The organism is Kitasatospora sp. NPDC005856, assembly GCF_040629945.1.
Taxonomy (GTDB): domain Bacteria; phylum Actinomycetota; class Actinomycetes; order Streptomycetales; family Streptomycetaceae; genus Kitasatospora.
Genome location: NZ_JBEXWT010000026.1, coordinates 56,330 through 105,258 on the forward strand (window position 1 = coordinate 56,330; position 48,929 = coordinate 105,258).

The 48,929-nt window shown below is 73.5% G+C and carries 38 protein-coding genes and 3 pseudogenes (1 of these 41 cut by a window edge); 23 read left to right on the forward strand and 18 right to left on the reverse strand.

Going from position 1 to position 48,929, the window contains the following annotated elements; translation table 11 throughout:
* From ABZ449_RS18025 to ABZ449_RS18040, 4 genes are all read left to right on the forward strand, one after another.
* Positions 1 to 472: the final stretch of a BTAD domain-containing putative transcriptional regulator gene (locus ABZ449_RS18025; RefSeq protein ID WP_360346651.1), read on the forward strand. Its footprint begins 980 nt before the window's first position; only the last 472 of its 1,452 coding nucleotides appear in the window; its start codon lies beyond the left edge, outside the window; its stop codon occupies positions 470 to 472.
* A 169-nt stretch (positions 473 to 641) separates the two neighbouring features.
* Positions 642 to 2,033 (forward strand): M14 family metallopeptidase, encoded by a 1,392-nt coding sequence (locus ABZ449_RS18030; protein ID WP_360346653.1) that lies wholly within the window; start codon positions 642 to 644, stop codon positions 2,031 to 2,033.
* Positions 2,034 to 2,346: 313 nt separating this feature from the next.
* Complete coding sequence (locus tag ABZ449_RS18035; protein ID WP_360346655.1) at positions 2,347 to 6,387, forward strand: AAA domain-containing protein; 4,041 nt, start codon at positions 2,347 to 2,349, stop codon at positions 6,385 to 6,387.
* 340 nt (positions 6,388 to 6,727) lie between these two features.
* Positions 6,728 to 7,297, forward strand: coding sequence for a cupin domain-containing protein (locus ABZ449_RS18040; protein ID WP_360346657.1), 570 nt, complete (start codon positions 6,728 to 6,730; stop codon positions 7,295 to 7,297).
* Positions 7,298 to 7,315: 18 nt separating this feature from the next.
* Here the strand turns inward: ABZ449_RS18040 and ABZ449_RS18045 are convergent, their stop codons facing one another.
* Positions 7,316 to 7,843 (reverse strand): MarR family transcriptional regulator, encoded by a 528-nt coding sequence (locus ABZ449_RS18045; RefSeq protein ID WP_360346659.1) that lies wholly within the window; start codon positions 7,841 to 7,843, stop codon positions 7,316 to 7,318.
* A gap of 415 nt (positions 7,844 to 8,258) precedes the next feature.
* Here ABZ449_RS18045 and ABZ449_RS18050 point away from each other — a divergent pair, with 415 nt between their 5' ends.
* The 3 genes from ABZ449_RS18050 to ABZ449_RS18060 all read left to right on the forward strand — a co-directional run bounded on the left by ABZ449_RS18050 (position 8,259) and on the right by ABZ449_RS18060 (position 10,941).
* Positions 8,259 to 9,014 (forward strand): ScbR family autoregulator-binding transcription factor, encoded by a 756-nt coding sequence (locus tag ABZ449_RS18050; protein WP_360346661.1) that lies wholly within the window; start codon positions 8,259 to 8,261, stop codon positions 9,012 to 9,014.
* A 301-nt stretch (positions 9,015 to 9,315) separates the two neighbouring features.
* The gene (locus ABZ449_RS18055) at positions 9,316 to 10,185 is read left to right on the forward strand and encodes an AfsR/SARP family transcriptional regulator (RefSeq protein ID WP_360346663.1); all 870 of its coding nucleotides are present in this window, start codon (positions 9,316 to 9,318) and stop codon (positions 10,183 to 10,185) included.
* Between the two features lie 63 nt (positions 10,186 to 10,248).
* Complete coding sequence (locus tag ABZ449_RS18060) at positions 10,249 to 10,941, forward strand: TetR family transcriptional regulator (RefSeq protein ID WP_360346665.1); 693 nt, start codon at positions 10,249 to 10,251, stop codon at positions 10,939 to 10,941.
* Between the two features lie 118 nt (positions 10,942 to 11,059).
* On the opposite strand, the gene ABZ449_RS18065 is transcribed toward ABZ449_RS18060, so the two are convergent.
* Positions 11,060 to 14,095 carry an LPXTG cell wall anchor domain-containing protein gene (locus ABZ449_RS18065; RefSeq protein WP_360346667.1) on the reverse strand — a complete coding sequence of 1,012 codons (3,036 nt, stop codon included), beginning with the start codon at positions 14,093 to 14,095 and terminating at the stop codon, positions 11,060 to 11,062.
* A gap of 369 nt (positions 14,096 to 14,464) precedes the next feature.
* Here ABZ449_RS18065 and ABZ449_RS18070 point away from each other — a divergent pair, with 369 nt between their 5' ends.
* Positions 14,465 to 15,256: a putative protein N(5)-glutamine methyltransferase gene (locus tag ABZ449_RS18070; protein WP_360346669.1), complete on the forward strand. Its 792-nt coding sequence runs from the start codon at positions 14,465 to 14,467 to the stop codon at positions 15,254 to 15,256.
* An 88-nt stretch (positions 15,257 to 15,344) separates the two neighbouring features.
* Here ABZ449_RS18070 and ABZ449_RS18075 read toward each other — a convergent pair whose 3' ends face one another.
* Complete coding sequence (locus ABZ449_RS18075; RefSeq protein WP_360346671.1) at positions 15,345 to 15,773, reverse strand: PPOX class F420-dependent oxidoreductase; 429 nt, start codon at positions 15,771 to 15,773, stop codon at positions 15,345 to 15,347.
* A gap of 289 nt (positions 15,774 to 16,062) precedes the next feature.
* Between ABZ449_RS18075 and ABZ449_RS18080 the strand changes: the two genes are divergently transcribed.
* Positions 16,063 to 16,509 carry a hypothetical protein gene (locus tag ABZ449_RS18080; protein ID WP_360346673.1) on the forward strand — a complete coding sequence of 149 codons (447 nt, stop codon included), beginning with the start codon at positions 16,063 to 16,065 and terminating at the stop codon, positions 16,507 to 16,509.
* Positions 16,510 to 16,614: 105 nt separating this feature from the next.
* Positions 16,615 to 17,118: a DinB family protein gene (locus tag ABZ449_RS18085; protein WP_360346675.1), complete on the forward strand. Its 504-nt coding sequence runs from the start codon at positions 16,615 to 16,617 to the stop codon at positions 17,116 to 17,118.
* A 93-nt stretch (positions 17,119 to 17,211) separates the two neighbouring features.
* Here the strand turns inward: ABZ449_RS18085 and ABZ449_RS18090 are convergent, their stop codons facing one another.
* Positions 17,212 to 18,615: a pyridoxal-dependent decarboxylase gene (locus ABZ449_RS18090; protein WP_360346677.1), complete on the reverse strand. Its 1,404-nt coding sequence runs from the start codon at positions 18,613 to 18,615 to the stop codon at positions 17,212 to 17,214.
* A gap of 271 nt (positions 18,616 to 18,886) precedes the next feature.
* On the opposite strand from ABZ449_RS18090, the gene ABZ449_RS18095 reads away from it, so the two are divergent.
* The 3 genes from ABZ449_RS18095 to ABZ449_RS18105 all read left to right on the forward strand — a co-directional run bounded on the left by ABZ449_RS18095 (position 18,887) and on the right by ABZ449_RS18105 (position 22,654).
* Complete coding sequence (locus ABZ449_RS18095; protein ID WP_360346679.1) at positions 18,887 to 20,245, forward strand: cytochrome P450; 1,359 nt, start codon at positions 18,887 to 18,889, stop codon at positions 20,243 to 20,245.
* Between the two features lie 105 nt (positions 20,246 to 20,350).
* On the forward strand, positions 20,351 to 21,352 hold the full coding sequence (locus tag ABZ449_RS18100; protein ID WP_360346681.1) for a pentalenene synthase: 1,002 nt from the start codon (positions 20,351 to 20,353) through the stop codon (positions 21,350 to 21,352).
* Between the two features lie 102 nt (positions 21,353 to 21,454).
* On the forward strand, positions 21,455 to 22,654 hold the full coding sequence (locus tag ABZ449_RS18105) for a cytochrome P450 (protein WP_360346683.1): 1,200 nt from the start codon (positions 21,455 to 21,457) through the stop codon (positions 22,652 to 22,654).
* On the opposite strand, the gene ABZ449_RS18110 is transcribed toward ABZ449_RS18105, so the two are convergent.
* The 5 genes from ABZ449_RS18110 to ABZ449_RS18130 form a co-directional block, all read right to left on the reverse strand.
* Positions 22,644 to 23,993 carry an MFS transporter gene (locus ABZ449_RS18110; RefSeq protein WP_360346685.1) on the reverse strand — a complete coding sequence of 450 codons (1,350 nt, stop codon included), beginning with the start codon at positions 23,991 to 23,993 and terminating at the stop codon, positions 22,644 to 22,646. The two genes, ABZ449_RS18105 and ABZ449_RS18110, sit on opposite strands and share 11 nt — an antisense overlap.
* Positions 23,994 to 24,030: 37 nt before the next feature.
* Positions 24,031 to 24,624 carry a helix-turn-helix domain-containing protein gene (locus ABZ449_RS18115; RefSeq protein ID WP_360346687.1) on the reverse strand — a complete coding sequence of 198 codons (594 nt, stop codon included), beginning with the start codon at positions 24,622 to 24,624 and terminating at the stop codon, positions 24,031 to 24,033.
* A gap of 88 nt (positions 24,625 to 24,712) precedes the next feature.
* On the reverse strand, positions 24,713 to 25,603 hold the full coding sequence (locus tag ABZ449_RS18120) for a transglutaminase domain-containing protein (protein ID WP_360346689.1): 891 nt from the start codon (positions 25,601 to 25,603) through the stop codon (positions 24,713 to 24,715).
* 223 nt (positions 25,604 to 25,826) lie between these two features.
* Positions 25,827 to 28,709 carry an RNA repair domain-containing protein gene (locus ABZ449_RS18125; RefSeq protein ID WP_360346691.1) on the reverse strand — a complete coding sequence of 961 codons (2,883 nt, stop codon included), beginning with the start codon at positions 28,707 to 28,709 and terminating at the stop codon, positions 25,827 to 25,829.
* Entirely contained in the window at positions 28,709 to 30,538 is a 1,830-nt protein-coding gene (locus ABZ449_RS18130; protein ID WP_360346693.1) for an RNA ligase family protein, read from the reverse strand. The genes ABZ449_RS18125 and ABZ449_RS18130 overlap by 1 nt, the downstream gene beginning before the upstream one ends.
* A 209-nt stretch (positions 30,539 to 30,747) precedes the next feature.
* Between ABZ449_RS18130 and ABZ449_RS18135 the strand changes: the two genes are divergently transcribed.
* Positions 30,748 to 31,533, forward strand: a complete 786-nt coding sequence (locus ABZ449_RS18135) for a class I SAM-dependent methyltransferase (protein WP_360346695.1) — start codon at positions 30,748 to 30,750, stop codon at positions 31,531 to 31,533.
* A 38-nt stretch (positions 31,534 to 31,571) separates the two neighbouring features.
* On the opposite strand, the gene ABZ449_RS18140 is transcribed toward ABZ449_RS18135, so the two are convergent.
* The 3 genes from ABZ449_RS18140 to ABZ449_RS18150 form a co-directional block, all read right to left on the reverse strand.
* A complete protein-coding gene (locus ABZ449_RS18140) occupies positions 31,572 to 32,477 on the reverse strand; it encodes a phenylalanine 4-monooxygenase (protein ID WP_360346697.1) in 906 nt (301 codons plus the stop codon).
* A gap of 211 nt (positions 32,478 to 32,688) precedes the next feature.
* Positions 32,689 to 33,978, reverse strand: a complete 1,290-nt coding sequence (locus ABZ449_RS18145; protein WP_360346699.1) for a hypothetical protein — start codon at positions 33,976 to 33,978, stop codon at positions 32,689 to 32,691.
* 18 nt (positions 33,979 to 33,996) lie between these two features.
* Complete coding sequence (locus ABZ449_RS18150; RefSeq protein ID WP_360346701.1) at positions 33,997 to 35,058, reverse strand: threonine/serine dehydratase; 1,062 nt, start codon at positions 35,056 to 35,058, stop codon at positions 33,997 to 33,999.
* Between the two features lie 377 nt (positions 35,059 to 35,435).
* On the opposite strand from ABZ449_RS18150, the gene ABZ449_RS18155 reads away from it, so the two are divergent.
* The 4 genes from ABZ449_RS18155 (at position 35,436) to murI (ending at position 40,460) form a co-directional block, all read left to right on the forward strand.
* The gene (locus ABZ449_RS18155; RefSeq protein WP_360346703.1) at positions 35,436 to 36,716 is read left to right on the forward strand and encodes an MFS transporter; all 1,281 of its coding nucleotides are present in this window, start codon (positions 35,436 to 35,438) and stop codon (positions 36,714 to 36,716) included.
* Positions 36,717 to 36,887: 171 nt separating this feature from the next.
* Positions 36,888 to 38,120, forward strand: a complete 1,233-nt coding sequence (locus ABZ449_RS18160; RefSeq protein ID WP_360346705.1) for an ATP-grasp domain-containing protein — start codon at positions 36,888 to 36,890, stop codon at positions 38,118 to 38,120.
* Positions 38,121 to 38,482: 362 nt separating this feature from the next.
* Positions 38,483 to 39,460 carry a TauD/TfdA family dioxygenase gene (locus tag ABZ449_RS18165; protein ID WP_360346707.1) on the forward strand — a complete coding sequence of 326 codons (978 nt, stop codon included), beginning with the start codon at positions 38,483 to 38,485 and terminating at the stop codon, positions 39,458 to 39,460.
* Positions 39,461 to 39,590: 130 nt separating this feature from the next.
* Positions 39,591 to 40,460, forward strand: coding sequence for a glutamate racemase (murI, locus tag ABZ449_RS18170; RefSeq protein WP_360346709.1), 870 nt, complete (start codon positions 39,591 to 39,593; stop codon positions 40,458 to 40,460).
* Here the strand turns inward: murI and ABZ449_RS18175 are convergent.
* Entirely contained in the window at positions 40,432 to 41,160 is a 729-nt protein-coding gene (locus ABZ449_RS18175) for an alpha/beta hydrolase (protein ID WP_360346711.1), read from the reverse strand. The two genes, murI and ABZ449_RS18175, sit on opposite strands and share 29 nt — an antisense overlap.
* Before the next feature lie 296 nt (positions 41,161 to 41,456).
* Between ABZ449_RS18175 and ABZ449_RS18180 the strand changes: the two genes are divergently transcribed.
* Positions 41,457 to 42,479: a LuxR C-terminal-related transcriptional regulator gene (locus ABZ449_RS18180; RefSeq protein ID WP_360346713.1), complete on the forward strand. Its 1,023-nt coding sequence runs from the start codon at positions 41,457 to 41,459 to the stop codon at positions 42,477 to 42,479.
* 272 nt (positions 42,480 to 42,751) lie between these two features.
* Positions 42,752 to 44,254 carry a carboxylesterase/lipase family protein gene (locus ABZ449_RS18185; RefSeq protein ID WP_360346715.1) on the forward strand — a complete coding sequence of 501 codons (1,503 nt, stop codon included), beginning with the start codon at positions 42,752 to 42,754 and terminating at the stop codon, positions 44,252 to 44,254.
* Between the two features lie 177 nt (positions 44,255 to 44,431).
* On the opposite strand, the pseudogene ABZ449_RS18190 reads toward ABZ449_RS18185, so the two are convergent.
* A pseudogene (locus tag ABZ449_RS18190) lies at positions 44,432 to 44,707 on the reverse strand (hypothetical protein); the annotation flags it as partial.
* Between the two features lie 407 nt (positions 44,708 to 45,114).
* Between ABZ449_RS18190 and ABZ449_RS18195 the strand changes: the two are divergent.
* From ABZ449_RS18195 to ABZ449_RS18205, 3 genes and pseudogenes are all read left to right on the forward strand, one after another.
* Positions 45,115 to 45,666, forward strand: coding sequence for a hypothetical protein (locus tag ABZ449_RS18195; protein WP_360346717.1), 552 nt, complete (start codon positions 45,115 to 45,117; stop codon positions 45,664 to 45,666).
* A gap of 506 nt (positions 45,667 to 46,172) precedes the next feature.
* The gene (locus ABZ449_RS18200; RefSeq protein WP_360346719.1) at positions 46,173 to 46,889 is read left to right on the forward strand and encodes a flavodoxin family protein; all 717 of its coding nucleotides are present in this window, start codon (positions 46,173 to 46,175) and stop codon (positions 46,887 to 46,889) included.
* A 35-nt stretch (positions 46,890 to 46,924) separates the two neighbouring features.
* Positions 46,925 to 47,095 (forward strand): annotated as a pseudogene (locus tag ABZ449_RS18205) (pirin family protein); the annotation flags it as partial.
* Between the two features lie 201 nt (positions 47,096 to 47,296).
* Here the strand turns inward: ABZ449_RS18205 and ABZ449_RS18210 are convergent.
* From ABZ449_RS18210 to ABZ449_RS18225, 4 genes and pseudogenes are all read right to left on the reverse strand, one after another.
* The gene (locus tag ABZ449_RS18210; protein WP_360346721.1) at positions 47,297 to 47,560 is read right to left on the reverse strand and encodes an SDR family oxidoreductase; all 264 of its coding nucleotides are present in this window, start codon (positions 47,558 to 47,560) and stop codon (positions 47,297 to 47,299) included.
* Positions 47,561 to 47,843: 283 nt separating this feature from the next.
* Entirely contained in the window at positions 47,844 to 48,278 is a 435-nt protein-coding gene (locus ABZ449_RS18215; RefSeq protein ID WP_360346723.1) for a hypothetical protein, read from the reverse strand.
* A gap of 74 nt (positions 48,279 to 48,352) precedes the next feature.
* Positions 48,353 to 48,520: a hypothetical protein gene (locus ABZ449_RS18220; protein WP_360346725.1), complete on the reverse strand. Its 168-nt coding sequence runs from the start codon at positions 48,518 to 48,520 to the stop codon at positions 48,353 to 48,355.
* Positions 48,521 to 48,720: 200 nt separating this feature from the next.
* Positions 48,721 to 48,929 (reverse strand): annotated as a pseudogene (locus ABZ449_RS18225) (IS5/IS1182 family transposase); the annotation flags it as partial.

Here is a 48,929-nt window from a genome sequence, read left to right on the forward strand (position 1 = left end):
CTCGGACTGGCTGCGCGGCTACCCGACGCTCGCGGTCTGGGCCGGCCACCACGACCTCGCCGACGAGCGAGTGGTGGAGGCGCTGCTGCGCCGGGCGGGGGAGCGGCCCGAGGAGGCCGCCGCCGTGCTCGCCGAGGCCCGCGCCCTCCGGTCGGCCCTCCATGCGTGCCTGACCGACCCGCAGGACGGCGCCGCCTTCGCCGCGGTGGCAGCGGTGGTGCAGGAGGCGGGGAGGTCGGCGGTCTTCACCCGGGGCGAGGACGGCCTGGCGCACTGGCGGCTGCCACCGGCGGTCGGACTGCGGCTGCCGCTGTACGCCGCCGCCCGCGCGGCCGGCGAACTGCTCGCGGACCCGCGCCGGTTCACCATCCGTCGCTGCCCCAGCAACGGCTGCGGCTGGCTCTTCCTGGACGCGAGCGGCCGGCGGCGCTGGTGCAGCATGGCGACCTGTGGGACCCGTTCGGCCTCCTGAGCCGCACGGGGCGACCCGCACACGATCCGTGACCGAACCGTTACGGACCGGAGCCCGATCCGGCCCTTCCAACGCCTTGACGGCCCCATGACACTGACGGACCATCAAGCTGGCGCGCGCCTCACCTCCTCCACCGTTCCGCCTCCACGGACCCCACAGGAGGACAGTCATGCGACTGCCCCGCCGAGGGAAGCCCGCCGCGGCCACCGCCGTGCTGCTGGCCCTCGCCCTCGCCACCCCGCTCACCGCCCAGGCCGCCGCCCCCGACCGCCTGCCGGCGTCCACGCCCGTCACCGCCGACCGTGCCACGGACATCGGCATGGACTTCGGTGTCGACACCTCACGGCAGTACCGGATCGACGGTCCCCGCACCGTCGCCGAACGCACCGCCGTCGCCGCCACCGGAGCCTCCGTCGACGCCGTCCTGCCCGACGCCGTGGTGGTCACCGCCACCCCGGTCGAGGCCTTCCGGCTGCGGGCGCTCGGCTGGTCGCCCGTCGCCCTGCCCGGCCCGCGTTACGGCGCCGAACCCGGCGACGAGGCCCTGGCCGGCCCGGTGTACGACTTCCCGCAGGCCGACTCCGGCTACCACAACTACGCCGAGGCCACCGCCGACATCGACGCGGTGGTGGCCGCGCACCCGGACATCATGAGCAAGCGCGTCATCGGCACTTCCTACGAGGGCCGACCGATCGTCGCGGTGAAGATCAGCGACAACGTCGGCACCGACGAGAACGAGCCCGAGGTGCTGTTCACCGCCCACCAGCACGCCCGCGAGCACCTCACCGTCGAGATGGCGCTCTACCTGCTGCACGAGTTCGGCGACAAGTACGCCACCGACAGCCGCATCGCAGGCGCCGTCAACAGCCGCGAGATCTGGGTGATCCCCGACCTCAACCCGGACGGCGGCGAGTACGACATCGCGACCGGCCGCTACCGCAGCTGGCGCAAGGACCGCCAGCCGAACCCCGGCAGCAGCAGCGTCGGCACCGACCTCAACCGCAACTGGAACTACAAGTGGGGCTGCTGCGGCGGGTCCTCCGGCTCCCCCTCCAGCGAGACCTACCGGGGCAGCGCCCCGGAGTCGGCCAAGGAGACCAAGGTGGTCGCCGACTTCGTCCGCAGCCGGATCGTCGACGGCAAGCAGCAGATCACTGCCGCCATCGACTTCCACACCTACAGCGAACTGGTGCTCTGGCCGTTCGGCTGGACCACCGCCGACACCGCCACCGGCATGACCGCCGACGAGTACAACACCTTCGCCGCCCTCGGCCGGGGCATGGCCGCCACCAACGGCTACACCCCCGAGCAGTCGAGCGACCTCTACATCACCGACGGGACGATCGACGACTGGCTGTGGGGCGCCCAGCGGATCTTCGCCTACACCTTCGAGATGTACCCCGATGAGAGCGGCAGCGGAGGAGGCTTCTACCCGCCCGACGAGGTGATCGGCCGCGAGACCAGCCGCAACCGCGAAGCGGTCCTGCGCCTGGTGGAGACGGCCGACTGCGTCTACCGCGCGATCGGCAAGCAGCAGCAGTACTGCGGCATCCCGGCCTGACGGGGCGCCGGCGGCACGCCTCGTGCCGCGTGCCACGGCCCGACGCCGGCCGCGGGATCGATCCGCGGCCGACGTCCGCATGTCCGGGCCACCCGTCGAACGCGGGGGTGGATCCCTCGCGATGCGGGGCGGTGCGGGCGGGGCGATGCGGCGGCTCGGTCGGTCCCCCGCGCCGAGCAGGGCGGGTGCGGTGCCCGCAGTCGGATCCGAGCCGGGGGCTCGGCGTACCCGCCCGCCGTCCGGTAGATTCTGCCGCCGGTTGATCGGCACACGAAGCGGCTGCGTGCCGCTGGTTCGACGCGGGGGGCTACGGGTGCGGGGTAGGGACGGGCAGGTCGGGGATCTGCTGGAGTGCTGGCGGGCGGTCGAGCTGTTCAGCCCGCCGTCGATTCCGGACGTGCCGCGCAAGCGCCGTTCGGGCCGCCCCCGGGCGTCGGACGTGATCGTCGTCGACGTGACGCCGGCGGCGGGCCGTGCGGCGCCGCTGCTGCCGTGGGCGCCGGAGCATCCGGAGACGGCGGCCCGGCGGGCGCCGCGGGGGATGGTGTGGCGCCACGAGGTGTACGGCGGGGTGTTCGACCTGGAGCTGTTGCGGCAGGCGATGATCGCCGTCCTGCCGAAGGGAACCGACCCGGATCCGGGAGTGCCGGACGAGGAGCTGGTGCTGTCGGGGAAGAGCGCGATGTTCGCCCTCGTCCTGGACGAGCACGGGCGGCCGGTCCAGGACACCTCGGTGGTCTCCGCGTGCGGCTGGGCGACGGGCCGGCTCTTCGACCCGGGGCCGTCGGCGGCCGGTTGGCTGGACGGCTTCGAGGAGCTGGGCGAGGCGTTCGAGGTCGCAGTGGGGCGGCTGACCGCGACGCCGATCGCGTACGCGCCGGGGCCCCGGCTCCTGCCGGATCCGACGCCGGCGGGGGAGGAGGAGACCGCCCGGGGCTGGCGGCAGCTGCTCGCGGAGATCCTGGGCGGCGCGGCGGTGGCGGCGGTCGGTGCGCTGTTCGGCGAGGTCGCCGGGGCCGCGGTGCAGGGGGCTACGGACCCGCTGGTGCGGCGCGTCGCCGAGTGGGCGGCGGCCCGCCGCCCGGACCAGGACGGCGCGCCCACGGATTCCCCGCCCGCAGCGCCGCAGGCGCCCACCGACGCGGCCGATGCGGCGGAGGCGGACGGAACGGCAGAAGACACCGGCCCGCGCCCGGTCGCCCTCGCCGACCTCGTCGCCCTGACCGCCCAGATCGCCCACCTCTGCGGTGTCGAGAGGCACTTGGACCCGCGGGTGATCAGGGTCCAGAGCCGGCTGGTGCACCGCCCGCGCGACCCGAAGGCCAAGCCCGCCGCCGCGCAGCCGTTCCTCAACAGCCTCCTTCCGCCCGACCTCGCCCGGGTCCGCGCCGCGCTCGGGGACGGCCGCGCGGCAAGCCTCGGCCCCGCCCTGGAGGCCTACCTGACCGGCCGCCGGGACATCCCGGTCGACGCCCGCACCGACCTGCGCGAGGACCGTCCCACCGTCCTCGCGGGCGTCGACCCGGCCCTCGTCCCCGCCGGACGCTGGCCCGCCAAGGCACGGTACCCGCTGGCGCTCAGCCAGCAGTTCGCGGTCAACCGGATGCTCGCCGACCGCGCGGCGACCGGGAAGGCGGAAGCCGCCACCGCGAACACCGACCCCGGCGGTCTGTTCTCCGTCAACGGCCCGCCCGGCACCGGCAAGACCACCATGCTGCGCGACCTGGTCGCCGCCCTCGTGGTCGAACGCGCCACCGTGATGGCCGGCTACCGGCGGCCCGAGGAGGCGTTCGTCGGCCGCGCCTGGCGGGGCAAGGACCGCCAGGGCGTCCACCCGCGCTTCGTCTCCGCCCTCGACCCGCGGCTCACCGGCCGCGAGATCGTGGTCACCTCCTCCAACAACGGCGCGGTGGAGAACATCACCGCCGAACTGCCCGGCGCCGACGCCCTCGACGCGCACTGGCACGACGGCCCCGACCACTTCTCCGACCTCGCCTGCGCCCTGCTCGGCGGCGCGCCCGCCTGGGGGCTGGTCGCCGCCGTCCTCGGCAACAAGACCAACCGGACGAAGTTCACCGAGCGCTTCTGGTGGGGCCGTCTGCCCGAGGACGAGACCGCCGCCCGCGAGGCCGCCGGGCTCCCGCCGCTGCGCGGCATGAACGCCGTCCTCGGCGACTGGGTCCCGCCCAGCGCTCCCAGGCCGGCCCGAACCCCGGGCGACCGTCGTGCCGAGGGGGCCACGGCCACCACCGCCCCCGCCGCCACCGAACAGGCCCCGGCCCCCGCCCAGCCCGTCCCCTCCTGGCCCGAGGCCGTCGCCGCCTTCAAGACCGCCCAGGCCGAGGTCGAGCGCCTGCGCGCCGAACGCGTCCGCCTGGCCGCCGCCCTGGCGGAGACCCGGGCGGAGAGGGTCCACCCCCGCCTCGACGCCCTGCGTGCCGCCATCGCCCGCGCCGACGACCGCGTGGCGGCCGCCGAGGCCCGGCACGCCGCCGCGGTGGCAGCCGCCGAGACGGCCCGCACCGCCACCCACAGCGCCGAAGCCGCCCACCGGGCCGCGGCCGAGCACGTGCCGCGGGCCCGCGAGGTCCTCGCCGACGCCCGGGCCGCCCTGGCCGGCGCCCGCGAACGCGCCGATCAGCACCGCCGGCAGGTCGAGGTGCTGACGACGCTGCACGACGAGCCCCCCAGCGCGCAGCCGGGTCTGCGCGCCGGGCTGCGCCGCCTGCTCCAGAGCGGCGCCGAACGCCAGGCCGCCGAAGAACACCGCGAACGCACCCGCGGCGACCTCCTCGCCCAGCTCGTCCAGCAGCGCACCGCGCTGGAGGAGGCCCGCGACCACGTCGCCCGCTACACCCACGCCGAGGACCTCGCGGCTGACCTGACCGCCCGCACCGCCACCGCCGTCACCGAAGCCGAGACGGTCGCCGCCCGTGCCCGCGCCCACCAGGACGCCACTCGCACCGCGGAGTCCGCCGCCGGTGCGGACGCCGAGCGGGCCCGGCACGAGGCCCGGGCCGCCCGACGCGACCTGGAGGCCGCCGACGCCGAACTCGGCGCCGCCCACCGTGCCCTGCGCGCGGCCGCCGCCGACCTGCCCTCGCTGCCGCTGGACTGGCCGCAGCTCGCCGACCACGCGCAGGAACTCGGCGCCCCCTGGGCCGACGAGGCCTGGAGCACCGCCCGCAGCGACCTCTTCCTGCGCGCCCTCGACCTGCACCGCGCCCTCGTCGCCAACACGGCCAAGCGGATCCGCGGCAACCTCCAGGTCCTGGTGGAGCTGATGGCCGGAAGCGGCGGACCCGTCCCCGACGAGCAGGTCCTGCAGGCCTGGCAGACCCTCTTCCTCCTCGTCCCGGTCGTCTCCACCACCTTCTCCTCCATCGGCAGCATGTTCGCCCGCCTCGGCCAGGGCTCCATCGGCTGGATCCTCGTCGACGAGGCCGGCCAGGCCACCCCGCAGGCCGCCGTCGGCGCCCTCTGGCGCGCTCGCCGCGCCGTCCTCGTCGGCGACCCGCTCCAGCTGGAACCCGTCGTCACCATGCCGACCGCCCTGCAGCGCCGGCTCCTGCTGGCCTACGGCGTCGACGAGGAGTGGCTGCCCTCCGCGACCTCCGCGCAGGCCGTCGCCGACCGGGTCAACCGCTACGGCACCTACCTGCCCGCCCCCACCGGAGGGGAGGACGACACGGTCTGGGTCGGCTCACCGCTGCGCGTCCACCGCCGCTGCGAGGAGCCCATGTTCACCGTCAGCAACGAGGTCGCCTACGGCGGCCTCATGGTCCACGGCACCCATCCCCAGCCCTTCCCCGACCCGGACCACGACGGCCTCCTGCCCAGCCGCTGGCTCGACACCCCGGACCCCGACCGCCCGGCGGACGCTCCCTGGGGCGAGCGCGACCGCCGCGCCCTCACCTTCCTCCTCGGCCGGCTCGCCGCTCACGGCGTCGGCGTCGAACGCCTGCGGATCATCGCCCCCTTCCGTGCCCTCGTCTCCGAAGCCCGCGAGACCTGCCGCAGGCTCCCCGGGTGGACCGCCGAACTCCTCGACGAGCGCTGCGCCACCGTCCACAAGGCCCAGGGCAAGGAGGCCGATGTCGTCATCCTGCTGCTCGGCGCCGGCCGCCCCGGTGCCCGGCGCTGGGCCGCCGGTACCCCGCACCTCCTGAACGTCGCGGCCAGCCGCGCCAAGCGACGCCTCTACGTCGTCGGCGACCGCGCGCTGTGGTCCCCGCTGCTGCACTTCGACGTCCTGGCCGCGGAACTCCCCGCCTACGACCACGTCCGCGACCGCGACACCTGGCCCCTCGACGACCCGGCCGGCGATCCCGCGGACCGGGGAACCGACGGCTGAGCCCCTGGGCCTTCCGAGCCCGCCGCGTGAGAAGTCGGCCGGTCCGACTCCTCGCGCGGCGTCACCAGCCGTCAGAAAACCGGGGGAGGGGGAGCATCGCCCTCCCGAGCGCAGGGCGGAACCCCTCGCAGTGGTCATGGCCGCTTCCGCCGAGCGGCGTCAACAGGCCTTCCTCGACGCTCGTCTGATCGATCGTTATCTTGGTCATCGTCTCATCACGGCTCATTGAGGAACGGTGAACCTCATGCCCTTGATCCAGGTCAGCGGCGCGGGCTGACGGCCGCGCTCCGCCAACCCCCCTTTCCGTACCCGACGACCGAGCAGAGCAGAGGAGACCGACGTGTCCTTCCTGTCCTCCGACTACCCCGAGATCGTCTACGACCGCGACGAGGGTGAGAACGGCACCGCATCGTTCCGCCCGGCCGGGACGCCGCCGGACTACACCGCGCCGAACGGGTCGACCTTCCACTACCTGTCGACCCGGCTCAGCACGAACGGCCTGTACGGCCTGTACCAGAACCGGCTCACCGGCGAGATCGGCGGCACCAGCCCGCACTTCCACAAAACGATGTGCGAGTCGTTCTACGTCCTGTCCGGAGAGATCCACGTCTTCGACGGCGAGCGCTGGTTCGACGCCTCCCGAGGCGACTACCTCTACATCCCGCCCGGCGGGGTGCACTCCTTCGGCAACATCTCGGGAGAGCCGGCCGAGTTCCTCATGCTGTTCGCCCCGGGGGCTGCGCGAGAGGGCTACTTCGAGGGGCTGGCCGATGTCGCGGCCATGACCGATGAGGAGCGGGCCGCGTTCTTCGTCCGTCACGACAGCTTCTTCGCCGACATGACCAAGGGCCCTGCCGCGGACTCGTGGCAGGACCGGGCGGCCCTGCGCAAATCCTTCAAGACCCGCTGACCGGAGACGAACCGGTCGCTACGAGGCGACCGTGCTGGTCGCGGCCGTCGACGAACGGTTCTGCCCGGCCTCCGCACCGGCCTTCGCAACACCCGCGTGGGCGAGGTTGTCGGTGATGCGCTCGAGTACGGACAGAGCAGTCGCGTAGTCCTCCTCCGTGATGTCGCCGAGGAGTTCCGCGCGCACCCGGTCCATGTGTTCCTTCGCCGTTGCCAGGCCCTCGTGGCCCCGGTCCGTGAGGGTCAGCCGGCGGTCCGCGCCGATGCCGAGCCAGCCCCGGTGCACGAGGGCGTCGACGGCGTGGAGGATCACCTGGGTGCCCATGCCGTAGGGCACGGCCACGGCGTGAATCTCCTCCCTGGTGAGGCCGTGTTCGGCGCGGACGATGTTGTTGAGCGCCCACCACTGGGGCTGGGTCACGTCGATGCACGCCAGAGCGGCTTGCGAGTGGCGCAGGATCGCCTCGGTGGCGCCCCAGGCGGCCAGGGCGATGGGCCGCCGGCCGAGCGTGGCGGTGCCGTTCTGCGGAGTGCTTGCGGTCGTCATGATCGCCAGGCTAGAACCTCAAGCCCGGTTGATGGCAAGAGCGTCCCGCTGCCGCCACGGGACATCAGGAACCCGTCGTGCGCCAGGTGGCAACCGTGCGCGTCACCGCTCGCAACGACCGGCTGTGACCACGGTGTCGACGATGTTCCGGGCGCTGCTGACCTGTGAGCGGTAGGAGCGGCTGGTCCGGCAAGAAACCGTTCGTTCGGTTTTTGCGGCAAGGGGCCGGCGCGTCGGCTGCCGAACCACCGGAGTGATCGGAGTGCTTGGTCGCCCACGGTGCATTGCGGCCTGACGGATCGTGGAGAGAAGGAGAGCCGTCGGCGGGGTTCGTCGACATCGTCTTGTCGGTTGCGGGTGAGGCGAAGCTAAGATACGGGGTGTTTGGTTTTGTTTTCCGGGAGCCCAGGGCGGGGTGGTTTCGGTGGTACGGCAGGAGCGGGCGCTCCGGACACGTCGGCTGATCCTGGAGGCGGCGGCCTCGGTCTTCGACGAGTTCGGGTACGAGGGCGCGACCATCGGTGAGGTGGTCTCCCGGGCCGGTGTGACGCGCGGGGCGGTGTATTTCCATTTCGCCTCGAAGCGGGATCTGGCGCAGGGCGTGGTGGAGGAACAGTTCGTCCAGGACGGAGTTCCCGAACGGAGCTGCAAGCTCCAGGAGTTCGTGGACACCGGAATGGTGGTGGCGTACCTGATGCCCCGTGACCCGCTGCTCAGCGCGGGAGCCCGGCTGTCGCTCGGGCAGGACCTCTTCGACGACCTCGGCGGCGGTGCCATCCCCGGCTGGATCAACCGGTTCGAGGCGCTGCTGGTCGCGGCCGGCGAGCGCGGCGAACTGCTCCCGCACGTCGTGCCGGCGGACACCGCCTGGCTGCTGGTCGGGGCGTGGACGGGGGTGCAGATCCAGTCCCAGAAGCTCTGCGGCCGGGCCGACCTGGAGCGGCGGGTCTCCGGGCTGTACCAGCACCTGATGCCGAGTATCGCGGTGCCGGGCGTGCTCGGTTCGCTGCAGATGGGGCCGAACCGCGGCGCCCAGGTGGTCGCCGAGGCCGCGGCGGCCCGTGCGGTCGTGGAGGGCGGCGGCCCGGCCGGTGCGGACAGCGGTACGGCGGACGGCGAAGCGGCCGGTGCCGCGCGCGCCGAGGTGCGGACGGGGGCCGGTGTGGGCTGACGGGAGCTCACCGACCCCACCGCCCACGGAAAACCGGGCGGGAGCGGGCGAAACGGGCGGCGCCGGGACCATGGGGTCCGGCGCCGCCTTTGGTTTGTCCGGACCCGGTTGCGCAGCGTCACGGAAACCCGCTTGGCGTGGCGGATCGTGACGACCCCTTGAAACAAACAGCACGTTCGGTTTTGTATTGACAAACCGCGCGTCCTGTTTTTGACTGGATGACAGCTGACCCAGGGTGTCGACCCGGGTGCCGGCCGTGGCGAAGGCGGCCGCGGCGTTCCGTGTGATTGGGGTGGTCATCGTGGAAATCCGGGTGCTCGGGACGCTGGACGTCCGAGTGGGCGGAGTGTCGGTGGTGCCGTCGGCGCCCAAGCCGCGGCAGGTGCTGGGCCTGTTGGCGCTCCGGGCGGACCAGGTGGTCCCGGCCGGTGCGCTGGCCGACGAGCTGTGGTCCGGCCGTCCGCCGCGCAGCGCGCGCACCACCGTGCAGACGTACGTGCTCCAGCTGCGCGAACTCATCGACCGGGCGCTCACCGCGGCCGGTGCGGGGAGGGAGGCGTCCAGTGCCAAGGACGTCCTGGTGACCTCGCCGGGCGGCTACCTGCTCAACAGCGGTGGAGGACCGACGGACCTGGGGGAGTTCGAGCGGCTGGCCGGAACGGGATACCGGGCGATGGACGGCGAGGACCACCCGGCGGCGGCCCGGCTGCTCGGCGAGGCACTCGCGCTGTGGCGCGGGCCGGCCTTCGCCGACGTCCCGGTCGGCGGCCAACTCGCCGTCGAGGCCCGACGCTTGGAGGAGACCCGGCTCTGCGCGCTGGACCAGCGGATCGAGGCCGATCTACGCCTCGGCCGGCACCGGGTGCTGCTCGCCGAACTCACCGTGCTCGTGGACCGCTACCGCACCCACGAGAGCCTGCACGGCCAGTACATGCTCGCCCTGCACCGCTCCGGCCGCCGGGGCGAGGCGCTGGAGGCCTACCAGCGCCTGCGGAACACACTGGTACGGGAGTTGGGCATGGAGCCCTCGGCCGGACTGCGGCGCCTCCAGCGCTCCATCCTGCTCGCCGGCCCGGAGCACGCGGCGGAGCGTTCGGCGGAGCGCGTGCCCGCCGGTGTGGGCGCGGCCGCCGGGCCGCAGGGGGCGGCCCGGTTCAGCCGGGTCGGGTGAGCCGCCCGGCCGTTCTGGGGCGGCCGTGGTCCGGTAGGAACCTGCTTGTGGTGGTGAGGGGTTGTGGGACAGGTGGTCCAGGAGAGGTCGGAACGGACGCGCGGGCGGCTGGTGGGGGCGGGGGCGGCACTGTTCGACCGCCGTGGCTACGCCGGCGCCACCCTCGGCGAGATCGCGGCGGCCGCCGGGGTGACGAAAGGGGCGCTGTACTTTCACTTCGCCTCCAAGGAGGAGTTGGCCAGGGAGGTGTTCGGGCAGGCCGAGCGTTCGCTGCGGTCGGCGTGCGCGGGGCTGTGCGCCTCCTCCTCCCCGCTCCAGGGGGTGATCGACGCGGGGTACTGGCTGGTCGACGCCCTCGGGGCGGACCCGGTGATCCGGGCGGCCTTCCGCCTCGGCCGCGAGGACGCCGGCTGGCCGGCCGCGCCGACCACGGCCGGGCTCATCACGGCTGATGCCGGGCAGCCGACGTTCGCCGACATGCGCGGCTTCCACGGTGTCTGGGCCGGGCTCGTGCGCGACCTGCTGGTCGGCGCCCGCAGTGCGGGCGAGCTGCGCGACCGCTCGGGCGGGCTCGGCCCGGAGACCCTGCTGGTGACCGCCGCCTGTGGTCTGGAGGTCGTGTTCGCCGACGGCTGCCCTGCCGAGGAACGGTCCCGTAGGGTCGGCGCCCTCTGGGACTGGCTGCTGCCCTGCCTGGTACCCCCGGGCACGGCCGGCGGCTACCGCACCGGGCCGCCGGCACCGCAGCCGTCCTGAAGCCGGGACCGTCCGGATCCGGGACCCAGGCTGCCGGACGGACAGCGGGCCGCCCCCGGCACCCGAAGGCACCGGGGGCGGCCCGACCGCAGTCACACGGCGGAATCGCAGGCGTTCGTCACGCCGTGTACCGGTCGGCGGCCGCGCGGCGCCGGGCCCGGTAGAGCACCAGAGCGCCGAGGGTCACCAGCCCGCCCCCGGCCAGGCCCGCGCTCACGGCGCCGGTCGGAGCTCCGGTCTCCGGCAGCCTTCCCGAACCGCCGCCCTGCGGCGGAACCGGGTGCTGGCCGGGGTGGCCCGGGGGGCTCGGGCAGCCGTGGCCCCCGCCGCCCTTGTGGTCGTGCCCCTTCGGCGGGCAGGGCTCGACGGTGATGCAGAGCTCGACCGGCGGGCTCTCCACGAGCTCCCCCTGCGGGTCGCGGGCCGAGGCCCGGGCGGTGTTGGTGACGCTCCCCGCCCGTGCGTCCTCCTCGGTCACCGTGTAGGTGCCCTGGCAGGTGGTGCTCTCCTCGGGGGCGAGGGTGGTCTCCTCGCAGGTCACCTGCCGCACCCGGTCGTCGTGGACGGCGACGTCGATCAGCGTGGTGGAGCCGGTGTTCGTCACCGTGTACGTGTAGGTGACGGTGTCACCCGGGTACACCGTCCCGGCGGCGTCGGACCGCTTGGTGACGGCCAGCGAGGACATGGGGGTACCGACCGTGACGGTGGCGTCGGCGGGTGGGCTCTGGACGGGTCGGCCCTGGGGGTCGGTGCCGTTGGCGTGGGCGGTGTTGGTGACGTGTCCGGCCTGGGCGTCGGCGTCGGTCACGGTGTAGCTGCCGTGGCAGGTGGTGCTCTGTCCGGGGTCCAGCGTGGTCCGGTCACAGCTGACGGACGGGACGTGGTCGTCGGTGACGGTGATGTCGTCGACCACCGTCGTCCCGGAGTTGGTCACCGTGTAGCGGTAGAGCACCGTCTCCCCGACGTGGTACGGACCGGCGCTGTCGGCCCGCTTCGTCAGGTCGAGCTTCGCGACGCCCACCACCGGCAGCGTCACGTGGTCGATCGGGCTCACCACCTCCTGCCCCTGCGGGCCGGTGGCGGCCGCCCGGGCGGTGTTGGTGACGTGGCCGAGCTGGAGGTCGGCGTCGGTCACGGTGTAGGTGCCGCGGCAGGTGGTGCTCTGTCCTGCGGTCAGGGTGGTCTGGTCACAGGTCACCGGGGAGACGTGGTCGTCGAAGACGAGCAGGTCGGTCAGCGTGGTCGTCCCGGTGTTGGTGACCGTGTAGGTGTAGCGCACGACGTCGCCGACGTGGACCGGTCCGGTGGTGTCCGCCCGCTTGGACAGGCCGAGCGAGGACGGGCCGATGACGGTGACGGTGGCGTCGGCCTCCGGCGAGGTGACCGGCCGGCCGTCGGAGCTTCCGGTGGCGTGGGCGTGGTTGGTGACCTGCCCGGCCTGAGCGTCGGCCGCCGTCACGACGTAGCTGCCGTGGCACTGCGTGCTGTCCCCGGCGCTCCGGGCCGGGGCCAGTGTGGTGGAGTCACAGGTGATCCCCGTGACCTTGTCGTCCGTCACCGCGAGGTTGGTGATCTCGGTCCCGCCGGTGTTGGTGACCACGTAGGTGTACGGGACGGTGTCCCCGACGTGGAACGGCTCGGGGGCGTCGACGTGCTTGACGATGTGGAGCCCCGGCGGCGCGATCACCGGGACGTTCTCGGAGTCGGGTGGTGAGGTGACCGGGCCCCCGTCGGTGGTCCCGGTGGCCTGGGCCGTGTTGGCGACCTGGCCCAGCGCGGCGTCCTCGGCGGTGACCAGGTAGTCCGCCGTACACGTCACGGTCTTGCCGGGGGCCAGGGCGCTCACCGGGCAGGTGACCGGCCCGACCTTCGGATCCTCGACGCCCAGGTCGGTGATCGGCACGTTCCCGGAGTTGGTCACCACGAAGTCGTACGGGATCCGGGTGCCCACGGTGATCAGCCCGGGCAGCGGCTGGTGCGCCTGCTTGACCAGGTTCAGTTCGGGCAGCGGCTGGTCGGTGTGGATCACGACGTTGCGGATCAGGTGCACGTCGGTGAACAGGCCGGTCGACCCGGCGAAGCCGAACTTGTACGTCGAGGGCACCGGTTGGGGTGCCGGGGTCTGCAGCACCTGGTGCGAGCCGGTGCCGTCGTTGAAGTCGACGGAGACCGTCAGCACCGGGGAGGGCGCCGGGGTCAGGTGCACGTTGACCCGGCGGCGCGAGGGCTCCAGCAGGGTCTGTGCCTGGTCCGGGGTGACCCCGGGCGGCAGCGTGGTGAGCGGGCCCTGGAGGCTGCCGGGCAGGGTGGAGGGCCACGGCGCGTTGGTGGTGAAGTTGCTGGTCGTCGCGGTCAGGAAGCAGTAGCCGGTGGTGCCGTCGCCGGGGCCGCGGACGGTGACCATGTTGGAGCCGGGCGCGGGGATGCGGAAGGACGTGCCGGCGGGGGACCGCTGGGCGCAGCCGTTTCCGCGCTGCTCCCAGTCGCCGAAGTAGTTGCCGAGGACGTCGAGCCCGACGCCCAGGTAGCCGCGGTCGACGCCGGGCAGGAAGGCGAGGTTCGGGTTGTCGTCGGGCAGCTTCTGGGCGTAGCCGAGGCTGCCGCCGAAGGCCCCGGGGTGGGTGAGCGAGACGTCGCCGTTGACCAGGAAGAACGAGATGCCGTCGGCCGGGGTGTTCGGTGTGGTGCTGCCGTACTGCCACTGGTCGAAGGTCACGTCCAGGCCGTTGCCGGCCGGCAGGGCCTGGTCGAAGAGCACCGCGCCGCTCTGGTCGTTGCCGGCGTCGGTGATCCGCAGGTAGCCGAGCGGAGCGCTGTTCAGCGGCGGCACCGGGCCGGTCTGGGCGGTGGGGCAGCCGCCCAGCGGGTGGTCGCCCGGCCCGGGCGTCCCGGGGGCCGCGCCGGTGAGGCAGGCGGAGCCGACGGCGATGAAGCGCGGGTCGGCGGTGGCGCCGGTGAAGGTCTCCTCGACCAGGGGCGTGCCGACGGCCCGGACGCGCTCCGGCAGCGGCGCGGCCGGGTGGTGGGCGTGGGCGACGGCCTGGGCGAGCGGGGCGGTGAGGCCGGCACCGAGCAGACCCAGGGTGGCCGCGGCGCTGATGAAGCGGGCCGTTCGGGCACGAAGCCGTGACGGTCCGCGGGCTTGTCTCGTCATGTCGGTACTATGCGCAGCCGCTACGGTCCGCTATCACCGGAGTACTGTCAGTGGAGCTATCGATTCGCCCGGACGAGCGAGCGGGAGAGGGGGAGTCAGGTGGCTCCCGGGTTGCCGCTCGGATGGCAGTGATCTTCGGGGCCATCCCCATGATTCCCACTCAACCGATGCGGTAGGGTGGCCGACGCCGAGTATGACCGCGACTCAGGGAGGTGAGACCCATTACCGGAATGTCCGAGCGGGTGCTCCCGGAGCGCGGCCGTGCGGGCGCCACGCGCGCATAGCGCGGCAGGCGCGCCGACGCGGTGTCGGCCCCCACGGGAGCCCTGACGGAGTCGTCAGCCCTCCCGTCCTCCCCAAGGGGTCCTCTTGCCCGTCCACTGCTCCGCCTCCCTCCGTTCCTCCGTGGTCTCCCGACTGCGCGCCGCCGGCTGCGTGTTCGCCGAGGACGAGGCGCGGATCCTGCTCTCCGCCGCATCCTCGCCCGCCGACCTGGCCACCATGGTCCGCTCCCGCGCCGACGGGAGACCGCTCGAACACGTCGTCGGCTGGGCCGAGTTCGCCGGCCTGCGGATCTCCGTCGACCCGGGCGTCTTCGTCCCGCGCCGCCGCAGCGAGTTCCTGGTCGCCGCCGCCACCGCGCTGACCACCCCGGGTGCGGTGGTGCTCGACCTGTGCTGCGGCAGCGGCGCGCTGGGCGCCGCGGTGGCGGCCGCGGCCGCCCACCCGGTCGAGCTGTACGCCGCCGACATCGATCCGGACGCCGTCCGCTGCGCCCGCCGCAACCTGGCCGGTGCCGCGGCGCGGGTCTTCGAGGGCGACCTGTTCGCCGCCGTGCCCGCGGAGCTGGCCGGCCGGGTGGACGTGCTGATCGCCAACGTCCCGTACGTCCCGACCGGCGACATCGGCCTGCTGCCGCCCGAGGCACGGCTGCACGAGGCCCGGCCCGCGCTGGACGGCGGGGCGGACGGGCTGGACGTGCTGCGGCGAGTGGTCGCCGAGGTGCCGCGGTGGCTGGCGCCCGGCGGGTCGCTGCTGTTCGAGACCAGTGAGCGGCAGGCGGCGACGGCCCTCGCGGTGACCCGGGCGGCCGGACTGGCGGCGGCGGAGAGCCGGGAGGAGGACCTGGACGCCACGGTGGTCACCGCGACGCTGCGCTGAACCGCTCTGCCGTCGGGCGGAGGTGCCCGACGGTGGGGAGGTGGAGTCGGCCGCCGTCACCCCCGGACGGCGGCCGGACCGGAGCCGGTCAGATGTGGGTGCCGTACACGTGGTCGACGGGGATGGTGAGCAGCACCCGGCGGTCGGAGACCATCACCTCGCGGTACTCCGCCCAGTCCGGGTGCTCCCCGGCGGCGCGGCGGTAGTAGTCCACCAGCGCCTCGACCTCCGGCCCCTCGGGGTCGGTGCCCGGACCGGTCAGGGTGGCCACGCCCTCGGCGGTGGCCCAGGAGCGGCCGTCCGGCCCGGTCACCTCCAGGCTGGCCCGAGGGTCCCGGCGCAGGTTGGCCGTCTTGGCCAGCCCGTCCCGGGTGGAGATCAGGATGGCGTTCGCGGCCCGGTCGTAGAACGGCATGACGGGGGACAGCTGCGGGCGGCCGTCCGCCTTGATGGTGGCGAGGATGCCGAGGCGGCTCTGTTCGAGCAGGGTGTACGGATCGAAAGCAGTGGCGGTCATGGGAGCATCATCGGCCTTCACACCGGTGTGAGGGCAAGGTCCGCCACGCATGTCGGGCGAGGTCCGTCGGGCGGGTGGGGTGAGGTCGTCCTGCGGGGGAGGGGCGAGGTCCGTCGGGCAGGTGGGACGGAGGAGGCTCCGCATCCGGTGGCGCCGGTCGGAGTGCGGGTGTGGAAGGTTCGGAAATCCGTCGTGAGGTCCGGTGCCAGCCGCTAGGGTCGGTCGCGAGCGAGAATGGTGACGGTGCGTCATCGAGTGCGTACCGTCCGAGCCGAGGGGACACCGCACGATGGCACGCGAACGCAAGCCGGTGGAGCTGCTGGAATTCTCCGACGACCTCCACACCGACGACGTCACCCCGCTGCAGGCCTTCCTGGCCGACCGGATGCGCGAGCTGGTCCGGGCTCAACCCGAGGGCACCAGTGCCCGGTTCGCCGCCGAGCGGCTGGCGGAGGTCACCGCCTGCGACTGCGTCTTCCTCTCGGACATCCTGGTGGCCTGGGAGGAGGTCGTCCTGGAGGGCCGCAACGACGAGCCCGGCTGGACGCAGCGGATGCGCCAGGACGCCATGATCTGGTGGGAGCGGCTGTGCGAGACGGCCGACCGGTTCCGCGACCACCCCGACCACCGTTCCCGCTGGCGCCCGCTGCACTTCATGAACCTCGCGCACGCGGAGCTCATGGCGGGCCTGACGGACCGGGCGGGCGGCGTGTACGGGGACGGGGCGCACCCGTGATCCCGGACGGCTGGGGGCAGTGGCCGTAGGCGGCTGCTGTCGGGGGCGATTGTCGGGGGCGACTGCCGGAGCCGGCTGTCGGAGGTGGCTGGTACCGTCCGGCGCATGAGCAATCGTGTGCCCTTCACGGGTGGGGAGAAGGAAAGTCTTCATGCGGCGCTGGACCGGCACCGCGATGCGGTGCTGTGGAAGCTGGAAGGGCTGGACGACGAGCAACTGCGCCGGCCGATGACGCCCACCGGGACCAACCTGCTGGGGCTGGTGAAGCACCTCGGCGGTGCCGAACTCGGCTGGTTCCGGGAGACGTTCGGCCGGGAGACCGGCCCGCTGCCGTTCGACATCGACGCCGACGACTCCTCCGACATGCGGGTGGAGCCGCACGAGTCGACGGCGGACGTCCTGGCCTTCTACGCGCGGGCCCGGGCCGCTTCCGACGAGACGATCCGGGAGCTCGCGCTGGACGACCTCGGCACCTCCTGGTCGGGGAACACCGTCTCGCTGCGCTGGGTGCTGATCCACATGACCACGGAGACGGCGCGGCACGCCGGGCACCTGGACATCGTGCGCGAGCTGATCGACGGGGGGACGGGGGACCACAACCGGAGCTGACCCCGGACGGTGCCGCCGCCGGGCCCGCTCCGGCGCGCGGGCGCCCGGCCCGGCCCGGGGTGGCGACGCTGCGCCCGGCCGTGGGCCAGGGGCTCAGGCCGTCAGCTTCCGGACGGCCCGGGCCAGCGCCTCCGCCGTGCGCCGGACGTCCGCCTCGGTGGTGCGCCAGTTGCTGAACGCCGCGCGCAGGGCCGGCCGCCCCGCGTAGCGGGTGGGGGTGAGGAAGGCGTCGTCGGCCAACTCGGCGGCGAGCGCGGCCAGCCGCTCCGGGGTCGGGTCCGCCGTCAGCGAGAAGCAGACGACGTTCAGCCGCACCGGGGCGAGCAGTTCCAGACCGTCGATCCGGGCCACCTCCGCGCCGAGCGTCCGGGCCCCGGCGATGCAGCGCTCCACGATCTCCCGGTGCCCGGAGCGGCCGTACGCGCGCAGCGTGAACCAGGCGGCGAGGGCGCGCAGCCGGTGGGAGTTCTCCGGCGTGAGGTGGACCAGGTCCGGGTGCTCGCTGAGCGGGCCGAGATAGGCGGCGGCGTTCTGGAAGACCCGGGCCTGGAGGTCCGGGCGGCGGGTGAACTGCACGGCGCTGTCGTACGGCACATTGAGCCACTTGTGCAGGTCGACGCAGACCGAGTCGGCGAGGTCCAACCCTGCCACCAGCGCCGCGTGCTCCGGGGACAGCGCGGCGAAGGCGCCGAACGCGGCGTCCACGTGCAGCCAGAACCCGTACCGCTCGCGCAGTTCGGCGATCGCGCGCAGGTCGTCGAAGTCGACGGTGTTGACCGTCCCGGCGTTGGCCACCACGACGCACGGCCCCTCGGCCTCGGCCAGCGCCCGCTCCAGCGCGGCCACGTCCACCGCCTCCCGGCCCGGCAGGGCGGGCACCGTCCGCAGCGCCGTCCGGCCCAGGCCCAGCACCGACAGTGCCTTGGCGACGCTGGAGTGCGCGCTGCCCGACAGCACCCGGACCCGCCCCAGCGCGCCGACCCCGTCCTCGGCGACGTCCACGCCGAGCCGCTCGCCCAGCCACTCGCGGGCGATCGCCAGCCCCACCGTGTTCGACATCGTCGCGCCGCTCACGAAGGTGCCGCGGTGCGCCTCCGAGAGCCCGAACAGCTCGCGCAGCCAGCCGACCGTCTCCCGCTCCAGCTGTTGACCGGCCGGGTCCAGCGAGGAGTTGGAGTTCTGGTCCACGGCCGAGGTCAGCCAGTCGCCCGCGAGCGCCGCCGGGGTCGCCCCGCCGGTCACGAACCCGAAGTAGCGCGGCCCGGCACTCGCGGACAGCCGCGGCTCCCAGCGCTGTTCGAACTCGGCCAGTGCGGCCCGCACTCCGCCGCCCTCCTCGGCGAGCGGCGCGACGGCGGGCTCGATGACGGCGGACGGGCCGGCGGGCGCGAGCACGGGCCGTTCGTCGAGCGTCTCCAGGAAGGCGAGCGCGCGCTGCCGGGTCTCCTCCAGGAGTTCGGGCAACTGTCCGAGATCGGCCGCGAGTTCGGGGTGCATGACGCCTCTCCATCGATCGACTGTGCGGTGCGCCCGAGGCTAGTGGCGGAGGCACGCGGAGTCCCGGTCCAATTCGGGACGGGTGGCCTGAAACGCGCGGGGAGGTGGGGGAATTCGCGCCGTTCGGCTCAAAAACACCCCGATGGTGCAATTTCAGCCGGTCCCTTGACCTCTCCCGATCCGTCGGATGATGATCACCGTGCACCGCGAGCGAGTGAATGTTCCAATGCCGGGCGGATTTTCGATCCGGGACTTCAGGGAGGTTCAGGCCGTGCGTTCCATCACCGCTTCCGTGGCGGCACCCGTGGCACGGGGACGCCTTCCACTGCTCGGCCACCTGCCGCAGCTCGCCGCCAGACGCGTGGAGTTCCTGCAGTCGATCCGGGCGCAGGGCGGCATCGTCAGGATATTCCTGGGCAATCGGCCGGTGTTCGTCCTGAACTCGGCCGAGGCCGTCCACGAGGTTCTGCTGACCCAGAGCCGGAAGTTCGGCAAAGGCCTGCTGTTCGACGTCGCACGGCCTTTCATCGGGAACGGCATCATCACCTCCGAGCACGACGTCCACCTCCGTCAACGGCGCGCGCTCCAGCCGGCCTTCCGCCGGGACGTCATCGCCGCCGGCGTCGCCACGATGACCGCCATCGCCGAGGAACAGGCGTCGGCCTGGCGCCCCGGCGAGGTGATCGCCATGGACCTGGCGCTGCGCCGGACGATGACGGCCATGCTCGTGGCGACCCTCTTCAGCACCGAACGCCCGGACGGCGCCGCGGCCGTCGCCGAACTGGGGGAGCGCGTCGCCGAGCACCTGAACACGGTGATGCGCGGCGTCTTCGTGGGCACCCTGCTGCCCGCCCCCCTCGCGTCCTCACCCGCGCTGGGGCACCGCAGGTACCTGGCCGCGGCCGCGGCGCTGCGCGAACTCGCGGATTCCGCCGTCCGACAGGCCCGCCAGGACCCGAGCGATCGCGGCGACCTGCTCTCCATCATGTTCGCCGGCACCCCGGGCAACCCGAGCGGGATGACCGACGTCGAGGCCCGCGACGAACTGCTGTCCCTGCTCATGGCCGGTGCCGAGACCACGGCCACCACCCTGGCCTGGGCGCTCCACGAGATCGGCCGGCGCCCGGAACTCACCGAACGGATCAAGGCCGAGTGCGACGCCCTGCCCACCGGCGCCCTGCCCGGCGCGGCCGACCTCCCGTTCACCGACCGGTTCCTGCGCGAGGTGCTGCGGCTGCACCAGCCCAGCTGGCTGCTGATGCGGCGCGCCCTGGAGCCGGTGCGGGTCTGCGGGGTCGACGTCCCGGAGGGCGCCGAGCTGATCTACAGCGCGCTGACGATGCACCGGGACCCGGCCTACTACCCGGACCCGCTGCGGTTCCACCCCGACCGGTGGCTCGACCGCACCGAGAAGGACCTCCCGCCGGGTGCCTACGTCCCCTTCGCCCTCGGCAACCGGAAGTGCATCGGGGACCACTTCGCGATGACCGAGATGCTGGTCATGCTGCGCGCGATCGTCTCCCGGTGGCGGCCGCGACCGGTCGCGGGGCACCGCGTCCGGCCGGTGGCCCACGCCCTGATCCGGCCCAACGCGCTGCCCATGCGCGTCTCACCCTGGCCGGCCGGCTGACCCGGCCCCGGCCCCGTTCGGCACGGCCCCGTTCGGCACGGCCCCGACCAGGGCCCCGTCCCACGCGGCCCTGAACCGGCCCCGTTCCCGGAGGTGCACCTCACCATGACGACCACGGCAGAGACCCTCTCCCCGGACCCGGACCCGGACCCGGACCCCGACCCGGACGCCCCGGCCCTCGACCCGCTCCCCTTCCCGCGCCGGATCAGCCCGGACTTCCGGGCCGCCCAGGGCCGCCACCTCGACTGGCCGCGGTCCTTCGGCTTCCTGTCCACGGAAGCGGAGCGGGCCCACCACCTCAAGGGCCAGTTCCCGCTGATCGCGGCCATGTTCTACCCCAACGCGACCGGGAGCGAACTGGACCTCGGCGTCGACCAGCAGAGCTGGTACTTCCTCTTCGACGACGCGCTCGACGAACAGTGGGGCGGCACGCCCGAGCGGGTCCACCACGTCGTCGGACTCGTCAAGGAGGGCGTCACCGGTCAGGCGTCCCCGCTGCCGCTGGCCGCCGCCTTCGCCGACATGCGACGACGCAGCTGCCGGGGCATGCCCGAGGACTGGATCCGCCGATCGGCCGTCCACTGGTCCTCCTACCTCGACCACCACGTCCACGAGGCGCGCAGCCGGCAGTCCGGTGCGCCCATGCCGCTGAGCACCTACCTCCGGGTCCGGCGCCACACCATCGGGGTCGCACCGGTCGTCGACCTCGCCGAGCGGCTGTCCTCCTGCGTCCTGCCCGACCACCTGTACGCGCTGCCGCACCTGTCCGTCATGCGCGAGATGACCAAGACCTTCATCATCTGCGACAACGACATCGTCTCCCTGGAGAAGGACGCGGCCCAGGGGGAGCAGAACAACCTGGTGCTCTGCCTGGAACGGGAACACGGACTCACCCGGCCGCAAGCGCTCGACCGGGCCCAGCGCCGCCGCGGCGAAGCGCTGGACCTGTTCACCGGCGCCCACCGGGCCCTGCTGGGCAGCACGGCTACGGGCCACCTCGACCCGGCCGAACGCGACCTGCTGCAGCGCTACTGCACCGAGGCGCTGCAGACCACCATCCGCGGCGCCTACGACTGGCACCACGCCTCCACCCGGTACCACGGGTAGGCCGACGCCTCCCGCCGCACGACCGCGTACCCGAACCCGCACGACCGCTTACCCTGACCTGCCGGACCGCACCCGGACCGATCCAGCTGAGGAGCCCGCACCATGCCCGATCGCCGCTCGGCGTCCTTCGTCGCCTCCGAACGGGACCGGACCTGCCCGTTCGACCCGTCGCCGGACCTCCGCCGGATGCGCGAGGACGACGGCCTGCCGCGGATGCGCGTCACCCACCCGGTGCGCGGCGAGATCGAGGCGGTCGTCATCACCCGGTACGCCGACGTCCGGGCCGCCTTCGCGGACGATCGCCTGGTGACGGGCAACGGCATCGACCCGACGCTGCCGCGCACCCTCTTCAACCACCCGGGCTTCCTGCCCGCCTACAGCGGCGCGGACCACTCCCGGCTGCGCCGGATGCTCACCGGCAGCTTCACCGTCCGTCAGGTCGAGGGGCTGCGGCCCGCGATCGAGACGATCGTCGCCGACCACCTCGACGCCATGGCGGAGCGGGGTCCGGTCGTCGACCTGGTCGAGGCCTTCGCCCTGCCCATCCCCTCACTGGCGATCTGCGAACTGCTCGACGTCCCGTACGGCACCCGGGCGATGTTCCAGCGCTGCTCCCAGGTGATCATGGACGGGACCGCCGACGCCGCACAACTGGTCGTCGCCTCGGACGAGTTGAACGCGGCGATGGCGGACATCGTCGCCCGCAACCGGGCCAACCCCGGAGACGGCGTGCTGGGCGCGGTGGTGCGCCGGCACGGTGCCGAGCTCACCGACGAGGAGCTCATCGGCTTCGGCACCACCCTCCTGGTCGGAGGGCACGAGACCACCGCGACCCAGCTCGCCCTGAGCGTGCTGGCGCTGCTCCGCCACCCGGACCAGCTCGCCGCCCTGCGCGACGACCCCGAGGTCACCGGTACGGCGGTGGAGGAACTGCTGCGCCACCTCGCCATCCCCGCACCGCTCCTGCGCACCGCCGTGGCCGACGTCGAGGTCAACGGCCACCGGATCGCCGAGGGCGAGCACGTCCTTCTCTCCCCACTGACCGCGAACCGCGACCCCGAGCTCGTCCCCGAGCGCCCGGACGACCTCGACCTGCACCGCCGTCCGGTCGCCCAGCTGTCCTTCGGCTTCGGCGCCCACCAGTGCCTCGGCCAGCAACTGGCCCGGCTGGAAATGAAGGTGGCCCTGCCGGCCCTGCTGCGCCGCTTCCCGGCCCTGCGGCTCGCCGTCCCCCAGGCCGAGCTGCGCTTCCGCGAGGGATCAACCGTTTACGGCGTCGAGGCGCTCCCGGTCACCTGGTGACCGGCCTGCCGGGGTGGCGCCCGCGCCCGGTGGGGGACTCCCGGCGGGCGGCCTTGCGGGGCGGTTCCGCGCGGGGGAGTTCGGCGCGTCGGACGGCGGGAGAGGCGAGGGCGAGGGCGGCGCCGAGGCAGGAGAGGGTGCCGCAGCCGACGAAGGCCGGGGCGCTGCCCCAGGCCCCGATCGCGGCGCCGACCAGCGGGTAGCTCAGCGGGGCTATGCCGACCATGGTGAGCATCGTGACGGAGGTGACCCGGCCCAGATAGGCGGGGTCGGCGGCGGTCTGGATCAGGGCGCTGTCCAGGCTCCCGAAGACGCCCGCGCTCAGACCGACCAGGGCGGCGAGGACGGCGGCGGTCCACAGCTGCGGCACCAGCGCCATGGCCGCCGCGCCGACGCTGCCCGCCAGCAGGGTGCCGGCCATGGTCAGGCCGGCCCGGGGAAGCCGTCCGGCGACGGCGAGCAGCGCGGCGCTCGCGGCGGCACCGGCGCCGAAGCAGCCGACGATCCAGCCGTAGCCGGACGGCCCCCAGCCGCGCTCGGCGTTGAGCAGCACCATGCCGACGTTGAGGGTGCCGGTGAGGCCGAGTTCGCAGATCGCACCGGCCAGGACCAGCGGGCCGATCAGGCGGTGGCGGCGGAGGTAGCGCAGCCCGTCGAGGAGGTCGGCGCACGCGGTGCCGCGCCGGGGCGGCGCGGTGCCCGAGGGGGCGTCACCTGAGGGGGCGTCGAGCGGGGTGATCCGCACGGAGAGCAGGAGCGGCAGGGAGAACGCGAACAGCAGCCCGGCGGTGGCGAAGGCGGCGGCCGGGCCGCCCAACCCCATGGCCAGGCCACCGAGCGGCGGTCCGGCGATCTGGCCGAGGCGCATCGACAGCGAGCGCAGGCCGGTGACCCGAGCCAGCTGGTCGGGGCTGGTGATCCGGGGCGGGAGAGCACCGACGGCGGGGACGAACAGGGCGTCCACGGCGCCGAAGAAGAGCGCCACCGCGACCAGCAGCCAGAGCGCGGGCGAGGTCAGGGCGATGACGGCGGCCACCGCGAGGATGAGCAGACAGCGCACGGCGTCGCTGCCGAGGATCACCCTGCGCGGATCGAGCCGGTCGGCCAGGACACCGCCGCCGAGCATGAGCAGGGCTCGCGGAGCGGCTCCGGCGGCCATCACCAGACCGACCTCGGTGGGGCCGGCCGACCGCTGGGCGGACCACGCGAGGGCGGCGAAGTAGACGCTGTCGCCGATCAGCGAGGCGGTGTACGCGGTGAGCCAGCGCAGCACGTTGGCGTCGCGGTGGGCGGGCGGCGCGCAGGCTCGGTGGGGGAGGGGCGGTTCCGCGAGGGCCATGGGGACTCCGGCGGTCGGGGACACGGCGGCGCCGGTGTCAGGGGCGGAAGGGGAACCCGTACAGCTGGACGGACACGTGCTCGCGGCCCGCAGCCTCGCCGGCCGCCCTGGCGGCCTTGCCGCGCTCCCGCCAGCGTCGGCCGAGGGCCTGCAACTCCTGCTCCATCTCGGCGAGTTCGGCCGCCGTGAGGTCGATCAGCCACTCCGAGGTGAAGGCCGCGTCGGTCCATTCCCGGCCCCAGGCGGCGCCCTGGTCGAGGTAGGCGCGGTACTGGGCGGCACGGGAGTCGACCAGACCCTTGGTCACCGCGCTGACGACGGCCGCGCCCTCGGGCGTGTCGGCGAGGTCGGACTCGCGGAAGCCCCAGCCCTCCTCGGAGGCGACCTGCCACCACCGCTCCCGGCCGTCGGTGCTCCGGGCGCTCGCCTCGGTGACGAAGCCCTGCTCGGCGAGCTTGCGCAGGTGGTAGCTGACCAGGGACGGGGCCTGGTCGACCTGCTCGGCGAGCTGCGAGGCCGTCGCGCTCCCGGCGGCGTAGAGCAGCCGGTAGAGCTGCATCCGCAGTGGGTTGGTGAACGCCTTCAGACGGGACAGGTCGGTGATCCGGTCGGGCCGGGGCTTCTCGGGCATGCCTCGACGATAGATCCGAAGGAAAAGTTGCGCAATAAAAATTTCATATCTCGCGCCGGTTCGCCGGCAGTGGAAGCAGAGGGTGGCGTCAGCGCAGGGTGACCTCGCGGGGGCCGTTGAACGGGGCCAGGGACAGGACCGTCTTCGGGGTGCGCAGGGCGTCGTGCTCGGCGAAGAGGCGGCGGACGGCGGGGAGGTCGACCGGCCCGGAAGTCAGGTGGGCGACCTCGTCGTACGGGGCGTTGGGCGTGTTGGTGGAGCCGGTGCCCCAGGTGTCCCAGAGGAGCGTCTCGACCTTGTTCAGGGCCGCGAGGTCGAGCCGGGTGGAGTGGGCGACGAACCACGCGCCGTTGAGCGGGCCCTCCTCGGGCGGGTGGACGCCGAAGGAGCCGGCGGCGGCCCGGTCCGAGCGGATCGTGCGCCAGGCCCGGCCGGCGACCAGGAAGCGGTCGCGCGGGACGTCCATCGGGTCGAAGTCCACCCGCGAGGCGGTGGCGACCTTCGGGTCGGCCAGCTGCGGGTCGGCGAGCAGCCAGCCCCGCCGGTCGTCCCAGTACTCGGTGGCCACGTGGTCGCCATGGAAGCCGTCGGGGCCGAGGTAGTCGGCGAAGCCGCAGCGCAACCGGGCCGGGACACCGACGTGGCGCAGGAACGAGCAGTGCAGCAGCGCCAGGTCCCGGCAGACGCCGACGAAGCGGTCGGCGGGCGCCCGGGAGTGGCTGAGCGGGGCCGGGTCGCGGTCGGTGATCAGGTGCAGGATGTCGTCGAGGTAGCGCGTCTCGGCGTCGTGGTGGAGCCGGTTCACCGGGATGTGGTGGTGGAACAGCCACCCTTCGAGGCGATGGATGATCAGGTTCCGGGCGATCCGGGCGAGTCGGCGGGGGTCCTTGGGGAGATCGGCGTAGCGGGGGAGGTGGGGGCCGGGGTCGGAGAACGCGCTCTGCCCGAGGTAGAAGGCGGGGAAGTCGGCGGAGGGCACGGGGGAACTCCCAACGGGCTTCGGCCGCATGATCGATGGCTGGGCCGCTGGTCCTCACCGTGGCAAATTTCGGGGGCGATTGTCCAGAAGGGACCGATGGGAAGGGGTGGTTCGGCTGATCCCGGTGGTGCGGTAGTAGGGGGTGGTCCGGTGGGTGGGGCGGTCCGTGGGTGAGCGTGGTCCGGCCGGCCGGACGGACCGTTGGGCGGTGGGGCGGTGCCGTTCAGCGGGTCGGGGTGGGGACGCCGCCGCCGTCGAGGTGCTCGACCCGGACGCCGGGCAGCGTTCGGGACCAGGTCTTGGCGAGCGGGGCGAGCCGCGCTGCGGAGAGCGGCGCGGGGCCGAGGCCGATCGGGAGGTGGGCACGGCCGTCGGCCGTCCGGTACGGGTGGGGCCAGGCGTGCAGCCGGGTCGCCCCCGCCGCCTCCAGAGCGGTCAGCAGGGCGCGGATGCGGCCCCGGACGAGGCCGAGTGACTCCTCGTCGGTGCTGATCACGGCCCAGGCGGCGTGCCGGCGGTGCAGCGGGGGAGCGGCGAGCAGAGCGGGCCACGGAGGCTCGGCGCCCGCTTCGGTGGTCACGTCTGTCACGTCTGCCATGTCTGTCACGCCTGCTTCGGCGGCCTCGGCGGTCAGCTCCCAGGCGCGGTAGAGCTCTTCGGTGACCAGATCGCGGATGTCGGCGCCGACCTGGGTGGTGCAGCTGCGCACCGGGGCGGAGGGGGTGAGGACGGTGAGCGGGCCCGAGCCGGCGGGCGCCGGATCGTCGGTGAGGGCCACGGGCCGGCGCCAGTCCCAGCTCGCCCAGGTCTCGGTGAAGCGCCGGAAGAGGTCGTCCTCGGGGCTGTCGGCCGCCTCCAGGACCGTCCGGGTGGCCAGCACCGACCAGGCGAGCGAGGGGAGTTGGCCGAACGGCGCGGAGTCCAGGCCCCGCGCCCGGGCCCAGGCCTTGACCTGGCGGGCCAGCCGGACGAAGCGGGCGTGCCGGTCGCCGAGTGCCGTCAGGATCGCTTCGGCGTCCGTGACGGCGCTCAGCGCGACGGCTTCGGCCTCACCCAACTCCGCGCGGCGGTCGACGGCCTGGGCCGGGTCGAGAGCGCCCGTGAAGACCACCACGAGGTCCACCGACAGGCCGTCGGCGGCCAGCCGCAGCCCCGGCACCCGGGCGCCGCGCACCTCGCGCAGCCCCCGGGCCCCCGGCAGCGCGGCCGCCAGCCGGGCGCGGACGGCGGGCAGATCGGCGGGGCCGGGCAGCGCCGCCACCAGGTCCAGGTCGGCCCCGTCCAGCTGGCAGCCGAGCCGCCGGGAGCCGACGGTGTGCACCACGCCCTCGGGCAGGGCCGCCGCGATGCGCCAGGCCAACGTCCGTGCGGTGGAGGTGCGTTGAGCGGCCTCCGGGGAGGGTGAGGCGATCGGCTGCTCGGGCGCCGGCCGCACCTCGCCCGTCCCCAGCGAGACGATCGCGCGTGGCCGCATCGGCTCGGCGCCCCGGCGGGAGAGCACCACCAGCTCGCCGACCCGGGCCGAGACCCCGGTGAGCCGGGCAGTGCAGTCGGCGGCCACGCGCTGCGGGTCGTCGCTGCGCCCGAGGCTCAGGTGCGGGGTGAAACCCTCCGCCCGGCCGCGACAGCGGGGGAAGCGCCGTTCCAGCGCGTGCCGAAGGGCCGCCCAGGGCGCGGGGGAACCGGCGGCCGGGTCCAGCCAGACGGTGGCGTCCTCGCGGTGCCCGAAGGTGTGCACGCCCTCCAGTCGCGCGGTGAACGGCGCCACCTCGGCGGCGGCCGCGGCCAGCAGCGGCAGGGCGCGGTCGAAGTCGGCCTCCGGGACGAAGCCGAACAGCAGGTTGACGTGCGGGGGCCAGCGGCGCAGCTGCGGGTCGTACGCCTCGCGCAGACGCTGGATCGGCGGCCACAGCTCCTCGGGCGGCAGCCAGGCGACGGCGGTGCGGGCGGTGGGAGCGGTGTCGAGGACCTCCGGTGAGCCGGTGTCGAGGTCCCCGCCGTCGAGCGCGAGGTCCACGGCCACGCCGTAGTGGTCGGAGGGAAGGAGCCCGTCCTCGTCCGGACGGTCGCCGAGCAGGACGGCCGCGGTGGCGCGGGTGCCGTCGGCGCGGTGCAGGACGCGGTCCAGGCGGCCCGGGCGACCGGTCAGCGAGGAGACGGCGGCGAGCGGGTTGACCGTCGGATCGAAGGTGGGGGTGTCGTCGGACGGTCCGTGCACCTGCGTCCAGGCGTCCCGCAGGCCGAGTGCGGCGGCCGGACCGGCCGGGCCGGAACGGCCGTCGTTGAAGTCCCCGAGCAGCAGCAGCTTGCCCTCGACACCGGACAGCCCCTCGGCGATTCGGGCGAGTTCGGCCTGGCGACGGGCGGCGCCGTCCGGCGAGTGGTCGCTGGTGAGGTGAACGGCGGCGACGGTCAGCGGCATGCCGTCGGTCCCGATCGAGAGGGCGGTGACGGCCTTGTGCGGGCCCAGCGCGTGCCGCCCTGCCGCCAGCACCGGCAGCCGGCTGAGCAGCAGCAGCCCGTGGTCGGCGACGTCCGGCCCGAGCGGGTCGGCGCCCAGGGTGTACCCGACGCGGACCCAGGGGGCCGCCAGCAGCTGGGCGACCAGGGCGGGCTCGACCTCCTGGAGGGCGATGACGTCGGCGTCGGCGGCCTCCAGCGCGGCGAGCAGCAGGGGCCTGCGGCGGGCGGTGGCGATCCGGTCGGCGTCGTAGCGGTCCCACAGGGTGTTCCAGGTGACCACGCGCAGGCCGGTGGCCGTGGGGATGTCCGGTCCGGCGTCGGCGGGCCGCCAGCCGCCGCCCGGGTGCCAGGCGTGCGGGGTGGTCGCGGTGAAGAAGGGCGAGGGCAGCCGGGGCGGGTCGGTGCGACGCCCGGCCTCGGTGGTGTCGAGCAGGTCCACGCCCGAGGCGCGGTCCCAGACCCGCACGCCGTCCGCCTCGACCCAGTGCACCCGGTGCCAGGGGATCTCGCCCGAGGCGGCGAAGGCCTCCAGTGGGACGCGCTCGGTGCGGTCGTCGCGCTGGCGCACGCCCAGGGTGAAGCGGGCCGGGTCGAAGCGGGCGTCCCAGCGGATGCGCTGGCAGATCTGTTCGATGGGACGCATCACTCCTCCTCCTCGTCGATCGTGCCCGCCGTGTCCTCCACGGTGCCACCGGGGCCGACGTACCAGGTGCGGTGCGCCTGGCCCGGGTAGGGCGGGCCGAAGCGGTGCAGCTGTGCGGCGAGCACCTCGGCGGGCACCGGGTGCGGTCGGACGGCGTTGCGCCGCACCAGCTCGTCCTCGCCGACCACCAGCACCACCTGGGTGACCAGGGCGTCGCGGCGCCGCGCGAGGGCGTGGACGTGGGAGCGCTGCTGGCGGTTGAGCGAGGTTGCGTCCCAGACCACGGTGGCCGCCTTGGTGAACGTCTCGGTGGCCGGCTCGGTGGGCGTGGCCGCCTTGCCGTGGCCCGGGGCGCCCAGGGCGGCGTCCAGCCGGGCCAGCCCCTCGCGCAGCACGTCGGCGTTGTCGCGCTGGTCGGCGCGCGAGCCCCGGGCGGCGCGCAGGTCGTCCAGACTGATCCGGGCGGTCACCCCGGTGAGCCCGGCGGCGAAGCTGCTCTTCCCGCTGCCGGAGGGGCCGCACAGGTGGACCAGCCGGGGGAAGCGGCCGTCGCGCCAGCGCCAGGTGGCCGCGACGGCCTCCTCGGCGGTGGCGATCCGGCCGAGGGCGTACGCCTCGCGGGCCTGGGCCCAGCAGCGGTCGGCGGCGTCGCGGTCCAGGCCGGTCAGCGCCTCGCGCAGCCCGGCTCGCAGCCGGGCGAGCGGCGCCCCGTCGAGCAGCCCGGCGTCCTCGGCGTACAGCGCCGACCAGGCGACCTGCTCGCGCTCCACCCGACCGGGAGCGGCGGTCGCCGCGACGGCGTGCAGCACGCCGAGGTCGGCGGCGGCCGAGAGCCGGACCAGCCCGGTGCGGCGCTCCTCGTCCGGGTACGGGTGCTGGAGCGCCGGGTGCAGCCCGACCAGGTCGGCGACCCGCCGGGCCAGCGGCAGCCCGAGCGGCCCGGCCAGCCGGGGCGCCAGCGACTGTCGGGGGGCGGTGCGCAGCGCGGTGGCGAGCACGCCGGCCAGCCGGGCGTCCCCGCTCCGGCCCAGTTCGTCCAGCCGGGTCGATATCTCGGCCAACTCGTCTGCAGAGCAGGTGAGTTCGGGAACATTCAGGGCGGCCGCGAGTGCGGCGGGTTCGGGCAGCGCGCCGGAGCGCACGGCCCAGAGCGCGGCGCTCGGTCCGAGCCCGTTCTCCACCACGGCGGCGTGCATCCAGTGGGTGTCGGTGCGCACGTGCCGCGGGCGGACCCACTTGGCGACCCGCTCGCCGAACTCGGCCCGGGGGAAGCCCCGGACCGTCCGCACCACGTACCCCTCCTGATGGTCGAGGTCCAAGCGCAGGGCGCGCAGGGCCCGTTCGTCGTAGCGGCCGCGCCACAGCACCCGGGGGGTGGGGATGCCGAGGCGGCGCAGGAAGCGGACGGTGTCGTCCCAGCTCAGGCAGTGGTCCCGGCCGTCGTCCCGGCCGTCGGTCCGGCCTTCGTGCTCGCCGTCGTGCGTGCCGTCCCGCCAGACCGAGAAGCCGTAGAACCAGCTCTCCAGGTCGGTGTACGGGATCGAATGCCGGGCGAACAGGTTCTCGCCGCAGATCCGCCAGCCCTCCGGGATGCGCGGCGCGATCCGGCCCTGGAGGCCCTTCACCCAGGCGCGGGAGGGGTGGTGGGCGGAGTCCAGCGAGCGGGCGTGCAGACCGTCGCGGTAGAGCGTGGTGTTCTCGCCGTCGAGCTTCTCGGTGACGACGACCTCGGCGCCGGCCAGCCCGGAGAGGTCCCCCGTCCGTACGTCGTCCGCCGCGACGCCCGGTGACCAGGGCAGATGCGGCGTCCGGGGGTAGTGCACACGCATGTCCTGCTCCCTGGGCGTTCTTGATCCGGCCGACACTGTAGGAGCCGCCGCGCAGCCCGGGCCACCGATTAAAGCCGGCCCCGAAGGCGGGCCTCCGGGTGCCGAAGGACCTGGACGACACGCGGGCAGGAACGTCCCTGCACCGCCGCGCCCCGCCCCCGGGGTGCAATGGCGCGACCCGACACGTCGTCAACAGGGAAGGCCCGCCGGTGGAGACGAGGACGAAGGACGCGGACCCGGTCCGGGTGCTGGACGTGACGAGCGCCGACTACCGCCGGGCGTTCGAACTGTTCCTCGCCGGTACGGACGAGAAGCCGATCACCCACGCCCGGATCGGCGAGATCGTGGCCACCCTGCCGCACCGCCGGGTCCTGCTCGACCTCGGCGCGGGCGACGGCCGCACCACCGCCTACCTGAGCCGCTCCTTCGACCGCACCATCGCGGTGGAACCCAGCGCCGCGATGCGCGAGAAGCTCGCCACGGCCTGCCCCGACGCCCTCGTCCTCCCCGATCCGCTCGACAAGGTCCACCCGCCCGAGCGGGCCGACCTCGTGCACCTCTCCCACGTGCTCTACTACGTGCCCGAGGCGGACTGGTTCACCACCGTCACCCGCGCCCTGGACTGGACGGCCCCCGGCGGTGCCCTCCTGGTCGTGCTGCAGAACCCGGAGAGCCCCTGCATGCGGATGGCCGCGCACTTCACCGGCGTCCGCTACGACCTCGGCCCGCTCGCCGACCGCCTGCGCGAGCACCACCCCGAACACCGCTACGCCCTCGAAACCCTCGACCTCCACTACCGCACGCCCCACCTCGCCGAGGCGGTGGACGTCGCCGAGTTCATGGTCAACGTCGCCGACCTGGCGACCCTCGATCCCCGCCCCTCCCGCACGGCCCTGACCGCCTACGTCCAGGACCACTTCGCCCTGCCCACCGGCGGCTACGCCATCGGCCACACCCAGGACACGCTCGTCATCCGCCGCACCGCCCAGGCCTGAGGCCCCGCCCGGACACCGACTCCCCGAGCGGTTTCGTCCTACTGAGCCTGTTCCATGCCGTTCCCCGGCTGTCCGGACCGGCGGGTGCGCACCGGGGGCGCGCTGTCGTCGTCGAGCCGGTCCAGGAAGGCGGTCACGGTATCGGTGACCTCGTCCAGGCTGCGGGCGCTGAAGAGCACGGGCTGGTAGCCGGTGATGGTGTAGCCCGTGGCGAGCACGGCGTCGATGTCGAGTGGACGGACGCGGCAGCGGTGGAGCTGACGCATCTCTCCGTAGGAGGAGAGCAGGGCCGCGCCGTAGGCCTTGGGCCTGCCGTTCTCCTCGAGGATCCCGTACTCCAGGGTGAACCAGTACGCGTCGCTGATCATCTGCAGCACGTCCGGATTGTCGATGCGCATCGCCGCCCGCCCGATCAGCCGGTACAGGTCGGCGAACCGTGGGTCCGCGAGGTGGATGCCATGGCCGAGGACGTCGTGGATGACGTCGGGCTCCGGCGTGAACAGCGGCACCGCCGGGTGGCGGACGAACTGCACCGCGTGGAAGTACCCGTGGGCCATCGACCCCAGGAACCGCTTGTTGGCGACCACGCCACCGGCCAGGGTGAAGTCGAAGCCCGTCAGGGCCCGCAGGCGCGCGCCGACCTCCGTGTGCTGCGGGATCCCGTCCGCCGGAATCGGGGCCTGCTCCCTGGCCTCCAGGGCCGCCCGGCAAGCGTGTTCGGCCTGCGCGGCCCACACCGCCTGGTGGACCCTGCGCCAGGTGCGGTGCTCGGAACGGCTGTAGGCGACCGGCGGCGACGGATCGCCCACCCGGTGGTCGCGAGCCGGCGTCGCGATCGCCCGCCGGCGTCGTAGGTAGACCGGATCGGCGAACCCCGGATGCTCCGAGGCCGCGCCGAGCCGACCGTCGGCCGCGATCGGGGTACGGAACTGAATGTCGGTCACGAACCGATGCTGCCACCGACGAGCACCGATGAAGCGACCACACGGCGGGGCCGGCCGGCCCTGTGCCGCCGACCCCGACACCGGCGAGCGCCTCGGGACCTCTCCGAGCGCCTCACCGCCGTCCGCTTCCCCTTCCCGCCCACTGCCCGACCCCGGCCGGCACTCCGGCGGCGAGGTCGCACCACGCCCCGGGGCCGCCGGGCCGCCGACCTCACGGCCGGACGGCGCGGTAGGTGAGGAGACCGCCGGGCTGGAGGTCGGCGAAGAGGTCGAGGAGGGGAGGCGCGGAGTCGGCGACCGCGACGACGCGGGCCATGGTTCCGCCGGGAGTCCCCTGGCGCCAGCGGGGGCGGTCGCCGACGGTGTAGGGCAGCTCCGCCTCCACGACGCCGGGAAGCGCGAGAAGGGCGTCGACGGTCGGCGCGGCGGTGAGGACGGTGTCCTGGTGCGGGGCCTGGGGCAGCAGGAAGGCCGTGCTGCGGGCCGGCGGCGAGAACTCGGGAGGCTCTCCGCCGGTGGCGATGGCGGCGCAGGCCAGCACCGAGTCGAAGGAGCAGCAGTGGTGGAGCATCTCGGTGACCCCTCCGCCGATGCGGCTGTTGACCTCGATGACTCGGGGGCCGTCCCGGGTGAACATGATCTCGGTGTGGACGCCGGAGTCGGTGATGCCCAGGGCGTGGATCGCCCGGGAGGCGCAGTCCAGCAGCGGGGCGAGGACGGTGTCGGGCAGCACCGAGGGCATGATGCCGCCGTTCTCGCGGAATCCCGGGGAGAGCGGGAACTTGTCGGTGACCGCCAGGTGCCGGACGGTGCCGCGCCGGACGAGCGACTCGACGCTCGCGTAGGTGCCGTAGCGGGGGTCGCCGTGCAGGCCGACGCCGACCAGGAACTCCTCCAGGACGAAGTCCGGGACGGAGCCGCCGCGCGGGTCGGCGGCGTAGCCGGCACAGGCGGCGGACCAGAGCCCGGCCAGGTCGGTCGTACCGTCCACCCGGAAGGTCGCCAGGCTGCCGACGCCGGCCTTGGGTTTGAGGACCGCGGGCAGGCCCACCCGCCGGGCGGCGGCGCGGAGTTCGTCGAGGTCGCGGACGGACGCGAAGCGGGGGGTGGGGATGCCCGCCTCGGCCAGGAGCCGCCGCTGCTCGTGCTTGTTGCGGATGGCCGCGAGCGACCTCGGCGCGTTGGCCGGCAGCCCGAGGCGGGCGGCCGCGATGTGCACCGGTTCGAGTGACATCTCACCGAAGCCGAGGATGCCGGCGGGTTGCCGGGCCTTCGCGACGCCGGTCAGTTCGTCGGCCGCCGTGTCGTGTCCCGGGATCGTCGCATGGGTGCACCACTCGTCGAACAGGGCGGCGCGGGCGCGGTTCAGCCCGGGGTCGGGGCCCGGGACCCAGAGGATGTGCAGCTCGTACGCCGAGCACAGCCGGGGGAGGTACCAGGCGGGCCGGGGGCCCGTCGGCACGTCGAACAGGAGGAGCCGGGGCAGCGGAACGGTCGACATGGGCGCCTTCGGTCGTGGTCAACGGGGGGAGTCGGACGCCGGTCCCGGCGCCGGGGGAACGGGCTCCGTCAGCAGGGCGCCCAGGTCGGCCGGGTGCACGTTGCCCCCGCTGACGACGGCGACGCACGGTCCGGTGCCCGGCAGTCGGTCGGAGTGGTGCAGGAACGCCGCCGTCGCCACCGCGCCGGACGGCTCGGCCACCAGATGGGTCCGGCCGGCGAGGAACGCCACGGCCGCGCGGATCTCGTCCTCGGTCACGGTGAGGATCGCGTCGACGTGCCGCCGGATGTGCTCCCAGGTGAGCTCGCCCAACACCGGGGTGCGCAGGCCGTCGGCAACCGTGCGCCCGGTGCGGGCCGCCGTCCAGCCGGTCCGCCGGCCGCGCCGCAGGCTCTCGGCCGCGTCCGCCGCCAGCTCCGGCTCCACCCCGACGACCCGGCAGCCGGGGATCGCGGACTTCGCTGCGACGGCCACCCCTGCGATCAGACCGCCGCTGCCCACCGGTACCAGCAGGGTCGGCTCCCCGGCCGACCCCGGCCGGTGGGCCGGGAGGTCCTCCGCGATCTCCAGACCGACGGTGCCCTGACCGGCCATCACCAGTAGGTCGTCGAACGGGGACACGACCGTGGTGCCGCGGTCGGCGGCGAGCTCCTCGGCGGTCCGGCGGTAGGCGTCGGCGGGGGCGGTGACCACCTCCGCGCCCAGCGCCCGGGTAGCCTCGATCTTGAGCCGGATCGCGGTGTCGGGCATCACGATCGTCGCCGGGATGCCGAGCCGCCGGGCCGCGTGGGCCACCGCCTGCGCGTGGTTGCCGCTGGAGTGGGCCACCACGCCGCGCGCCCGCTCCGTCCGGTCGGCGTTCGCCAGCCGGTGGTGGGCGCCCCGGATCTTGAACGACCCGGTGAGCTGGAGGTTCTCGGCCTTGAGCCACAGCGGACGGCCGGGGACGGGGGCGGCCAGCAGCGGGGTGCGCAGCACCGTGCCGGAGAGGGCATGGCGGGCCGCTTCGACGTCCTTCGGGGTCAGCAGCCTCGGGGGCCGGGAGTCCACCGGGCGGGGCAGCGGCGCGGACGTGTTCACGGGAGTCCTTCGCGGAAGACGACGGTTTCACGGGACGGCCGTCCGAAGACGGGCGGGTGCGGCGGGCCGAGGTCGGCCGGAGCGACGGCGAGCGGTCCCGGCGGACCGACTCTCGCAGACCGGCTCCGGCCCTGGCAGCACGGCCCGGTCGTCGTGATCACGACAGTCGTAAACAGGAGACCCGCGCCGTCCGCGCGGGCTCCGTGGGGCAGCGCCACGGGCGGGCGACGTCGTCTTTGCGCCTGGCGCAAGTCCGCCGATGCCCGGCCCGCCGATCCGCCTCCCCCGCCTGCACAATGAGCTGGGCCGTCACGGTCCGTGTCGGCCCGGCACACGGTGCGGGCGGGGTGGGAAGCATGACGGAGGGGAGTGGACCCGTGCTGTCCGGGAAGAGCTCGGCCGTTGGGCGGGGGCAGCCGTCGGCGTCGCAGTTCGCGGTCTTCCTCGGCGGGCAGGTGTTCTCCCTCCTGGGCGACGGCCTGGCGTTCCTCGCCGTGCCCCTCGTCGTCCTCGAACTGAGCGGGGACCCGTTCGCCGCTGCCCTGGCCGCCGCGCCGCGGACCGTCGGCTACCTCCTCGTGGGCCTGTTCGCAGGCGCGCTGGTCGACCGGCTGGACCCCCGGGCGACCATGCTGGCGACGGACGCCGTCCGTTTCTCGGCGTTCCTGACACTGGCTCTGCTCGCGCACACCGGGGGCCTGCGGGTCTGGATGGTCCTGGCGCTGGCGTTCCTGGCCTCGGGGGCCGGGGTCTTCTTCGAGACGGCGCTGACGGTGGCGGTCCGCGACCTGGTCCAGGGGCGGCGGCTGGTGCGCGCCAACTCCTGGCTGGAGGCGACGAACCAGGCCTCGCTCGTGGTGGGCCCCGGCCTGTTCGGCGTTCTCAGCGCCCTCTTCGGGCTGAACACGGCGCTTTTCGGCAACGCGGTCACCTATCTGCTGTCGCTGGCGACGATCTTCACCATCGGACGGTTCGGCGGGACGCCCGCCGGGGCCGGGGCGACGACGCGGGGCACGCTCCGCAGGCTCCGCGCGGACATGGCCGACGGCCTGCGCTTCCTTCGGGACACCCGGCTGATCCTGCTGCTGACCGTCCTCCAGGCCACCGCTAACCTGTTCATCGCCGTGGAGACACTGATCCCGTTCTACGTGCGGAACCACCTCGGGTTCGGGGATTCGGCCCTGGGCGTGGTGGTCGGCCTGGGCGGCCTGGGCGGCGTTCTGGGTGCGGCGGGCGCGGCCCGGCTGGCCACGCCCGGGCGCCGGCTCGGCGTGGTGGCCCTGAGCGCGGGCTGCCTGGGGGTGGCTCTGGCCCTGATGGGTCTGGTCGACGGCCTCGCCCCGCTGGCCGCGCTCAACCTCCTGGTCAGCGGTTCCGCGGTGCTGGCCGTCGTGGTGATCCGCAGCGTCCGGCAGGAGCTGGTGCCGCGGGAGATCCTCGGCCGGGTGACCGCCACCGCCCGGATGGCCGCGCTCGCCGCGAGCCCGCTCGGAGCGATGGCCGCCGGGTCCCTGGCCGGGCTGAACCACTCCGACCCGCGGCCGGTGTTCGTCGGGTTCGGTCTGCTCGCCACGGTCACGGCGGTGTTCGTCTGGTTCGCCGGGCTACGTGACCACGCTCCGGGCGGTGCGCGGGCGGAGGCACCGGACACCGCGTGACCGGCGCGGCCGACCCCCGCCGGGACCGGGCGTGTCGACGCATCGACGTGCCGAGGGTTCCACGTCGTCCCATCGAGCCGTCGCCCCGTCGAGCCGTCGAGCCATCGCCCCACCGGGCCATCAAGTCAACGAGCCATCAAGTCAACGAGTCAACGGAGGGAAGAGGGCGTCATGACGCATCTGTTGGTGATCAGCGTGGGCACCGAGGTGTACCGCCGGTACATCCTGGAGGATCTGCGTTCGGCGGGAGTCCGGGTGACGGCGGTGCAGTCCGCGCCCCGGCAGTCGTGGGCCGTCCCACTCGTCGACGCCACGCACGAGGCGGACCTGCGGGACCGGGCCCGGGTGGTGGAACTGGCGGAGAAGCTCCACGCCACGGAGCCCTTCGACGGCGTCCTGACCTACGACGAGGCGCACGTCGAGCTCACGGCGGAGGTGGCGGAGGCCCTGGGCCTGCCCGGGCTGTCGCGGGAGGCTGCGGCCAGGAGCCGGGACAAGCGGCTGATGAGGGAGGCGTTCCGGGAGGCCGGCGTCCCCTCGGCCCGGAGCGTTCTCGCCATGACGGCGGACGGCGCGGCCGAGGCCGCCGCGCTCATCGGCTACCCGGTCGTCCTCAAGCCCCGCAACCTCGGGGGCAGTTACGGGGTCGTCCGGGTCGACGACGAGGAGCGGCTCCGCGAGCTGTTCCACGTGGCGGTCGGTGCCCGGATCGGCCGGATCGACACCGTCCCCGGGGTCCTGGTGGAGGAGTACCTGGAGGGCCCGGAGCTCAGTGTGGAGTCCGTCGTCCAGGACGGTCGGGTCCACATCTGCGGGCTGACCGAGAAGGAGGTGGGGTTCGCCCCCTACTTCGAGGAGCTCGGCCACATCTGCCGGAAGCCGTCGACGTACCCGGGGTACCCGGAGATCGAGCGGGTCGTGGTGGCGGCCCACCACGCGCTGGGGATCACCTACGGGGCGACGCACTCGGAGCTGCGGATCACGACGCGGGGGCCCCGCATGATCGAGACGGCGGCCCGGCTGGGCGGCGAGAAGATCCCGTACGCGACCCGGCTGGCCACCGGGGTGGACCAGGTGGCGCTCACGGTCGCCGCACTGACCGGCGGCCGGGTCGAGGTGCGCCCCGAGCGCGAACTGTTCGCCGGCGTCCGCATGGTCTACCCGTCGCAGGACGGGCGGGTCCGTGCCCTGGGGCACCGGGCGGGCGCGGAGGACCTGTGGCACGAGCTGGTCTGGCACGCGTCGCCCGGGCAGGACATGGCGCTGCCGCCCCGGGGGTTCATGACGAGGCTCGGCCACATCGTCGCCGTCGAGTCCTCCCACGAGGCCCTGACCGCGCGCCTGCGGGACTCCGTCGCGGCCTTGACGATCGCGATGGATCCGCCGTCCGCGCCGTCCGCCTGATCCCGGCGCCGGGGGCGGGCGCCCCGTTTCCGGATTGCGTCAGTCGCGATTGTGACGCCCGATCATCCTGTCCGGGGCCGACGGGGTGTGGGAAGCTGAAACCGGTTGCCCCGGTACGGATACGACCGGGCTTCGGCCGCGCGCCACCGGTCCTCCCCGGACCGGTTCGAGCCGCGAGGTCCTCCTGCGTCGGAAGCACCGGACGCGCCGGAAGCACCGGAAGGCACCGATCCCGCCGAGCACGGCGACCCCGGCCAACCCGGCGAACACGCCGGGGCCGGCGAACATCCCGATGGGCCGAGGCGGCCGGAACCCACCGCCCACCATCGTCTCCGACCATTCCCGACCCGAGAGGGAGAACCATGCCGACTTCGGTTCTACGACTCGAGCTGACCGACTCCGAGGCGCTGCAGGTCCGGAAACTGCTCGACGACGTCCTGCTCGATCCCCGGATCCTCGACCAGCACTACTTCCTCGAACAGGCCCACGTCCTCGCGCACGAACTGCCCCGCCGCATCCGGGAGACGTTCTACGCCTTCAAACGCAACGAGCGCGAGGTCGCCCTCCACGTGGTGGGCTCCCCGGCCCCGCGGGAGGCGCTCAGCCCCACGCCGACCCGCTACGTGGAGACCGAGCCCGGCTACGAGATCAACGAGAGCCAGGTGCTGCACGGGCTCTACGGAAGCCTCCTCGGGGAGCCGATCGGGTACGTCTCGCAGCGTGCGGGCAGCCTCTTCAACTCGATCATCCCGATCCCGGGCCTGGCCGACGTCGCGAACTCCAGTTCCGGTTCCAACCACGACTTCGGCTTCCACATCGAGGACGCCTTCCACCCGACCCGGCCCGACTTCCTCGGCCTGGTCTGCCTGCGCAACGACGAGGGCGCGGGGACGACCCTGTCGAGCATCGAGGGCATCGACACGCTGACCCCGGAGGAGTGGGAGGTGCTCTGGGAGCCGCGGTTCCGGATCGGCCACAACCCGATCCACGAGACGTCGGGTGTGATCGACGAGGAGCAGCAGTCCGTCTTCTTCGGCAACCGCGAGAACCCGTACTTCCGGGTGAACTTCGCCGCCCTGCGGATCGACGAGCTGACCGGGGTCGAGCGGAGCGCCCTCGAGAAGCTCCACGGCTTCCTCCAGCGGAACAAGGCGACCCTGGTCCTGCGGGGCGGCGAGTTCGTGTATGTGGACAACTACCGTTGTGCGCACGCCCGTGACGCCTACACGCCGCTGCCTGCGGGCCGCTCGCGGTGGCTGTCGCGGCTCTGCGTGACCAGTGACCTGCGCAAGTCCAGCACTCTGCGCGCGGACACCATGAGCCGCGCCATCGCGGCCTGAACGCCCTGCCGCGGGTCCCGTCGGCCAGACCCGGTCGACGGGACCCGCGGGGCGGACGGCTCGGCGGCTCGGCGGCTCGGCGGCCGGCGGGAGGCCGGCGGGAGGTCGGACCTCGGGAGGAGGAGCAGGGGTGATCGAGTTCGAGCGGGTGTCGGCCGGTCGGTTCGGCGGGGCGTCCGGGGCGTCCGGGGCATCCGGGGCCGGGCCGGGGCCGGACGCCCCGATCGGCATCTTCGACTCCGGGTTCGGCGGGCTGACCGTGGCCCGGGCCGTCCTCGACCGGCTGCCGTGGGAGTCGGTCCTCTACCTGGCGGACAGCGCGCGTTCCCCCTACGGGCCGCGGAGCATCGCGGAGGTGCGCTCGTACGCGTTGGAGTGCCTCGACCAACTGGTGGCCCTGGGCGTCAAGATGCTGGTCATCGCCTGCAACTCGGCCAGTTCGGCGATGCTGCGCGACGCCCGCGAGCGCTACGACGTGCCGGTCATCGAGGTGATCTGTCCGACGGTGCGGGAGGCGGCGGTCGTGACGCGGAGCGGGAGGGTCGGGGTGATCTGCACCGCGGCCACGAAGACGTCCATGTCCTACGAGGACGCCTTCGCGGCCGCGCCGCACGTCCGGCTGACGGTGCAGTCCTGCCCCCGGTTCGTCGACTTCGTGGAACGCGGGGTCGTCGCGGGCCCGGACCTGGCGGCCGCCGCCCGTGAGTACCTGGCGGGCCCGAAGGCGGCCGGGGTCGACACCCTCATCCTCGGGTGCACCCACTACCCGCTGCTGGCGGAGGTGATCGCGGACGAGATGGGCGAGGGGGTGTCCCTCATCTCCAGCGCGGAGGAGTCGGCCAAGGACGTCGCCTGGCAGCTCGGGAAGCTGGGCCTCGCCCGCGCGCGGTCCGTGCCGCGGCACGTCTTCATGACGACCGGGGACCCCCGCCAGTTCCAGCGGATCGGACGGCGCTTCATGGGCCCGGTGCTCACGGACGTGGCCGCAGCAGTGCGTTGACGAGGCGCCGGCGGTCCTCCGGGTGGTCGGCCAGCCAGAGCCCGAGCCGGTGGTCGGCCCCGGCGAGGCGCAGCTCGGAGAAGTCGGCCCGGGCGGCCAGCGAGGCGCGGACCAGGTCGGTGACGCCGGGCGGGATGACGGCGTCGTGCTCCGGTAGCACCAGCAGGGCCCGGCCGTCGAACCGCGCGAAGGTGCCGGGCGCGGAGCTGTTCCGCCAGCTGTCGGGCCGGCGGATCAGCTCGGTGAACCCCGAGCCGAAGGGCACGTCCCAGGCCTCCGTCCCGTAGATCCCGGGGGCGCAGGCGGCGAGCGCGGCCACCCGGCGGCCGTACAGCGCGACCAGGTCGGCGAGGGTCTGGCCGCTCATGCTGAAGCCGACCAGGGCGAGCGGCCGGTCGGCGCCGAGGACCTCCCCGATCACGGCCGCGGCCTGGTCCCGGCGCCGCCGGAGGCTGAGGTCGCGCAGTTCTCCGGTGCTCTCCCCGTGACCGGAGAAGTCCAGGGCGACGGCCGGGTGACCGAGTGCGGCGAACTCCTCGGCGAGCGGCAGGTTGCGCTCCTTGCTGCCGGTGCCCGCCCCGTGCAGGATGACGACGCCGGGGCGGTCGGCGGTGGCGCCGGCGCCGGGCTCCGGGGTCACCGTGTACACGCTCAGCTGCTCGCCGTCGATCGGGTGAACGGTCTTGCCTACGACGCCCATGACGCCCTTTCTGAAACGGAGTTGACATCTGATCAGAAGAGAAATGTCACACTGCACTCAGTCGCCGCAAGTATACTGACCGGACGTACGGGGGTTCGTGGCACGGCTGTTGACGAAGGGGCCGGAGCACACCGGCGGGGGGAGGACGGCAACCACGCGGTGACGGGGGCGTGTTGCGCGTGCCACCTCTCCGGCCGGGCAGGCCCCGTCGGAGCCGTCCGGCCCGTTCCGCTCCGCTCTCCTTCGGTCCACCGTGTCCTCCCACCCCCGGCTTCGACTCGACGGAAGGTGGGAGGATGGATTCCCTGCTCAGGGAACGCACCCGGCCCGGTCTCCGACCGGTGCAGCTGACGCTGACGGAGCTGGCTTCGTACCGGCGCATCGTGAACGACGGGCCGCTGCGCCTGGAGGACCTGCCCGCCGGGCAGGACCGGGCGGCGTCCGCGTCCACGGTGGAGCGGCTGGTCAAGGCAGGCCTGGTCCGTCGGCTGGCGGCCGGCCGGCTGGCCGCCGTCGACCCGGCGCACGTCTCCGACCGGCTCCTCGAAGGCTGGGAGGAACGCGTGCAGGGCGCCCAGTCTGACCTGATGGTCGCCCGGGAACAGCTCGCCGAACTGGGCCTCATCTACGCGGCCCGGCAACGGGACTTCCAGGGCCCCCAGTTCGAGCGGATCGAGTCGGCGGACAAGGTGCTCCGCACGGTGGAGCGGTACGCGGGCGAGAGCCGCCACGAGGTCCTGGCCGCGCTGCCCGGAGGGCCCCGCCCGGCCGCCGAGCTGCCCGGGTCCCGCGACTGGGAGGGCGAACTGCTCCAGCGCGGCGTGCGGCTGCGGACCCTCTACCAGCACGCGGCACGCTTCCACCCCCCGACGGTGGCGTACGCCGAGGAGGTCACCGGACTGGGCGCGGAGGTCAGGACGGTGACCGGGAGCCTGGCCTGGTTCCTGGTCTTCGACCGGAAGGCGTTCCTGGTGCCGCTGCGCGAGGCACCCGGCGGCGCCCTGATCGTGCGCAACGAGGACCTCGTGGCCTTCGCGGTGGAGATGTTCAACCGCTTCTGGACGGCGGGCGAGCCCATCGGGAAGCCCCGGGACAAGGCCTTCATCCAGGGCCTGACCAACCAGACCCAGCGCTCCATCCTGCAGCACCTCGTCGACGGCGCCGACGACCGGGCCACGGCCCGGGCACTGGGCATCTCGGTGCGGACGTGCCAGCGGCACGTCTCGGAGATCATGCGGGAACTCGGGGCCACCAGCCGCCTCCAACTGGGCTACCTGCTGCGGAAGAACGGCCTGCTGGAGAGCGGGGACGAGGGCTGAGGAGCCGCCCCCGACGGGCCGGCGGCGCGCCCGGGGCCGGTCGTGGGAACGGGGCCGGTCGTGGGCACTGGGGCGGGGCGTCTTCCGCACGGCAGACACCCCGCCCCGTCCGGGCGGTGGCCACCGTTCGCGGCGGCGCCGGAGGCGGCCGTGCGGGGGAATTCGGTTGCGGTCGTGCCGGGCGGGAGGAAGGCTCCGAAACTCCGAACTCCCGAATCTCCGAACATCCGAACCCCCGAACCTCCCGAGCACTTCCGAAACTGGACTTCCCGATGAGCAACGTCATAGTCAGCACTGGTTACGGTCAGGTCCGCGGTCGCCTCCACGACGGAACGGCGTCCTTCCTGGGCATCCCTTACGCGGCACCGCCGTTCGGTGTGAACCGGATGCGTCCGCCCCGGACCCCCGAGCCGTGGAGCGGCGTGCGCGACGCGCTCGTCCACGGCCCGAGCGCACCGCAGCCGGGCTACGCCCCGGCCATGGCGGGCCTCCTCGTGGAGGCCGGCCCCCAGGGCGAGGACTGCCTCAACCTCAATGTCTGGACGCCTTCTCCGCACCGGTCCGGCGAAGGTCTGCCCGTCATGGTGTGGATCCATGGCGGCGCCTTCCGCAACGGGTCCGGCTCGCTGCCCACCTACGACGGCTCCGTCCTCGCCCGTGACGGCGTCGTCTGCGTCACCCTGAACTACCGCCTGGGTGCGGAGGGCTTCCTCCTGTTGCCCGACGGCACCGCCAACCTCGGTCTCCTGGACCAGATCGCCGCGCTGGAGTGGGTGCGCGACAACATCGCCGCGTTCGGCGGGGATCCCGGCAACGTGACCGTCTTCGGGCAGTCGGCCGGGGCGATCGGCATCACCGCGCTCATGACGATGCCCCGGGCCGAGGGTCTGTTCCGGCGGGCCGTCACCCAGAGCGGGGCCGGACATCACGCGCACACGCCCGAGACCGGCCGCCGGGTCACCGAACGTCTGGCCGCACTCGCCGGCACCGAGTGCACCGTCGAAGCCCTCGCCGCCGTCCCGCCGCAGGACCTGGCCGCGGCCAACAGCCGACTCGCCCAGGAGATCGCCCGCAGTACCGATCCGGGTCAGTGGGGCGAGTCCGCGGGAGGCGGCACGACCGTGCTGCCGGTGGCCGGGACCGCGACGCTGCCCGAGCGCCCCGTCGACGCCATCGCGGCCGGTGCGGGAAGCCGGCTGGATCTGCTCACGGGCGTCACCTCCGAGGAGTTCCGGCTGTTCCTGGTGCCGCTCGGCATGGCCGGCCGCATCGACGACGGCTTCCTGCACGGTTTCCTCGGCGCGCTCGGGCTGGAGCCCGTGGCCGCGCGGGCCGTGTACGCCGGGGCCCGACCGCGGTCCGGTGCCGCCGACCTGTTCTCGGCCGCGATGACCGACCACGGGTACCGCCTGCCGGCGGTCCGCATCGCGGAGGCCCGCGCCGCCCACGGCGCGGACACCTACTTCTACGAGTTCACCCAGCCCTCCCCGGCCTTGGACGGCTCCCTCGGCGCCTGCCACATGGCCGAACTCGGCCCCGCCTTCGGGAACCCGCACGACCCCCTGACGGATCCGTCGGCTCATCCGCTGCTGTCCGAACGGATGCGCGGCGCCTGGACCTCCTTCGCCCGCCACGGCCGTCCCACCAGCAGCCACCTGCCACCCTGGCCCGCCTACCTGCCCGGCCGGTCCGTCATGTTCCTGGACGCCACCGCACCCGCCGTCCGTCAAGACCCCGCCCGGCCCGAACGGCTCCTGTGGGACGGCCTCCGCTGACCGAAACCCTCGGGACCGGCGCAGGGCCGCTGCCCGGCATCCCCACGCGACGCCGACCCGGAGTACCCCACCGGGGCACCCTTCGCGTCGCGCCCCCGAAGCCGGGGGCGGCCCGATCCACGGTCGACCGCCCCCGCAACACCGCTGAGCGCGGTTCAGCCGGCCCGGCTCACCAGCCGTTGCACCCTTCGCGATCGTGAACCGGCCCGATGCGAGCTCGGCCGGCCAGTCGCGGGCCACCAGGCGCTTCGCCTTCGAGCGCACGGCCTCCGCCTTCGCCGGCACGACCTCCAAGCCGAAGAGACCCGCCGACTCCCGGCAGCTCAGCGCCCCTTGGCCGAGCCGATCCCGGTCCGCGAGGGCCTGCAGGATGCGCTGGTAGTCCACCGAAAGTACCGAGTGGGCCAGCCCCTCGCGCCACACCGGCACCACCGATTTCGGCTTCGCCGCCTCCGCGGGCCCGGTCCGCGCCGAGGGCGCTGTCCATCTCCCGCGGAACCCCGCCGGCCTGGCCTTCGACGCTGTCGCCGTCAGGGGCGACCACCGCATCAACCCGCCTACGGGCTATCCCGTCGCGCGGGTACCAGTCGGCGAAGTCCTCGTCCCGCCACAGGCCGTCGAGACGGTCACGCACCCACATCGCCGTCGTCCCACCGGGATTGCTGGCCCGCGCCATCCTCGCCGTCAACACCGGGACCTCGTTCGCGACGCCCGAGCAGGCCGCTCGAATCGGTACGGTGAGGGAACTCCTCACGGACAGCGTGAACTGCCGAGGCTGCCGTGGGGGAGCATCCCCGGACTCGAAGAACTACCGTTGCTGGCGCGCTGTTCAGGGCGTCCCGTGCGAGGCCCCTGTCTCGGTGACCCGCTCGATCCTGGAGTACGTCACCGAGGCCTGGTTCACGAAGATGAACACCGCGCGGCCCGACAGTCCCATCCTCCAGATCGCTGCGGAGCGGTGGGCCGGGCTGCGGCAGAAGCCGACGGACGCCGAGCGGATGGAGAAGGCCGTGGCGTCCCTGAAGGCAGCGGAGGCCGGCGTTCAGCGGCTGGCCAAGCAGCAGGCCGACGGCTTCTTCGACCCTCCCTTCGACACGCACCTGCCTCGACTGCAGCACGAGGCCCGGACCACGTTGGCGAAGGCGAAGAAGGAGGTGGCGGACCCGACTCCGAAGAAGCTCGACATGTCGTTCCTCCTGGAGGACGAGACGATCCGCGAGGCCTGGGACGAGGCCAGCCTCCCCCTCCGACGCGACCTCCTCCGGTTGTCACTCAGGCGCGTGGTGGTCTCCAAGGGACGGCGCGGCTACAACGTCTTCGACGGAGACGCGCGGGTCGAGATCCACTGGCTGGACTCACCCGACCCGTGGGCATCCGAGGTGACCACCGAGGATCTGGCGCAGGCCGCCTGAGCCCAGGGCTCGAAGGAGCGGGCTGTCGATCGACGACGGCCCGCTCCCTCTGCTCTGTGCGCAGCGGGGCAGCGGCAACGTCTACCGTGTTTTGTCGGCCGGACCAAAACCGGAGCGAAGGGCGGCGGCGCGATCAGGTCTCGGTCCGAAGCCCGACATCACCGTGGTCTTCCATCTTGCCGACGCCCCTGAAGCCGGGCGCTTCGTTCTCCGTACGTCGTCGTGGGACTTTGCGGACGAGCTCGAACGAGCACTGCCGACCTCCGGCCTGCCCGGGCGCCTCCGCTTGGTGCTGTCCACGAGGGGGTTCGAGGGTCGGGCCGGCACTCGGGTGCGATACGCGTACCCCGGGGCCGAGCCCGAGCAGAGGGACACGGTCGGTCGACCGGACGGCGTACCGTCAGCCAAGCGGCCCAGTTCCACGAGCGTCCGCTGCGTGCGGCCAGTGAGCTGTACAGGGAGTCGGTGTTTGGACCGGTCTCCCAGAGCTGTTTGGAGGAGAGTCCGTGCCGGACCCGACGACGTCGTACGCCGACCTGCGCGCCCTGGTGATCAACTGCACGCTGAAGCGTTCGCCGGAGCGCAGCCACACCCAGGGTCTGATCGACGTCAGCACCGGCATCCTGGAGCGCCAGGGCGTCGCGGTCGACGTCCTGCGCGCGGTCGACCTCGACATCGCCACGGGCGTCTGGCCCGACATGACCGAGCACGGCTGGGAGACCGACGAGTGGCCGGTGATCTACTCCCAGGTGATGGCCGCCGACATCCTGACGCTGGCCGGACCTGTCTGGTTGGGAGACAACTCGTCAGTGATGAAGAAGGTCATCGAGCGGCTCTACGCCTGCTCCTCGATCCTCAACTCCGCGGGCCAGTACGCTTACTACGGTCGGGTCGGCGGCTGCCTGATCACCGGAAACGAGGACGGCGCCAAGCACTGCGCGATGAACGTCCTCTACAGTCTCCAGCACCTCGGCTACACCATCCCGCCCCAGGCCGACGCCGGCTGGGTCGGCGAGGCGGGCCCCGGCCCCTCCTACCTCGACGAGGGCTCCGGCGGGCCGGAGAACGACTTCACCAACCGCAACGCCACCTTCATGACCTGGAACCAGCTCCACCTCGCGCGCATGCTCAAGGACGCCGGCGGCATCCCGGCCCACGGCAACCAGCGCTCCGAATGGGACGCCGGCTGCCGCTTCGACTTCGAGAACCCCGAGCACCGCTGAATTTCTGGCTTCGGTGAAACGCCCGGTGCTGTCCGATCGTCATGTGGTGGAACTTCATCGGCCGATCCGGTGAGGAGATCGTACAGGCGCGAACGGATTGGGAGAAGGGTTCCCGATTCGGTGAGGTGCACGGCTACGACGGTGCCCGACTGCCTGTCCCGGAGCTGCCCGACATTCCGCTGAAATCACGCGGATGGGCGCGCTGACCTGGTGAAACGTGCGGCTGGACAGGCTGCTCTCCTGCTGGCGGCCGCTGCGCCGGGACGGCCGAACCGCTGCCTGTCTGGTGCCCGTCGCCCGGCGGGTTTGTCGAGTTCGGGGAGGGGTCGAGAGTCTCACGTTCGGGCGTGTGTGACAGGGTTCAATCGGATCGATGCTGACCTCTTGCTGACTTTCCCGATGGTGCGTCAGCTGATTGCTGCGGTTACTTCTGCTGTTGTCGGCAGGCCGCCGGTGGGGCCGGCATCGGGGAGGGTGGCGAGCCAGAACGGGGTGTCGGCCGGCTCCTCCGGGGTTCGGGCGGTCTCGCCGTAGGCCATGCCGGTGTTGGTCTGGCTTGGGGCGGCGGCGTTGACGAGGAAGCCGATGTCGACGAGTTCGGCGGCGAGGATCTGGGTGAGAGCGTTGAGGCCGGCCTTGGAGACGCAGTAGCTCACGTTGCCGGTGCCCATGTTGCGCGACCGCCTCGCCGGCCGCGAGGCGGTCAAGGATCGGATCCGTATGTTCCTCCTGCTTGCCGACGACCGACAGGCTCCAGGATGTCGATGACCGCGAAGAATCGTGATCCCTGTGGTTCGTCTTCCCGGCGATGCTCGCCTGGGCCGTGTTCATCACCGTCCGGCTCGAACACGGTCAGGAGGAGTTGCCCGCCGCCGTCCGAGCGGCCCGTGGATCCTGTGACCGCGACGACCCGGCGGATGGCCGCTGCCTGCCGTCGGACGGGACGGGAACCGGCTACCGGCGTAGCCGCTCGACCAGTGCGGTGAAGAGCTGCAGGTTCGGGAACATCCATACCGGGTCGCCGGTCAGGTAGGTCGGCTTCCCGGCGGCCTCGACGCGGACGAGTCCCTGCATCGTGTGGACGCCCTGCACCTGCGACCAGGAGACCTGCTTCCGCCCCGCCGCTCCGGCTCGCCAGGAAGCTGCCGAACGGTATGGTCTTGCCCGCCCGGAGTGCGATGAGCGCGTCCGCCAGCTGCGCCTCGGTCGCGGGGAATCGTCGGTGACGGTGGAGACGCCGTCCAGGACGATCACGGCCCGATCGGTGGTGACCACCCTGTCCTCGCTGGGGCGACCGGGCCCGGCGAGTTCGCCGATACGGACAGTGGAGCCACCCACCAGGGCCGCACGAGAACCGGCACTGGGATTGGTCTGCATGAAGAACTCCACTCTGGTCTGGACAGATGTGGGCGAACGACAATGCTGCGGCACGGTAGGGCCAGCGGGCCGGCAGCCCGAGGCCCTCAACGGCCGAGGCCAGGTGGGAATTGCCAACCGTGCAGGGCCTCGGTGATCAGGGCGTGGGCGCCGGGCCCGTAGACGGCGGACTCCTGGAGCAGCCGGAACGCCCGGTGGAAGAGGCCGACGCGCGTGGGGTCGGTGATGGTCTCGCATCCGCGGTAGCCCTCCACCTCCACCCGGGTGCCGTCGTGGATGCCGAAGCTGTCGCCGGGGTAGGCGTGCAGGCGGGCTCGGGCACTGGTGCGGGGTGACCGACGAAGGAAAGCAGCCGGTGCCCGCTACCGTCGAGGGCTGCCGGGCGCAGTTCACCGCGCCGAACCGGTCGCTGACGGTCAATCTGGCCCGGCGCTGCTAGGTTCTGTCCGGTCGATCATGAGCGGAGCCAGATGACCAGTGCGGCGACCGTGACCGTGCCGAGGAAGACGTAGACGCGTTTGTCATATCTGGTCGCGACGGCGCGGAAGTTCTTCAACTTGTTGATCGCTCTTGTATCGCTCTTTGTCGAATCCGGGCGGTCGGCCGCCGGCTCTTCCTCGCTTGCGGCGGTTCGCCGCCTGGTCGGCCTTCTCGGGTATGACG

Bases quoted from the DNA above. Each gene is read 5' to 3' on its own strand.
- ABZ449_RS18165 (WP_360346707.1), top strand. From the start codon at position 38,483: ATGCCGACTTCGGTTCTACGACTCGAGCTGACCGACTCCGAGGCGCTG.
- ABZ449_RS18075 (WP_360346671.1), bottom strand. From the start codon at position 15,773: ATGACCGCCACTGCTTTCGATCCGTACACCCTGCTCGAACAGAGCCGC.
- ABZ449_RS18085 (WP_360346675.1), top strand. From the start codon at position 16,615: ATGAGCAATCGTGTGCCCTTCACGGGTGGGGAGAAGGAAAGTCTTCAT.
- ABZ449_RS18175 (WP_360346711.1), bottom strand. From the start codon at position 41,160: ATGGGCGTCGTAGGCAAGACCGTTCACCCGATCGACGGCGAGCAGCTG.
- ABZ449_RS18160 (WP_360346705.1), top strand. From the start codon at position 36,888: ATGACGCATCTGTTGGTGATCAGCGTGGGCACCGAGGTGTACCGCCGG.
- ABZ449_RS18105 (WP_360346683.1), top strand. From the start codon at position 21,455: ATGCCCGATCGCCGCTCGGCGTCCTTCGTCGCCTCCGAACGGGACCGG.
- ABZ449_RS18065 (WP_360346667.1), bottom strand. From the start codon at position 14,095: ATGACGAGACAAGCCCGCGGACCGTCACGGCTTCGTGCCCGAACGGCC.
- ABZ449_RS18030 (WP_360346653.1), top strand. From the start codon at position 642: ATGCGACTGCCCCGCCGAGGGAAGCCCGCCGCGGCCACCGCCGTGCTG.
- ABZ449_RS18080 (WP_360346673.1), top strand. From the start codon at position 16,063: ATGGCACGCGAACGCAAGCCGGTGGAGCTGCTGGAATTCTCCGACGAC.
- ABZ449_RS18115 (WP_360346687.1), bottom strand. From the start codon at position 24,624: ATGCCCGAGAAGCCCCGGCCCGACCGGATCACCGACCTGTCCCGTCTG.
- ABZ449_RS18110 (WP_360346685.1), bottom strand. From the start codon at position 23,993: ATGGCCCTCGCGGAACCGCCCCTCCCCCACCGAGCCTGCGCGCCGCCC.
- ABZ449_RS18145 (WP_360346699.1), bottom strand. From the start codon at position 33,978: ATGTCGACCGTTCCGCTGCCCCGGCTCCTCCTGTTCGACGTGCCGACG.
- ABZ449_RS18185 (WP_360346715.1), top strand. From the start codon at position 42,752: ATGAGCAACGTCATAGTCAGCACTGGTTACGGTCAGGTCCGCGGTCGC.
- ABZ449_RS18100 (WP_360346681.1), top strand. From the start codon at position 20,351: ATGACGACCACGGCAGAGACCCTCTCCCCGGACCCGGACCCGGACCCG.
- ABZ449_RS18125 (WP_360346691.1), bottom strand. From the start codon at position 28,709: ATGCGTCCCATCGAACAGATCTGCCAGCGCATCCGCTGGGACGCCCGC.
- ABZ449_RS18180 (WP_360346713.1), top strand. From the start codon at position 41,457: ATGGATTCCCTGCTCAGGGAACGCACCCGGCCCGGTCTCCGACCGGTG.
- ABZ449_RS18210 (WP_360346721.1), bottom strand. From the start codon at position 47,560: ATGGGCACCGGCAACGTGAGCTACTGCGTCTCCAAGGCCGGCCTCAAC.
- ABZ449_RS18090 (WP_360346677.1), bottom strand. From the start codon at position 18,615: ATGCACCCCGAACTCGCGGCCGATCTCGGACAGTTGCCCGAACTCCTG.
- ABZ449_RS18130 (WP_360346693.1), bottom strand. From the start codon at position 30,538: ATGCGTGTGCACTACCCCCGGACGCCGCATCTGCCCTGGTCACCGGGC.
- ABZ449_RS18045 (WP_360346659.1), bottom strand. From the start codon at position 7,843: ATGACGACCGCAAGCACTCCGCAGAACGGCACCGCCACGCTCGGCCGG.